Below are 57671 nucleotides of genomic sequence, written 5' to 3'. Positions count from 1 at the left end.
CGCCGGCCGTCACCGTGCTGTCGAAACCGTATGGCGAACCGATGGCCAGCACCCACTCTCCCACTTTCAGGTCGCTCGAATGGCCGAGCGGCACGACGGGCAGGTTGTTGGCATCGATCTTCAGCACGGCGATATCGGTCTTCGGATCGGTACCGAGCACCTTGGCGCGGAATTCGCGGCGGTCGTTGAGCTTGACGGTCACTTCGCGCGCATCGCGCACCACGTGGGCGTTGGTCATGATGACGCCGTCGGGGCTGACGATGAAGCCCGAACCGAGGCCGTGCGTGGGCACGTCGCGCCCGCCCCGCTGTCCGCCTTGCGGGCCCTGGAAGCGGCGGAAGAATTCGAAGAAGGGGTCGTTGCCGAAGTCGTCGTTGCCGGCCTGGGCCGATGGGTCGTAGGCCACCTTGGTGCTGCCCGTGACGCTGATATTGACGACGGCCGGGCTGTTGCGCGCGGCGATCTGGCTAAAATCGGGCAAGGCCACCAGCGGCGCGCTGGCTGCAGGCGCCACGGCGGCAGCCACGGGGGCGGCGGGGGCGCCAGCGGCGGCGGCATTCGCGCCGGCATTGTTCTGATGCACCACCATGGCGCCGCCGGCGCCCAGCACACCGATCGCGGCCAGCGCGGCTACGGTGCGTTTGATTTTCAGGGATGCGGTATTCGTTTGCTGTTCCATGAATTGCTCCTCATTCAATGAGATTTTGATGTATGCAATATTGGGCCACGAGTCTTAGGCGGTGCTTAACATTTTTCCATTTGGAAACAGGCATTTGCGCCTTTAAGCAGGGTTTAATCTTGCGTGCCGCATGACAATCAATGGAAGCCCGAACGGGCTCCGGACGTGACACTGGCCGGATCAACCGGCCAGTATTTTACTGCATGAGAGAAGCTAGCCCGGGCGCCCTAGGGGCGCCGCGATCAGATCAGGCTGCCTGGCGCTGTTCCAGCACACTGACGGTATCGCTGCCGGTGCCGGTACCGGTACCGATCTCGATCTTGCGCGGTTTCAGCGCTTCCGGCACTTCGCGCACGAGGTCGATGGTCAGCATGCCGTTTTCAAACGTGGCGCCCGTGACCTTCACGTGGTTGGCCAGCTGGAAACGCTGTTCGAAATCGCGGGCAGCGATGCCGCGGTGCAAGAACGTGCGCTCGACGCCATCTTTCTGCTTGCGGCCCGTGACGTGCAGCGAGTCGCGTTCGGTGATGATGTCGATCTCTTCGCGCGAGAAGCCGGCCAATGCCATCACGATACGGTATTTATCTTCCGACACCAGTTCGATGTTGTAAGGCGGATAGCTCGGTTGCGCATCGGCGCGCTGTTCGTTGAGCAGCTGTGCCAGGCGGTCAAAGCCGATGGCGGAACGATACAGAGGAGCAAGGTCAAAAGTACGCATGATAAATATCCTTTTCAAATGAAGCGATAAGAGGGGCGGACCTCACCATGAGCATCCGCCTGTTACCGATATACGGCCTCTCCACTCCCTTTCAAGGCCTTGAAATTGGCGTAAAACGCCCCAGACGGCCTCAAATTTGTAAGAAATTTTTACAGAATGCTAGACTCGGCCTTTGTCCTCCCCGCCGCCCCGTCCCATGCCCCGCTCCATGCCCTATTCCCGTGCCGTCCTGTCCCTGTCCTTCTCGCTTCTCGTTTCCACTGCGGCCCAGGCCGCCTCGCCCACTGCTCCCCCCATCGTGCTGCATGTGGACGCCAGCAACGTGGCGCAGCAACTGTTCAGCATCCGCGCAAGCATTCCCGCCGCGCCCGGCAAGCTGACCTTGCTGTATCCGCAATGGGTGCCGGGCAACCACGGCCCCAGCGGCCCGCTGAACCAGCTGGCCGGCCTGCGCCTGTCCGCCAATGGCCAGCCCCTGGAGTGGCGGCGCGACCCCGTCAATATGTTCGCTTTTCACCTCGACGTGCCGGCCGGCGCCACGGCCGTGGAAGCGCAATACCAGCTCCTTTCGCCCGTCGACACGAGCCAGGGCCGCATCACCATGACAAGCGCCATGCTGGGCGTGCAATGGCATGCGATGACCCTGTATCCGGCCGGGCGCGCCGCGCGCGACATCCTCGTGCAGCCATCGTTGACCCTGCCGGCCGGCTGGGAATTTGCCAGCGCCCTGGAAGTGCGCGCGCGGGCGGCCACGCCGGCCAGCCAGCAAGTCGATTTCGAGCCGCTGGACCTCGACACCCTGGTCGACTCGCCCGTCTTTGCCGGCCGCCATGTCGAGCGCATCGACCTCGACCCGGGCGCCAAGGTGCCCGTGCTGCTGAACGTGATGGCCGACAGCGCCGACAGCCTGGAAGCGTCGCCGCAGCAAGTCGAGCAACACCGGGCCATGCTGCAGCAAGCCTACAAATTGTTCGGCGCGCGCCACTACCGCCACTATGATTTCCTGCTGGCCTTGAGCGACGAGTTCGGCGGCATCGGCCGCGAACACCTGCAGTCGAGCGAAAACGGCGTCAAGCCCGGCTATTTCAGCGAGTGGGACAAGAACGAGGCGGGCCGCGTGCTGCTGCCGCACGAGCTGGTGCACTCGTGGAACGGCAAGTTCCGCCGTCCCGCCGGTCAGGACACGCCGGATTTCAACACGCCGCTGCAAAACAGCCTGCTGTGGGTCTACGAAGGCCAGACGCAATATTGGGGCAATGTGCTGGCGGCCCGTTCCGGCCTGGTGGCGCCAGCCAACATGCGCGACCTGTTCGCCGCCACGGCAGCCCATTACGACGTGATGCCCGGGCGCAGCTGGCGCACCATGCAGGATACGACGAACGATCCCATCATCAATGGCCGGCGCCCCATAGCCTGGAGCAGCTGGCAGCGCGACGAGGATTACTATATGGAAGGCGCGCTGATCTGGCTCGACGTCGACACCACCATCCGCGCACTGTCCCACGAGCGCCGCTCGCTGGACGACTTCGCCCGCAGTTTCTTTGGCATGCAGGATGGCAGCACCACGCCCCTGCCCTACACCTTCGAGGATGTGGTGGCGGCCCTGAACGCCGTACAGCCGCACGACTGGGCCGCCTTTTTTCGCACGCGCCTGGAGAGCCACGGCCCCGGCGCACCGCTCGATGGCCTGGCCCGCGCCGGCTGGAAACTCGTCTACCGCGACACGCCGACGCCGTTCCTGAAAGCGAATGAAGAGCGCAGCGAGAGCACGGACCTGAGCTATTCGCTGGGTTTGACGATCGACAAGGATGGCAAGCTGGGCAAGCTGCTGTGGGACGGCCCCGCCTTCCAGGCAGGTTTGTCCGGCAATACGACCTTGCTCGCCGTGAATGGCACAGCTTACACGCCCAAGCTGCTGAAAGCGGCCATCCAGGCGGCCAAGACGAGCCCGCAGCCGATCAACTTGCTGGTCAAAAAGGGCAAGCAATTCCAGACGGTAGCGCTCGACTACCACGGCGGCTTGCGCTACCCGCAACTGGAACGCATCGCCGGCACGCGCGACCGCCTGTCGGCCATCCTGCAGGCGCGCTGAGGCGGAGATTGCCCGGCGATTTTGCACCGCGCCCTCCATGCCGGGCCGGCTTTTGGTGTATGCTGGCGGCATGAACAATGACACCGACATCCAGCTCAGCGGCCCCTTCAAGGCCACCGACGGCTCCGGCCGTGCCCATGACATCAAGGCCATCCGCATCTTCGACGAAGGCTACGGCATCATCGACGTCTACGTCGACTTCGCCGCCCCGCTCGAAACGGGCGCGTACAAGGACAAGACCCTGGTCGGCCACATCCTGGCCCGCTTGCGCAGCCTTGGCTACGTGGGCCCCGACTTCGGCCATGGCGACCTGGGCTTGCAAGACAAGAAACTGATCGTCCTGGAAGCGCCCGAGGAATTTTCCGCCTTTGCCGTCAGCAAGGGCTGGAAGGATCTATCCGCCGAATTTGACGAAGACTGAGAACACCTGACCAAATCTACTGCGCGTCGCGCTTTGCGGCCGGCGATGCTCACCGTGCTTTAGCACGGCTGCGCTTCTCGGCCACAAATCACTGCCGCTCGCTACGATTTTGTCAGGTGTTGTAAAGTACCAATAGTATCTGCGCCGCGCCAGCCTCTGCTGACGCGGCGTTTTTCATGGGCGACCGCTTAGTTCAGCTTAGTTGATATAACGCGCGCTCCACGCGGCGATGACATTGGCGACATAGGCCGCATCATCGCGCCCCGTCAATAAGTGGTCGGCATCGTCGAGCGAGACGAAGCTTTTCGGGTGCTTGGCTGCCGTAAAGATATCCATCGCGTTCGACAGGCTTACCGTCGTGTCGTTCGGCGCGTGCATCACCAGCAGGGCGCGGCGCAGGCCGGCGATGTGCTCCTTTAAACTGTGGCTGCCAGCGTCGTCGACGAATTGCTGGCGGATGCGGAAAGGCCTCCCTTCCAGCTGCACCAGCGCTTCGCCTTCGGCGGCGATTCGCTCCAGATGCTCGCTGAACATGCGCGTCACGTAGGCGGGCGTGCTCGGCGCGGCCAGGGTGGCAATGGCCGTCGCTTCCGGCACGTGCGCGGCAGCGGCCAGCACGGCGGCGCCGCCCAGGCTGTGGCCGATCAGCAATTGCGGCGCAGCATGTTTTGCCCGCAGGAAATCGGCGGCCGCGACCAGGTCGTCCACGTTCGACGAGAAATTCGTGGCGGCAAACTCGCCTTCGCTGGCGCCCAGTCCCGTGAAGTCGAAGCGCAGCACGGCGATGCCGTGTTCCGTCAAGCCTTGCGCGATGCGCCGCGCGGCCAGCACGTCCTTGCCGCAGGTAAAACAGTGGGCGAACAGCGCGTACGCGCGGATGGCGCCGTCGGGCGCGTCGAGGCGCGCCGCCAGCACATGGCCGTGCGCGCCGGGAAAATCTTGCCGGGTGGATTTCATTGTCTCAGATCAAAGCTGCCGCGCAGGGCGGCCGATGGCGCATTGTAGCGCCGCCCGGCCGCCGCCTGTTTTAACCACGCTTGGGAATATCCACGCCCCTGGCAACGGCTGGCCTGGCCAGGAACGCATCCAGCGCACGCCGCACGTTCGGGAAATTATCAAAACCGACCAGGTCGCCCGCGCCATAGAAACCCACCAGGCAGCGCACCCACGGGAAGATGGCGATATCGGCAATCGTGTACTGACTGCCCATGATCCAGTCGCGGCCCTGCAGGCGCTGCTCGAGCACGCCCAGCAAACGCTTCGCTTCGCCCAGGTAGCGTTCGAGCGGACGCTTGTCTTCGTATTCCTTGCCGGCGAATTTGTGGAAGAAGCCCACCTGGCCGAACATGGGGCCGATACCGCCCATCTGGAACATCAGCCATTGGATGGTTTCATAGCGCAGGCCCGCGTCCTGCGGCAGGAACTTGCCCGTCTTTTCCGCCAGGTACAGCAGGATGGCGCCCGACTCGAACAGGGCCAGCGGCTTGCCGTCGGGACCGTCCGGGTCGAGGATGGCGGGAATCTTGTTGTTCGGATTGAGGGACAGGAAGGCGGGCGACAGCTGGTCGTTTTGCTCGAAGCTGACCAGGTGCGGCTCGTACGCCAGGCCCAGCTCTTCCAGCAGGATCGAGACCTTGATGCCGTTCGGCGTGGGCAGCGAGTACAGCTGCAGGCGCTCGGGATGCCGGGCAGGCCATTTTTGGGTGATGGGGAAGTCGGAAAGCGGTGTCATGGATATCCTTCATTTCAATTAAAGACGCGACGCAAGAAAGCAAGTATAGCCAAGCATGGCCGTTTCAGCAGGACAGCCCTTTCATCCAAACAAGCCATGCAAAAACCAGCGCGGCGCGGCGTCTTCTCCGCTGCCGGCGATGCGTTCGCGGTAGACCCAGTAGTGGGCGTGGTCGAGGCCTTCCGCAATGAAATAATCGCGCGCCTGCGACTGGCCCCACCAGCCCGCTTCGATGCGCTCGGCAACGGACACCATTTTCAAGGGCGAGCCATAGAAGGGCCGGTGCTCGCGCATCAACAGGGCAATGGGCTGGGCCAGCAGCCAGCCGGGACGGGGCATGCCGGACAAGCCGGGCGGCAAGTCGGGTGGCGCGTTCTTGCCACTGCCCCTGGCCGGCAGCGGCAGCCACTGGTTGGCCGCCTCGGGGCGGTAATCGGCGCGCGGTGCGGCCTGCAAGACATTGTCTGTACCCAGGCGCGCCACCAGCAATTCCAGCAGGCGCTGGCGCTCCTGCGGCGTGCCGCCCGGCTCGGGGAACAGGGTCTCGCTGGGCGGCGCCATCGCTTGCACCTGCAGCGCTTCCAGGCTCAGGCCGATCACGGGCGCCTCCAGCGCCAGCTGCGCCAGGCGTTCCTTGAGCAAACGCACCAAGTGCTCGTCGCGCCAGACGGCTTCGCCCAGCGCCAGGTCGATGACGGTGGGCGGGCGCGCCACCCTGCCCCGCTCGTGCGCCAGCAGCAGCTGTATGCGCTCGACGGCAAATTGCCGCGCGCACAGCCAGCCCGTCATTTGCTGCAGCAGGCGGCGCGCGCCGAACAGCAGCGCGTCGGCGTGCTCCACGCGGTCGAACAGTTCCAGGCTGGCGCGGAACGTGGGCGGCGCTTCGAGCCAGACGAACAGTTCCGTGCTGTGGCCATGCGCGTCGTCGAGCATGTCCAGCAAGGCCCCGCCGCAGCGGCGCTGCAAGCCGGGCCGGGGCAAGTGGCGCAACTGCCCCAAGGTGCGGCAGCCGATGCCCTCGAACCAGTCGAGCCAGGGGCGCGCGGGCGGCAGCAAAGCGCACGGCAAGCCATCGAGGCGGCGCACCAGGCTGGCCATGCTCAAGGTCCGGCCCCGGCGCGTACCGGCGCGCGCCAGCAGCCAGGCACCGCGTGCCGTGGGGGCGCACGACAGCTGGGCCGTGTAACCGAGCGCGCGCAAGCTGGCCGCGATGTGCCGGCACAGGGCGCGCACGCCGCCGAACAGGCGCAGGCTGGCGCCCGCGTCGACGAGCAGGGTCGCTTCCTCGCCCTGCGCCACCAGCGGCGAATATTGCAGCAGCGCCAGCGCCACCGCCTGCAGGGCCTGCGCTTCCAGCTCGGGCGAGCGCTCGTGCAAACGCGCCTGCGGTGCCAGCATCAGCGCGCCCGCCCGGCGCATGCCGGGCCGGATGCCGGCCGCCAAGGCCAGCGGCGACAGGGCCATCACTTGCTCCTGCTCCAGCACCACGCCGAGGTGGTCAGCCGACCAGCGCGGGCAAAATACTTCGAGCGGGAGCCGGGGCAGGCACAGGCCGATCCAGAGTCGCATGGCGCAGCAATAATGAAGGAGGTTGCAGGGGCAGGAACAACGGCGCGTCGCGCTGTGGAGGGAAAATTAAAACATCACTGGAAAAATTAAAACGACACTGGGAAAATTAAAACGTCACTTGGGAAGACTAAAACGTCACTGAATAGCCGGACCATCAAATTAATTCCCCACTCCCCTTCAGCAATAGGAATTCCCCTAGGCGACACAGTGATAAAATTTTGCGGCCGGCAACGGCGCACTTGCCATGATTTCGATAGACCGGCATATTGCACTGCGCCTCGCTTGTAGATACTTGCAATCTTTGCCTTGCGGAAAATCGCTAAATGTCATTGGATGCCCCGCCCAATTCAATCTTAGCCCTTCCTAACGCCCATCAGCTCCTACATCTAACTCTCCACTTCACCGCGGCACCACCTCAGACGCGCCTCAAAGCCGTAGGCACGTGGCGGCCGCTGCCATGTTCGCACCCTGAATTTTTCCGCACGGTCGAGACCATCAATCTAAGTATCTCTGCGAGTTCATCAACATCAAGATGGTTTGTTGGCACGCCCGTCTCCAAGTAGGTTGGACCTGTATGGCGACGACAATTTTTCATGGGCGGCAACAGTTTACACGCGGAAAACGAGGGACTTTTTTCCGCTACCTTAGCAGCGCCGAATCTGAACTTCAAACAACCTTGAGCTGAATTTAAAACGAGTAATCGAAATGTCGGAAACTCTCGAATCCGAAAATCCCACCGCCGAATGCTAGTTCGCTAATAACAGTGAATGCGGTCCTGCCGGTAGCCCCCCCTCGAGACCCGAAATGAAATTTCAGCTCAGTCCCGTGAATGCGAGCTGCTTTCTCACTTACTCTCTTTCTTTGGTAGCCTTAAACACGGTGTGGTCTCCCAAGATATTTCCATCCTCTCCGAGCACGTAGACCGCACTTTGTCGCGCCAGTCCGCCAGCATGAGTATGGCCATCCCACGCAGACTTTTCGGAAAGCACGCCCCAAACCAATGCATAGTCCTTCGCCTTCAAAAATTGAATTATCGACTCCTCATCGACCATGAAGGTAGCGCCCTTGTGTGTTGAGCCCTTGAAAATAATTCGTCCACTTCCACTATTAGCGCTAATTTCTATTTCACCTAGGGACTTCAACAGTGGTGCCGACAGGGATTCACCCAGGACGTTACCTATTTCTTGATACAAGGTTGGTGCTGGCAACGGCACAGTTTTCGCATCGTCGGAAATCTCGCAAACGGGCAAGAAAAACCGTTGCTTGGTCCCCCTCGTCCAGGTTTCGTTGTTGCGACAGCTTTCGTCAACCTCTGCGAAGGCAGGATGCCACGGATACTCGGAAATCCCACATTGACGTACGCCTGGGACGTCAACACCTTCCCCGTAAAAATCTCTACCTCTAAGAATTTTCAACTGTACTCGTAACTTTGACTTTGGAATTAGGAACGCACGAACGTCAATCCACTGTGACATCCGCGCCGACTTGAATCGCTCACGTCCGAACCCAAGCTCTTCTTCAAAGTTAAGGTGAGTATGCAAAACAATCCATCTTTGGTTCTCATGTTGCATCGAAAGGTAGGGCTCAAACGGCAGAAATGAAGATTCGACCCAGGTGGCCTTCTCCTCGACAGTATCGTTCGCAATTATTGGATTCCCGAAATGCCACCAAGCGTCAGCGATACCAGCGTCATCTTTAGAGTCATCCCATATCCCCAAAGCCCCATCAGGGTCGTAGTCCTTTACAGACAATTCCCAAGCGCCGCGAAGCGGACGGTTCTCGTCGTTCCAATGCCTAAATAGTAAAGAGTCAGACAGAAGGCCCAGATACTCATACAAGCCAATCCATTGATATTTTTTTGAGATACGTTCGACTTTTTTGTCCCCATTGCCCCGCCCCAAATATCCTAATCCGTTTTCAAAATCAGAGTACAGTGCCGGTGTCCATCCGAACTCAATAATCCGTTGCCAGATATAACATCGCGCAAATCTAGCGTCGTGCTCACTTTGCCCGAGACCTATGCCATGTGTTTTCCCTTCTGCCCTGCCGCTGTCTACAAACTGGTGGACAGCCGAACCCATTTCATATCGGCCAAAGTCACCATAATGACCCATTTCCTCCGGCGTAAGCGAGCGAGCGATAGTGCCGTACCCAACATCAGCTTCGTACTGTTGCACTTTGGCCTCGGGCCACACAACAGGCTTCTCCTTAACAATTCCTCTATCTATCATTTTCAGATGGTCGTTGCTCAAGCCACCGGTCGCGCATGCATGCCGAACAATGAACGCGGCATAATCTCGTTGTAGGATGTGTGGCTCCACTTCATCGCATTGCCAAAATTTTTCGAAAACAAACTTCGCTATCTGAGTCGATTCGGGCGCATCCAAATATGGGACGACTCCGGCAATAACCGCAAGCAGCCGCTCTTTGACGTAAGGGTCATTTACATCCCAAAATCCTTTGAGCAGATGGATGCAAACGTCACCGGAGCCACCAGCGACCAAAATGCGGATGGCAGTATCGGTTGCAAGTTTTCGCAATTCTCGGTTGGGTGAACTTGTCAGCCATAACAACACGACCGCTGCGAGACGCACCTGTTCTTTTGATGCCTTTCCGGCAGACGCGTCGCCCCATCGAAGGAAAGGAGCGACAATGCTCTCTCCTGATTGGTCGGTCGGACTCTCATGCGCCAAGGGAATGGTCCACGTCTTTTCTCGGCGTGGGAGGTCCCATGCGATTAAGAGACTGTGTAAGAAATCGGCGTTCAGCGGGTGTGCCGGCACGCATGAAAATTCAAGTAATCGTCCCAGCACAGTGCGGATATTTCGCTGACCATCGGCCCACTGTAAAAAAAAGCGGACAATTTTCGTATCGGTTGGAGCGACGATTCGCCATGCCAGCGCATCTAGCCATGCAGCCCAGATAGCGTCCTTGGCGCGAGCGCGCGCCCATTCGTCGCGGATAGCGAACGAAATAGGACTTACAACCAGTTCGGCATCCGCCACGTCAGGCAGCAAAAGGGCGTATGCGAAGAGTTGTGGTGATGCCGACCAATCCAGACTATTTTCCTCAATGAGCTTTGGCAATATACTTGACTTCCAAAACTCCAACCATTGATGTTTAGACTTCACTTCTTGCAAGCTTACCTGGGCTATACGTACATCGCTAAATCGCTCGTACTGCAGCCGAACTTGCAGCCCGCTAGGTGTCTCAATTTCCTGCAACAAGCCCTCCGAATTTAGGTGCCGATACAGTGAACTCGACGCCAATGGGGACGGAAAGTGGCGCTGGCAAATTGACTCGACCAGTTCAGCGGAGGCACGCTGTGCCCCGGTCATGGCAAGTGAAGAAATGATTTCAGTAACCGCTCGCTTAGTGGCATTTCGCGGGCAATCAATCTTCCGTTCGATGTCTTCGGCGATTCGATTTTCCCATTCCGCTAACACTTGAACGAATGATAGCGGCCCCATCGGTAAGACTTTACCTTGAAAAGCCTCGCACAGTGTCTTTAGAAACAGTGGATTTTGAAACTCCGAACTCATATTAGGAAACTGCTGGGTGACCACATTATAGCCATCGAAATAGGCTTGCACAGCCACGTTAAACTCGAGGTCAAATCCACGATGAATTATCGAGTTCGAGGTAGTTAAAATTCCCCGCGAAATAGACGAATCCATGCAGTCCGAGCGGCACGAGACAATGAGCTTCACTTGCGGGAATTCGCCCAAAAGCGTCACCAGCTGTTGTAGTTCACGTCGCCATAATCCGCGCGGCGGAGATTCGTTAATTGCATCAATCATCAAAACAGCGCAGCGTCCGTCAACTGAGGCTTGGGTAGCCAGGCAAGCTAGCAGGTCACGCGTCGTCCATTGCCAATCTACGAGAGAAGGAATTTGAGAAGCTAGCACAGTGTTAGACGCAAAGCGCTCCCCTATCAGGAGTAAGCAGGGCCGCGCTTCAGACAAAATTGAACGAGCCAGGCTAGCTAGCAAATGACTTTTCCCACTCCCAGCTTCGCCTTTCAATATCCAGATTGCCTGTTGCTGAGCTTCCAGATAGTGACTGATTGCCCGCTCCACTTTTTCTGCCATTTCCAACGCAGTCTGAAGTTCGGACTTACGGTAGAACATACGGCGCTTTTCGCGGTCTGCCTGATGGTCAGAACGAGAGCTATCAGGGAACAACGCGTCTAGCGCACTTTCCGCCTGTCTCTGTAAATTGGACAACGCGTCGGGCAAATCGAGCTTCTGCTTCAGTAAGTCTCCACCCTGCAAGCACGCAAGCATTCTTTGATGGACCTCCTCGAGCCGTTCCAGTGGTTCCACTATTCCAAGGACGCGGGCCTCTTCCAAAAATTCTTTAACGGTACTTCTCCAAGCTATAACTAGCTGTGAGCAAATCTTGCGGTGATTAGAAACGGCGACGTTCGACGCTGTTCGCAGCCAGAGCTCAACTTCTGCAGATGTCTTTTGGTGCAGTTTCGGCGTGTACCGGTCGTGAAGCTGACTTATGGCTACCTCGGTTTGCTTTGAGACCCAATCAACTGAAAAGTCTGGACAATCGAACCAGTAAGTCAGCAGGTAGCTGACGCTAGGTTTGACCAAGTGGCCTACCAGCTCTGAAAATCCCACCCACTCAACCGCCATGTCCGGCTTTAACAACGCCCAGCGTGTTTGTAGCTGTCTCCATTTGACGAGCTGCGCTGGCGTACGGTCCAACGGTACACAAACAAGATACCTCGCTAGCTCTGGATGTTTTTCGACGGCCGTAGTCACCGAGTCATCAATCTGGGTCCATTGCGATACGCCTAGCTTGGAGAAGAACTTTGTTTGAATTCCAATTTTCTCGTCTGACTCCGTCGTTGCAATTGCCTCGACGCCGCCGTCACCTCCGCGGCCTTCCACGCGGTCAATCTGTGAAAGGCTTTTGCCACTCAGCTCATGCATAAGCTGTACACAAAGTTCTTCAAAGCCTTTGTCCTGCCTTCCCTCCAGCGCCCGGATTTCAGCAAATCTGATATTAGGCTTGTTAGTTTCGCTTTTACTTTTCATCCGCAATCTCTCAATGTCCCCCTAGTTACAACTCATTCCCGCTAGGCCAATATCGCGGACGTTTCACAAGACTTAAACGACAGAGCTCCGTTATTCAATGAGCGTAGCGCCAAGAGCAGATGCGTTCATCCAAGCGCATCGCTCCTCGTGATGTCGCAAAGCTTCAGCCAAAGGCCTGTCGCTCCTGTCGAACGGCTCTCGCAGTATTGTGCCGTCGAAGTGCGCATATTCAGAAGTCTTTAACACATTGCTTAAATGTACCTTCCGCGTTAAAGGGTCGATGCGGAAAAGGTGTAGGTCAAACATTTTATGAAGGTCAGCTCGCAACAGTAATCCGTTGCCTACGAGATTAGTTTGCGCGCCGCGGTAAGGTACGATGTGCGCTGCTTCGAGCAGAGCTTCAACCGTGCAGCCAGAAAGTGAGCATGTCTTACCATATGCTGCGAGCAGTGCTTGGCGAAATGCTGGCTGGCCTTCCCGCAGTACGATTGCTGCCATGGTTCGCCTCCGGTTGTCCTCAGAAAGGTCAAACTTTCCCTCGGAAACCGCTGCCTGCCTGGATTGCTCGAGTTCCACGAAATCTGCGTCATAGAGGAATCTAGGGCGGAGGTTTCGTTCGCCCACGTCAACCAATTCCCAAACTCCATGAATGTCAGGGTCATACAATGCGAAGCGAACTCCGTCCCCCTCCCCTAACCGGATTAGCTTGTCATATGTGTTACCCGTGTCTGTTCGACGGGCTGTCCTATTGACTGCGTGATTACCGCGTGAAAAACAATTCACGGAAAGCACAGACAAATCTAGACCAAGATTCCCTCTTTCGAAGTCCGGAATTCTTGCAACAATATGGTCACCGACCTCGTTTGATGAAACGGGTCGACCTAACGTTCGAATGGCGTCCAGCACGACCGCCCATGACGGAGTAGTATTGATGCGATATGAGCGCATTTCTTTTTCAGATGGATGATTCCGTAAACCATTTGATGGGGACTCAAAGTCGAACTCATGCCCGATATCCGTAATGTCAGCGGCGAGCATTTTTAAGGAAAACCACCGTTCAATCTGCTCGAGTGACGGACCTGCTCGGCGTTTAAACCGCTCCAACTCCCCGACCGGCACAGACGCCCTTTCAATAAAAAAGCGATTACCCGGCTTGAGGCGAAATGCGACTCCGTGCTCACTACCTTCTTCCCACACGAATACGGAATGCACGGGCCCGTATTTCTGCCGCATAGCCGGGGCTCGATTCCGATTGAATAGCAAGTTTTCAGCGCCGTCTGGGCCGGTCTGGGCCGCCTCTAGTGTCTCGTGCTGCGAATGCTTACGCCAACTGTTCCGTTCGTGCACAGAAGCAAACTGAATTCTCATATTCTTGCTTTCATATGGTGTTCGGAAAGTCTGCGGCAACGGTGTGTTGGACGTACTTTTGCCTCGGTGCAGTCCCCTCGCCGACGCAATCGTCGACCGCCTGGTTTACAACGTCCACCAGCTTAACTTGAGAGACGATTCGCTGCAGAAAAAGCAGGCCAATTTGATAAGTTTACTCTGTACTAAGTAAAACCTCACTTCTGCCCCTCACCATTACGACAAAGGTGTCCAGTTTGGCTTGAACGAGTACCGACTTCCAGTTTACGTGGAATATGTAGTAGCTCCTCTTGGACCGTATGGATGAGGGTTAAAAGCGTTGGGTACGACAAATTCCAATCGCAGCGTAACTACAGCGCAAGCTTCTCCAACCCACCATTGGCATCAACGAACGCAATTTTAAGGGTTTTCACAAGCGGGAGCTTTCGGTTCGCAAACGACATCTCGGATTTGACCGAGAACTCTTTCCACCGTTTTTGCATTTCATCGCAACTACTTAATGCTCCAGCAATGTTCGCTAATCCTACTGCGATAAGGAATCAGACTCTCTTTTTTAGAGTCCATGAGAATCTGCGCTACGAATATTACGACACACCTTGATAGTAAGCCACTTCAGGTCTAAAACCTAAAATCAACTACCGGCTACGGCTGTAAAAGCACATGTACATCAACACTCAACGCGTTAGCGAGTTTGCGCAGGCTATCAATTGAAACGTTTTTTAGCTCGCGCTCGACTTGGCTGACGAATGTGCGATGAACGCCTGCCACAGCTGCAAGGTCCTCTTGCGACATAGTCCTGAGCGCTCGAAGGGCTCGGAGATTTTTGGCAACCATGGCACGTAATTCTGCTTCGGAAGTTGGTTTAAACATAGCAAACAGCGTGGCCTAGAGATGCTTTTGTGTCTACAGCCCATGAATCCACAGCCTTTGAGGCTACACTCTTTACATCTACAGCCTTTGAGGCTATTATTCTTGCAAATTTGCCAGCTTACCTGGATGCAACATCAATGCACCTAAACATCAACAACTAATATTGGTTTTGTATAGCAACAGAATACAAAAACAGTTGTTGCCTAACACTCTATTTTTAAGCCGAAAACGCTATGCCGTCCCCTCAGTTCCTTTCGTCATATGGCTTGTTTAAATCTGCACTCTCTGTTTTCTTGGAAACTCCCGAGGAGGTTAGGTCAGTTCCCAGTGAACGTGACGTTATAAGCGCATATAAATGTGCGATTCAAGGATTGCCACAACAGGACGAAAAGAAATTTCTAGAATACGCCCAAGAATTGCTACGGCTGCCGGGGAAATTCCAAGACGCGGCAACCAGGAGACGCATAGCACAATGGGGCCTCGACCTCGCAATCGCCAAGGCTGGGGGGAGTCTCATTGATGACGGAAGCATCATTTTCATAGATGAGTTTTTGCACCGGACGGGACTGAGCAGGGATATGTTTGCGCAAAAACTGAAAGACCGAAAAATTTTCAAAATGCCGAGCCGAGTCGAGCTCGTCTGGGAAAAGACATATGTTCCCGCTTTTTTTGCCGATGCAAAATTCGACCTTAACGCTCTTGAAGTTATCTCCAAGGCGCTACGAACATGCAATGGAATCCAGAAGTATCGATTCTTCACCACTGCTGTGGCGACGCTCGGCAACCAGACTCCCCTTGATGTCATCGGCGCTGGAGGAACTGAACGTGTTCTGCAAGAAGTCAAAATATTTCGACGAGGACTTCAAGGGTTAGCGGAACATGGAAAACAGCATGAATGAAACATCTGCGGTGCAACTTGACATCCCCTACTTACTCTTGCTGATGTCGAATTAAGGAACAGATACGTGGCCAACATGTCTAGGCAATACCAGACGAGTTAATACCGACGCCATAGTCGGGCACTCGCGGCACCTCAAATGCTATTGACTGTGAAATGCAGACAATCAAGGAGTAGAAGGATGGTCAATCATCATGACTTTACTAGAAGAGTCTGGCGTCTTCTGCTGCTACTAATTGCTACCCTCATGCCGCCGGTCAGTCATGCTTACACCGCCATTGCGCAGGTCGACGGGACACCACACGGTACGCTTTACGCGGCGTGGGGTTACCAAACTCAAAAAGCAGCTGACTTGGCCGCTGTAAAAGGATGTAGAACAGCAGCAAAACAACTCGGCCTCACTAAAAAGGCCGCAACGTGCGCCGTAATGCATAGGCAAAAGGGGTTCGGGGGCGGAGCGATAGTATGCGGCGCGGCCGGCTGTAATCTCAGCACAGGCCTCGATACGCAACAAGATGCCGTGGACCGGGCATTTCGCCAATGCGAGCAACAAAAAATGGGGAATTGTCAGACCACGGACATCATTAGTTGGTGGGACGAGGCTGGATATAGCCAGCGCAATGAGGCGAAACGGGAGCCGAAGCCGCAGTGCGGTCCGCCACCTGGGCGAACAGTTCGGTCTACCTACCAGTGCAGTAACGGCGACTGCGTACGTACGTTTGAAAATGGCTGCACGCAGCGGTTCCAAGCCCAGTATTGCCACGACTCCGTCAGTGGTAAATGGGACTGGAAACCGGAAGGATGCTAGCCAAAGGTACGCGGCAGCCACACTAATCGAAACAAGTCTTCACCGATGACCCCAGGTAAAAAAGTCTTATATCTGCCCGCGAGGGCCTACGCTTGTCCATCCTTGAGAAAAATGAAAACTCTACAAAAAATTTCAGCAACAGCAGCTATGCTTATTATTGGCGGATGCGGCGGTGGAAGTTCCAATAGCAATGCGGGCCCGTCCACGCCACCGGCAACGGTGACGCCGCCAGTAACGGCGACGCCTACGACCATAACCAATATTTTGACCGGCACCGCTGCGCCGGGCGTCGCCACCCAGACTATTCGCGGGACGGCATACCTAGGCGCCTCCGTGACCGCCTATAGCGTGCAGGCGGATGGCAGCTCCGGTGCCGCCTTGGGTGCCCCGGCCACTGCGGACATCAACGGCCAGTTCGTCATCACAGCAACTGCCGCACCGTTGGGTCCGGTGCGTCTTGTCGCGGTTGGCGGAAAAATAGCCCGCGCTGCAGACAACACTATTCAGCCCGGTGGTTCGCTGGAGCTGATAACGCCGTTCGTGACAACTGAGTACAACAACTTCAAAATTAGTCCGCTAACCGATATCGCGGCTAACGCGATGACATCGAGTGCACGGAGCGGCGCGACATTGGCCAACGCATTTGTCGAGGGTATGCAGCGCCTGCTAGAACTAGATGTTGCAAATGTCGTTTTCCTGCAGGACAAGTCGGTATACCTGAATGTGTTGAAAGGCGCCGTCAAGAGCGACACGACATATTACGGTGCCCAATCATTGCAAGGCCAAGAACTGTTGAATGGGCTGGAGTACCTCGGCGTGCTGCTGGACCTGCCCGCCCAAGCAGTGGTCAAGGCTGTCGGCGCCTCAGCTCAAAGCAGCTACGCGTTGGCCAATGTCGATGGCTCGGGCATGCCCATCAGTGTCGGGACCTGGGCGAATGGCACGTTTAACCCTAGCGCGACAATGACCCTAAAGGCATTAAGGGATGCGAAAACGCCTGATGCACAAAAAGTAGCGGGGCCTGCGGGCACTAGCGTTGCTCCTCGCCTTAATGAGTATGTGAGTCGCTACCTGGTTATGGACGTCGTCATGGATACTGCGTGCCGCAGCAATGCATCGCTGTATTTCACTAGCCGCTATCCGTACTACCAGGTTGATGCTCAAGGAAAAATGCCCGCAGCCGATTGCAGCGCGGCAGCGCAGCGCATCGCTGACATCAAGGCCCGCGTCGCAACTAACAATAGCACTGGAATGAAGTAACAGATTCAGGCGGGGTGCGGCTGCAATCCAAGCGCAAGGATATTTGGAAGCGGCTTTGTAGCCGACGCGCATTAAAGACCAAATCAAAGGAGAGCTGTGAAGCCGCTGGTTTTTCTCGATTTTGACGATGTCATTGCTATCCACCCTGACTACACGTCAGGAGTGGCTCTGGCAGCGCTCCGGTCCGGCAAACCGCATCTGGCCACAGAACTTTGGGCAAACGTATTTCATCAAGAACTAAGGGCTAACCTAGCGCGGCTGCACCACGAGTTCGAACCCATTTACGTAATCAGTTCATCATGGGCGACCTATATGTCACGCGACGAAATTCAAGAAGCACTCATTCGAGGGGGACTAGGTTTCGTTGCTGCGTCGTTACATTCACGCTGGCGTAGCGCAACCGAGGTGGGCTCATTTCGTGTTACAGATATCGTGGCTTGGTTGAGGGCAAACGGCTCCCCGAGACCGTTCGCGTACGTCATCCTTGACGATTTATCGAGCGGCCGCACTCTGGTCGACTCGGTCCTGGAGCCGCACACCGTGTTCTGCGATGAATGGGTTGGGTTTACGGGAATCCAATTGGAGCGCGCCAGAGCAATTCTCCTAGCACAACGGACGTAGTAACCGATAGAGATTTATGCCAGCTTTTGAGTGCAAATCCCCCTACATCTGCGTGCACCCTGGACGCCAGAGCATCCTTACTGTGTCATCAATGCCCACATCTTTGGCGGTCATGAACTCTGTACTCTATCTCGATTTTGACGGCATTTTGCATCCAGCAGATGTCCGCGTTACGCCTGAAGAACCTCTGCACCCGAGGGTGTATGTACGTGGCAGGTCAACCGATGAACCTCTTTTTCGGTACGTTTCGCTGCTCGAGCTCCTTTTGTACCCATACCCTGATTTACGGATTGTGTTGGCGACATCTTGGGTACGCGCGTTCGGGTATAAAAGCGCGTTAAAGCAGTTATTGCCCGCGCTTCAAGAGCGCGTCATTGGTGCCGCGACGTTTCCAGCGCCAACTCGGTTTGGCACCATAGCTTTCGACGCGGAGGAACGGGGCCTCACACGTTGGTTAGCGCTCGACGACGACCAGGTCGGGTGGCCGGAAGAGCGCCTGCATCAGCTGGTTGCGCCAACCAACCCATACCTGGCGCTCGTTGAACTTGGTGTCACCGCAAAGCTGGCGATAAAGCTCGAGGCCCTGTGCGCCGGAGTTCCCCTTGATGCGGTAACAAACGTCCCGAGGTCTACTTCGACGGTAGCCCGTATTTTTGCTCTGCCCAACGTCACAGAGGCGGAGGTCCTTCGCGCACTTGAGGAGGATGCGAGAGTCGAGGAAATACTCCGACAGGCTCGAGCGCGGCGTGACGATGTTATCTAGCCGTCCGGTAGCGCGGCCCTGTATTCCTACCACAGCAGTTCGAGCATCACGCCCTTGTGCCGTAGCTCGTTGTGTATGGTCGGCTAAGCCTATGCCAACCGCTGCACGGACGACTGTTCGTCGGGCGGCAACAGCAGCAGCTCCAAGTGAATTCCGAAAAATGCAGGACGCGTTTATGAATTGAAAGCGAGAAATAAAATGACAACTTTGGAACAGAAGAGCAAGTTGCTATCACGCTGGCTTCGGCACCGGCCGGACGCAATCGGCCTTGAAATCGATAAACGTGGATGGGTTGACATAGCTGAGTTGCTCTTGAAATCAGCGGGTGCTGGCGTCGCGCTCACTCATGACGAGCTGATGCAAATAGTGGTCGAAAACGATAAGCAGCGATTTTCGTTTAGTGAGGACCGGACGCGTATCCGCGCGGCACAAGGGCACTCTGTCGATGTTGACCTGAAGCTTCCGGTGAAAACCCCGCCTCCGGTGCTATTTCACGGTACGGTGCAAAAGTTTATCGCATCGATTCGCCGGCAGGGTCTGCTGCCAGGGACGCGGCGAGACGTACATCTGTCTGCGACGAAACAAACTGCAGCGGAGGTGGGTGCGCGACGGGGTACCGCTATTGTACTCACTGTCGAGACATACCCATTGCTCCACGACGGCTTTCAATTCAGATGTGCTGAGAACGGCGTGTGGTTGATTCCGAACGTCCCTCCTAAGTACATTCGGTTTCCCGATAAATGAATGCACGGGCGACGTTGAATGCCTCAGTCCTGCTGTGACGCTCCTGCACACCGACGACCTTCAGTTTCACGCCACTAAACCCATGACTTTTCCTCGTCTCATGCAGAGGGATACATCAAGGGGAGTGGCGACGGTTGCTAAAAAATATGAGGGGCACGCTGGTAGCCCGCCCCTCATCAAATTATGAAATATCTTTCAACATAATTTCATCGGTGCCTGACTGAGCTTGCGGCGCATCGATAGTCGCGGATTCTCGTGCTTCTTGGAGCGCGTAAAAACTCTTCTTTACAGCTTTATGGGCGTCTTTATACGCGGCGTCAGCGTGCCGGTATAAAGCTTGGGCCTTTCGCTGCATTTCCACGAGCATACGGTAAACAGGGGTATATGCCTCTTCACCTTCATGAAACCGATTCTTCTCCAGTGCGTGCTGCAAATTAATTGCGTGCTCACAGACCTCTAATGTTGCGCGAAACCGGAAGTCGGCTGAGTTTGCCGCTTCTCTTGCATCGCTGCGGCTTTCGACGGCCGCATTGTATTCAGTCTCGAGCTTAACAAGGTTCGAAACGTCGGAGGTTGACAGCATAATTTTGTCCTTTGGGAATTATTTTCGGGGCGCAGGAAGCACCTACCTTTGGTATAGGCACAAGGGACCGAATCTTGTTATATTCGTTGAAAATATTTTTTCCCGTCCGAAAAATGGAAAATCAAGGCGGCTATACGCTTCAGTAGGCCCTGGCACGCGCAGATGTGACGGAGAATCGCAATTAAAAGGCAGGCGACCATGAGGGCTCATTGAACTGATAATGCACTTCTGGAACGAACCAAGGCAACCAAGCTGGGTATGCTGCCTTAGCCCTCGGTGAGATACTCCGCAGTGTATGCGGCGAGCGTGACCTGTAAAAGCCGGTACTCCCTCAACATTGCTCGCTCGGTTGTTTCCTTTATCTGTTCGTCGGTCCAACCGGCAGCACGAGCGGCGCGACTGAAACCGGCGAGAAGGGAAAGAGCATTGTCGTTTGTGACCTTAAAATCAACTGGGGCGCGGGAGGCGGTAGGGTTCATGTTTATGATTTCCATGGTGAAGTAATGAGTGCTCGAATTGGGACTTGAATCTTCTAGTTGCTATCCGCCGCTTGTCGCGTTTGCGCGAGACTCGACGTGGCTTGCGAGCCAGGCATCAACGTCGACCCGGCGCCATCGCAGGAGCCGCGTTCCGGGGATATGCAGGCGAGGAGGAACGGCCAGACGGTTGCGGCGGATGTCTTTTTTAATCGTTTCCGGGCTACGGCCGAGCAAGTCGGCCAAGTCGGCCAAATCCAAAATTGAATTTCTCATATGTTCTTCAAAAAATTATGTGAAGCACCCGAGGCGCCAAAAGATTGAGCTGGGCGCCGACAGATGCCGGTATGCGTCATTGAGTGACGGCACGTATAGTGGATGGTTTTATATGCGGAGGTAGGTTTGGCGAGGACTGTTACATGGCACCATCTTGACGACGAGTTGCTCTTCGCCTGCGCGTCAACGGTACCGGACGCGGAAGAGCGATTGGAGGAAAGACTAGCGATGGTGACCACGATGGCACCAAAGTCGCAGCTGCCTCGTCACCGGAGGTGACCTCGGGTATTGTTGTTACGATAATCATCACGACCGATTGATGCTTTGCCAAGCTGATTGAAACGGTTGAGTGAGCGGATGGAAGTTGGACTGCTCAACCGAACGAGCGCTTGATTGCAGCCGTCAAATACTTCTTTCACTGATTACGACCTTGAGGTAGAATTTTCGTCAGGAGAGAGGCGCATGCGTGCGCTTCTCGAAGGGTGGTTCCTTGGTTCTGGCCGACCAGTACACTATTCATACTCAATTTGGTACTGAATTTCCTCGTTAACTACGTTCGATTTCTTAAACGGCCAGGTCATCTAATCGGACGAAGAAAGGTTGACGATGCAATTCACACATCAAACACTCACCAGCACATCCAAGCGGTTCAGCGATTCCCTCAAAGAGATGGGTCTTGAACTGCCCTTTAGCGCGACTCAAAATACATGGGCTCAAATTGTCGTGGGGAAGAATTTCTCTGCCGCGGTAGCTTGCGCAAATGGACAGGGTCACATCTGCGCGGTGCCTATCACGGAGGAAAGTATCCAGGCGAAGCTTGGTGCGCGGAGTCGGGAGGTTGACAGCCAGGCCGCAGCCGACATATTTGCGAAGGCAATTCGCGAGGACCTGCCAAAGCTTTCAATCAGCATGGCCAAACTTGTAACGTTTATTGGAGGTCGCGAACAGACCTGCCTCATTAGCGCCTGCTCGGACCAAACGGGGCTAGGAATTATGGACGCAAAAAATGCAGGCTATCTGCCGGTAAGCAATATGCGTTTCATCGGCACCGAGGAGAACGAAGTAGCTTGGCTCCGCTCAAGCGCTGACTTGGTAGCCGCTACCGTCAACACTTTGGCGGGAGTGAACATGCACCAGAGCCTTGAAATATTTGCTGCTAATTCTCGAGCGGGCAATGAGAAAGAGGACGAAGTTTTTGCTCAGCATTTCGGTGCCCTAATTGAACCTTGCAGCCAAGCTATTGTCGAGCAGATTCTGAAGTCCTTTGACCCTTTGTCGGCGAAAGAATGGGCGGTGGACTTTGACGATGTTCGGGACATTGTCTTTGATGTTTTTGAGCGTGAGCGAGGCGACGATGGGCACAATTGGTTGAAGCCAGAATGCGCGCTCGGGGAGGCAATGATTGACCATCTTGCGGCACGGCTCCGTGAAACCTTGAAGTGGCTGAGAGACCAGGCGAACGATGGGGCGGAAAGCGATTCTCCGTTAGAGTCGTTAATGCAAACAGCGAAACTGTCGATGCGGAAAATTCTCAGCGTCCAGGTTAATTAACATCGACTCGTTCTCTTAGGCTATTCCACGGTGAGTAAGTAAGCTGGCTCGTCATCTTGCCGTGGAATGGCTTTGTCGAAAAAATGCCCGATGCGCGCCTGAATCGCGACCAGGTAACCGTCCGGTTGCTCGACCTTGTACTCCTGCCAGAGCCCAGAGTCACGCCTTTGCGGCGCAGTTCGTTGTGCGTCGTCGGCCAGGCAGGCGCCGGCCGTTGCACGGACGACAGCTTGCAGGGCGGGAACAGCAGCCGTTTCAGGGCCGCGTCATCGAAATTGGGTGGCAAGGGTGAACCCAATCCTGCCAGCTTGGCGCGAAAAAACGCATTCACGAGCGACTCTCCATGCCTCCTGGACCTGGGGGTCAGGTGAAGAGACGCTCGACATTCAGACTATCGAAGCTGCACTAGCTGTCCTCAAACCAGGTACCGACGTGACAATAGAGACTACAGAGTTCCGCACCGAAGAGGCGCGTGATGTTGTCTACGAGCCCAAGCTGGCTCGGATGCCGGATGGATTTACCCTGACTTACACGGATGAGGGCCACTGGGTCGATGACATCGGTGAACTGCGGTCAGCTGATGGAGACTTGGGTACGGCCCACTACCGAAAATTCAATGTGGCCGGCAAATCTAAATGGGTTTGTCAGTGGGTCGGAGATAACAATCCACAGATGCAAATTGAAATAGTATGCAAACTTTCGGATGAGGTTCGAGACCGAAAAGAGGTCAAGGCACTCGTACGGGACGCACGGTTCAGAAATCTAATTCTTGGAGATAATCCGCACTGCCTCGTGACTGGTGAAACCGATAGACGAGTACTCGAAGCTGCACATATTTGTGACGTAAAAAATGAAGGCAGTGATAGTTTTGAGAACGGCATCGTTCTCCGGGCCGACCTGCACAGGCTCTTTGACAGGGATATTTTGACCATCAGCAATGATGGTAGATTTTCAATGAGTCCGGTCTTGGAATCGTACAATTACCTTTTTGACGAAGCCGGAAAATCTTGGAGGCGTGAAACGCTAATAATGCATGAAGACTTGAATCGATATGTCCAAAACATCGATAGGCGCAATGCTAAGCGCGTGAAGTGAGCTGCTACGCAGGCGTATAGTATTGGCCCCGTCGACAGCTTGGCCACGCGGCGAACCAACCACCGGATATGCTTGCACGACCCTTGGAAATCAACCTAAACTAGACCGGTTGTCAATTTAAGCGAATATGCACGCTGTGACAGAGTGTGAACATTTCACCGTGGCAAGATGATATCTTCGGCAGGAGCCTACCTAGTGGAAGCGAAAATTTCGGCCTAGGCTAAAAGATTAGTAATAATGATTTAGGTACCGGGAGTATGTGGCGCTTCACCGGTGCCTATCAAGTAAAAATTCAGGGAATGAAATGGCTAACGGCACGAAATTACAATATCTGCTTGACACAAATGTTCTCCTTAGAAAGCCGATGCTCCTCGCGCGCAGTGACGCTGCTGAGCTATTTTTAATTCCAACCGTCGCTATTAACCAACTCTCGAATCGCGGCCACGGAATGAGTGCCGGACCACTGCATCGTGTCCTTTTTGCAGCCTCTAACTCTGGCGTGGAAGTAATTGAGTCATCTCACACGTCGCCGCTGTATTTACCTACATCAGATAACTTTCGCCTTGACGAGTGCGACGTAGCAATTCTAGAGGTACTTCTAGAGTTGCAATCTGACACATCGCGTACAGTATGTCTCGTCACAGAAGATAGACTTCTGCGCAAGGCTGCGATTCAGCTTGGACTAAAGGCAATTTCGCTGGGTGAGTTACAGGAAGCTCTTGATAAACCGACAATGAAAGGCGCCCAAGCCCCGGATACCGCCACTAATTTCGAGGTCGAAGAGCAGGTTAAGAAGTATGAAAAGTTTGAACTCTCCAATATTAAACGAGTGATTGCGATTGGCGGTTTAGCTATAGGAATCGCGGTTGTTGTTTGGTACAAGTATCAGCAAATCTTTTCCCTATTTGCGGCAATACCGCATGTCTTTCTTGCTTTGGCAGCTCTGGCAAGCGGTACGCTGTTGTACTGGTTTCGTCAAAAATATCGGCCATCGTACGGGATGGTCGAGACCGTGATTGGAGTTTGGATTTCGGTCAACGCGTTTCCTTTGCAGCTTGGAATTGACGTGGTTGCCTCTGGTCTTCAGGTTCTAGGTGGGCTCTATGTCGTAGTCCGCGGACTGGACAACGTCGGCAATGGTCTAAAGGGAACTCGCTACGCACCAATATGGCAGAAATTCTTTGGGTAGTCCTCGATTTGCAAACACGCGGGCTTCTCGAAAGGTAAATTCTATAAACCTCACTTTTCATGCGCGCGAGAGTCATTGATTCGTATCTTGCCAGTTTAAGAAAAGAGAGCTCACCAGGAGCGCCCTAAATAGCTTACCTGCAGCCAATAGTGACTCGGGTTTGCCGTTATAAGGTGGCGACTGGCTTGGGTTTAAGGTGCGTTGCCGACGGACTATGATGGGGTGGCGGAGATGATAGCATTGTTAAATAATTATTCAGGGCCGGTGGGTGGTGTGGCCCAAAAAGCGACTGTGTACCGGTCGCATTCTTTGCCACGTTGGCTGAGGCTATCCTTGACCGTCTGGTTCACGCCACCCACCAAATCAATTTAAAAGCGGATTTGCTGCGGAAAAGGCGGGTCAATTTGACAAGCTTGTCCCGTCTGGAGTAAAACCAAATCCCATGCCGTTGCGCCCAGAGTGTCCCATTTGGTCTGGAACGATTTTCCAGTTTGCGGTGGAACAGGTTTCTAGATTATCTGGAATACGCATCGTCGTCACAGTTGGCACCAAGTAGTCGGCCCAATTCGAGGCGACTCCTGGTATCGTACGCAACTCGCCCTAGGACTAGCCCAAGTATTCCAGATAAAACATTGAGTCTTTCTGGAATACTTTCCACAGCCGGTCCAGCCGTTTCTACCATGCCGTACGCGCGATTTCCAACCTGGCGATGATTGGTGCGAGGGTTTCGATGGCGCGGTTAGCCTTAGCTGGCAAGGTCGACTAATACGCAAATTGACGATGAATTTAAGTATTAAGAGATTTCGTGCACCCGCATTCAGCATAGTTGCTGGTTTGCAGATGCTTTAGCCAGCAAGCCATGGCTGACCGGGCTGCAACTAAAGATTATTGAGGAGGCGTCTAAGGTCTTGGTTAGAGCCGAACTCAGATAATGCTTCGGTGACGAGACTCCGAATGGTAATGGCGGGCCCACCACCACCTTGGTTTAATAGGCGCAGAGCAGAATGCCAAGCCGCGCGGCCATTACTGCCAAGTTTTAAGGTAGCAACGTTACCACCTGCCCGAGACCAGATTTCCTGGTCCAAAGGTCCCTGAGGATATAGCGAAGCTAACAGCTCTTCTAGTTCACGAGGATTTGTCGAGATGGTTGGCGGTGGTTCTGCCACTTGGTTTTCCGCAGACTTGAGAAAACCTCCTTTGCGCAATGACACAGGAAAATTATCCTGCGTGCGCGTGGTCAGTATGGGGTTCTGCTTAGAGTAGGCAGCAGGAACAGTCTCTGACAAATAATGGAATAGGTCCAAGACTCGAATTAGCCCATCAGAACGGTCGTCCACGGCTCCTTGAAGACCTTTAAGAAGAACTTCCGTAAAAAGGCTGTTGCGATGATTTGGAAGGATAACGGAGCTTTCCTCAGATGCGCTTGCTGAAATGATGACTCTACCTTTACCTTGCGCCAGCGCTTCAAGCTTCGGGCCACCGAACGCCCATTTGGTGAGGTTTTCGGTGTTTCCCTTGAGCGAGGCGGCGGCCCCCGAGTGGCAGGCATCAACGAGAACCAGTAGCCGTCCTGCGGGAATTTGGTTAAGCTGCTCGGAAAGCTCCTCAGCTTCTATGCCGGTCTCGCGTGGTAGAGAAGTGTCGAACTCAGGAGGACACAGATACGTTCCAGGGTCTCCCCCAGTGGTCCATTGCGCGCCGTGACCGGAGAAGTAGACAACTACCGTATCACCAACCTGCGAATTCGCCGCCAGTTGTTTGAGGCCATCCAAGATGGCCGTGCGAGATACTTCGGCGTTGCGAAGAACTTGTACGTTATCGACCGGATAGCCGCAATGGGCGGGACTGGTGAGAAGTTTCGCGACATCGTCCGCGTCTGATATTGGGGCGGAACCGAGCGAAGAAAGTAAGTCATATTTGCCGACTCCAATAACGAGGGCTCTACCATTTTGAAATGTTTTGTTCATGATTTTATTCTAGCACGTGACTATCTCGCAGCATCTTCAGAACAAGGTTTCCGCTGAAGTCCCGCAGGGCGATGCGCAGGAGGTCAGATGCTGACGGACCGAGACCTGCACGCACTTGCTTAATGCAGCGATGCCACTGTGCGAGTCCATTACCTTCTGCGATTAGCTGATTATCTTTGCCTCCGCTGCGACTCCAAAATTCTTGGTCGGTGGGGCCATGTGGGTAAAGCTCTGACAAAGACTCTTCAAACATTTTCCAGGCATCGTCTGTGGAAATTTGGCCCGGCCTGCCGGTTCGAAAACTCACCGCCCAACTATCCCAGACACCCATGACACCCACGCACTCTTTAGCGATTACTAAGAAGTCGTCGCGGAAGGAGCTATGGCTAGCCGCCCGCGATGCGGCCGACGTCCATTTCCGGGACTGAATCAGCTTTCCTATGGCAGCAGCAGGAGCTGGTGGAAATCGATAAGCGGGTGTATGCGCTAGTGAATCTAGAAGATTGGCGCATTCGTCGTCATTTACAGGGTAAAGCGTATCGATGATTTTAATGAAATTCAAATGCGCATTTTTCGCCAGAGACGCCATTAAAGGCCCTGCCTTAAGAGCGGACCTGACTTCGCTGCGTAGTGGCTCCTCGATGGCCGCTGCGCTGACTTGGCTGTCCAATACGGCTGCAAGCCAAGCCTTGGCGGTTTGCCCGACGATTTTTGCAACCAGCGAGTCGGGTATGAGCGTCCAGGCATGCTCTCTGTTTGGAACAAGCAGCAGGTCCGCGAGTTCAGCTCTAGCTAATGCCCCCCAGATTCGTTCCGACCGTTCGCCACGCTGGATAATGGTTTGAAGCCCTTGAATTCTGTTTTCTATCTCGTTCCCTACTTTCGAGCCACTCATAATTACTTTGTCCAAGATGTCAAACCACACTGACGAACTCCAAATGAAGTTACGCAGAAGTCTTGGTTCATTTTTGACGACATCCGCTGCGAGAACCGTAACCTCTTCAATATCCTCGCGGACTGCAATTTCTATGAGCTCATTGGGCGCAGCCCTTGAAAGGGCGGACTCTACAGCGGTATGCCGAGCTGTCTTGGGTGGGCAATATTTCAATACATCGAGCAGAGCCCGAGAAGCGCCGTAGCGGGTGGCTAACGCAATTCCGCATAGCTGCCACGCTCCGCGCTTCGCGCTCTCTTCAGCGACCGCGTCGATTGTGGCGGTGGATAGTCCTAAGAAAACAGTATTCGTCAATCCATCGAGATGACCTTTGGCATCAAAGAGATTTAGTACTGGTAAAAGGCTCTCTGGATGCTTGTCGATAGTCTCCCATGCCAGACAGCCGATGCCTAAGCTATCGGGTTTAATCGTGTCGGTATAGCCGGCAAGTACGTCGGTATTCCACCAAACTTGTTGCGCTGCTCCGCGGACCGCTTGGTCAAAAAGCTGGCAATCGTCATCGGTCACATTTAATTCGTCAACGCGATTACGAATCCAATCTTTCAACGTATTGCTCAGCCTATTTGCATCAAAACGCTCTAACTGTAAGTTGCGCATTGAGAGAACGTCGGTCGGCCTCCACTTGAAAGACGTCTTCACGAGCCTGTCTAACGCAGACTGGCGCACTTCGCTGGCTTGTTGCGAATCGCCCGACTTGGCAGCTAATAGACGAACCAGCCCTATCGCGTCACTGACACCGTCCGGATTTTTCCAGAGACGGAAGGCTTGCTCCAACAAAATAAGGGAGGATGCAGACCGCAAATCGAAGGCAACCGCTTCACCGAAGTCCAACAATGGTCGGCCTTCGGGCATATTTAAAAGCGCAGCAACACCGGTGCTTAGAGGGTTATCTGAAGCTGAAAGCAACTGCTTTTGGGGATATCGTGAGGCCAACTCGGTCGGAATGGCGACTGCGGCACAGGGTACCGAGTCTTCCACGGTGAAGCTCAAACTGAAAAGGATTTCGCGTCGCATCGGACGAGGAACAACCTGTAGCAAGCTGAGCATGATGTCGTCGAACCCCGACTGCCCGACATGGATGGCTGGCAGTGGCCTACCGGAGATTAGAGCACCCGCCAATTCTAGCAACAGCGGTTTCTTTATGTTCACTGGCGGCTCGTAAGCTTCGGCAGTTGCTTCAAAGGGCGTACGTTCGACAGAATCCTGGGATTCACGCAGATTGTTAGCCAACGCGGCAAAGTCCGGCACAAGCGGCAGCTCGCTTAAAGGGATAAATGCAGCGACCGAATCGACCATCCCGGCTCTTGTCGTGTCGCGGCTACTCCTGGTATAAATAAGGACGAAGTAACCCTCACTGATGGCTGTGCGAAAGTAAGGCTGCCATTGCAAACCTGTCGGAGCATTTCCAGGGAGGTCTGTGAGCCAAGCTGCTTGTCGAAAGACGGTTTGCAGACTAGGCTCCGTTGAGGACAGGAGTGAGTGTCCGCCTTTGGGGCCATACCACGCTTTATGAATACGCATTAGTCGTATACAGCTTTTGCAAGTTCGGCAATAGGCATAGTGAGGTCTGTCGTTTGTGTTCCATCAGCACAAATCGCCCACCCCATATGTTCCGCACCTTTGAAGATGAAGTCTTTGTTTGGAGATTCTTTCGTAAGAGAGACTCCCGTTGCGGAGAGGCCGAGGATTAGAATGTCGCTTTTGTCCCAATTGTTTTCCAAAAAACTTGCAAGGAGCGGTAGTTTTTCGCGCAGCACTTCTGCAGGCTTTGTTCCTTTTGGGAGTTTTAGCTCATCCCAGCACGTCAGAAGCACCGCAAGTGCTGGTTTCTCTTTGCCTGTCCGTGAACGGCGTGCGTAGAGCAGCATTTGCAGCAGTTCGACAAGACGTGCTTGCGCAGAGCGTTCAATCGGAAATCCTTCTGGACGAGAGGATTTCAGGTCTCCAAGCGGTCTCGAGAATATGTCATCTGCCAACGGCGCACTCTTGGGGCGAACCAGCAATACCCATCCATCCGCAGACTCGACGCGCTGATGCCATGAGGCTGGAACAAGCCGTTCGTCCAAGAGTGAGCTTACCTGCTCGCCTGCATAGTCTGGCCAGCTCAAATCAATCGCCACATGGGCTTCGGTTACTACAGGCAGAATGGTCTCAGTGTAGCTTCCTGCCGCTGTATGCGCTCCTGGAACTCCTCCGCTGAGTGACTGAACAACGTCATCAAACGCTGCCAAATCAAGCGCTGCACCGCGCATCCGCAACATCCCTGTTTCGGCATTCAAACGACCTATAAGTTGTGCGCCGTAGTGGCTCTTGCCAACATTGGATTCGCCAAAAACAGCAATGTTAAGAGGGTTATCAGGCATAGACTCCTCCCAGTTGACGTAACATGTCCCGTTCGGGCTGTGTGCCGGACGCGGTTGGAAAGGGCGCCTCCGGTACTGTCAGCACCCATTCTAAAAGTTCAACCAATCCCTGCCCGTTGTTGTAGGGGCCCTGTCCAGGGGCGGAATGCATGCTTACCTTGAATGTCTGATAGCTACCGAGAACCAAGTCCGCCGCTTGAATCACTGCCTTCTGCATTTCTGGTTCGACGTCTACGTCTGCCTTTGTCCATACTAAAGCGACAGGTCGACCGCACCGCTCAGCAGCTACACGCCGAAGTAGCGAAACCAAGTTAGACCTTGCCACGCCTAATTTGGGTCCGGCCAGCGCCTGGGAATCCGCCACAACAATAAGGATATCTGACGCGTTGGAAAGCCAAAGTGCGCCAGTTGCATCATCCGCATCGCGTCGCACTGCCCAACGGCTGAACCATTCGCCAGGAGTGTCAGCGAAGAGGATATCGCGTCGGACTCCATGAATGTTCAAATCCAGATGTAGGAGACCTGGATGCCGGCCCGCTCCACTAGATGTATGCGCTGGAAACGCAGGGCCGTGCGCTGAGTTCCAACGAAGGCTCCCTGCAATATTCTCCCAACCCTCCAAGGTTAGTGAGCCGGCGAACGAGATGCCATCAGGGCAGATGCCACGCCCGACTAGCAGATACCAAGCGCCAAGCAGGGAAGTTTTACCGCTGTCAGAGGCACCAAGTATACCTACAAGCCGCGTTCTGGCTCTACCTGCCAGGAACGCGGTGTCCATAGAGCCTAAAGCATTGCCGGTCCACGGCAACTTTGCACCATCCTCTACCGCACCGGATGCTTCGCGCACTTCTGCGTCACCTTTCTTCTGCCAGTGCTTGCAAAGGTGAGGCGCGGATTCTCCTTCGAGACATCCAACCTCGTTGGGAGCGATGCAGGCTAATTGAGCACAGAGCCCGTTCACGCTTCCTCCGTGGTTTCAGTAATCTCATCTGGTCTAGCCAAAGCATCCAATACTTTGACTTCCCGTAAGAGCCAGATTGACCATTCAGCGAGTGTCATGCTCATTTCCGGTGTGACGCTCATCTGGGATAGCTCTGCTCTCCCAGATAGAGATGAGTTCGCTAGCGCCTGAATAAACAGACTTCTAGTGCCCGAATCCATGCGCTGCTCTTGGAGCCATTCATTACCGAGAACTTCCGGAAACTTCATTAGAGCCTCTAGCAAGTCCTTGGTACTGATATGCTCTTCGTTTTTGCTACCTGCGACTGCGAGCACTGCTTCGGTTACTAGGGATTCGACTGCCGGCGGATAGACCTCCGGCAGCAGGTCCGCAACGTCAAATGCCGTGTGAAGTGCCACAAGCGGCAACTTCAATTGGCGATACGGGGTAGCTGCGGTCTTGGAGTACAGGGCTTGCCGCCACCATAGCAGGTTGTTTGAAATGTTCAGTTGATTGCTGCGCGCCTGTTCGGAGCGGACGAACTCGTTTAGTTTCGCTACGACTGATTCACCGAGTGCCTTAAATGCTTGAGCACTTGCCTTCAGCGCAGCGTTAGCGGCCTTGTCATGGACGTCCGCAAGAATTGGAGCCATACGGTCCGCGAAATCATACGACCAATTCTGCTGCTGATTAGACCAGTGGGGATTAGGGTTTGGAAGAGAGTTGCCGTCTCTCTGGTTTGGCCCCGCTGAAGCGGCCACCTCTTTGTACCAGGCGGTAGATTCCGTAGCTTTTAGAACAGGGATTGTCGGTGCCTTCAGGGCTGGGCTGGGTGCAGAGGGCGAATTAGTTGGCCACAGGCGCGCTACGCGTTCCGATTTGATTTTACCCGCTTGGTCCAAAATCTTCGACAAAATCTTCTCTTCCAGACCGACATTCAAGTGCGGTAACACGTTGGTGCCAATTAAGTCCACAGCAACCGCCAATGTACCTTGCTGCTCCATGGCTCCCATAACCGCTTCGAGAATAATGGCGCGGTACAGAGTTAGTGGCTCGTCTTGGAAGGCCGCGCGAAAAGTAGGCCAGTGTTTTTGCAATAGCTCACCGATATCAAGAAGGGATTGATGTGGGGCTGCAACGGGGTCCCACGCGGCGAGGAGTGATGCTACGGCGGCTTTAGGATTTCGTGCATACTGTTGAGCCAGTTCATTGGCTGCGTCAAACAATTTTTCAAGGCGAGAGTCTTCTGCTCCGATATTCAATAATCGTAGGGTCAGAAAGTCCTGCAGTACGCTTGTTTGCATTTTTCGCTCCGGGCTATTAGCTGGCAATTTCATTGGTTTAGTATCATACAGGCAACCTCCATTTCTGTACGAGTTTTCACAGCTACTACTGGCACAGCTTGGAAGAAATTAGGGGCTGAGGACCGCGGGTGGGTCTACGGCGCCACGAGAAAATCAACACTAATTGGCCGACGGGTTTTTCAAGTCTAACCGTAAAGATAGTCTAGTCCATGCCTGCCAAATGAGGCCGTGCCATGGCGGCACCGTACTTGGTGGCGGCAACTCTTCCATTAAAAGACTGGGTGCTACCCAGTACTTGACGCTCCACCAACCATTTGACGATAGTTCGTCGGACCGCATGACGCTCCGTTCCACGCGTGCGCCTTGTCCAAGAAAGTTTGAAGAAAGCGCAAGCATGACCGAACGTCTAATTGACTTCACTACTTTGCGTGCCGACCCGTTACCTTGTTCCAGAGTCCAGAGGTGTTGAGCGCGAGCAGGCGCTACGGCCCTTATTTGGGGCCGCCACCGACCATTTTGACCTCGACACGAATTCGATTTGAATGACCAAAATTCCGCCAAAACTTAAGCCTTGTTTGACGCACGGCGCCGGTTCAAGCTGAGCGACGCGGAAATTCAAATGGCTCGTGAGCTGGGATTGAACCCAAAGAAATTCGGTTCCTTGGCAACCGAGAAGCAACAACCATGGAAGCTCCCTCTTAGAGTCTTTATCGCCGAATGCTATGTCAAACGCTTTAAGCGCGAGCTACCGGAGCTCGTGCGGGCCCTCGAGCAGGTAATCGACACAGAAGATGATTTGCGACAACCATCAAATGGGCTAACGGGTACTTGGTCTTAAACCCTTTGCTAGAAGTCACAGTCGCGGCTAGGCATGCAGGGTCTTCTCGGCCACGCCGGCCTTGCAATCGAATTAACCCGTGATGCGGAACAGTTCCTTATCCTTGCCATCAAGCCAGCGCGGCGCACGCCCACGGCCAGTCCATGTCTCTCCCGTTTCCGGGTTCTTAAATTGCGCTGCGACTGTACCCTTGGCTTTTGCCGGCTTCGCACGACTTCCGGCGGCGAGGTCCTCCACGGTAATTCCATGCAAGTGCATCAGTTCCTTGATTTTCTGAATCGCGCCACTGATTTCATCTTTTCGAGCCGCCTCGGCCAGGGATTGCAATTTCGCGATTTGTTCAACATACTCTGCGTACGACGTCATACTGTCTCCAATGGGATAGGTGATTCAAACGGTTTGAATATGGGCGCAATGTAACATAGCATCGCACATTACAAGATGCAAAACCTCACCCAATGATGTTATTCCCTCTCGTTGGCTGGTGTGTGGGTAACTTGAACGCTCGGGCTGGGATTTGTCTTGCTCTACACTGCATCAAAAAGTACAGCTTGCACCCCCGCATAAAAAGCGTAGGCAGTGGTTCGCGGCCGCTTTGCAGAACTTTACGGTCTTCATGGAGATAAAGCCGCTAAACACAAAACGATACTCAGCCGCAGAGCTTGTGACGACTTTAAGGGGCCAGCTGCTGGGCCAATCCAAGTTCGTCTTTTTACCGGCACTCGTGCATGCATTTGAAATTTTTGAGGAATAGATGGCTCTTAAAACCCCTGCCAAAACCATGTTACAAGCCGCGCTTCCGGTCGCAGTTCTCGGCAAGCAAGTTGGAGCGGGAGGAAATGGTTGCGTATATTTCGCAGTGCATGCTTCGCTAGGTGATGTTGCAGTCAAATTTATGCTGAATGACGACCTTCGGCGATACAGTCGATTCAAGGACGAGGTCAAAGTAGTCACTACGACTCTACGCGAGTTTGATTGCGTGCTACCAGTATTGGAGTCCAATCTTCCTGATACGAACATTGGTTCCTACCCGTGGTACATCATGCCTCGGGCGCAAGGGCTAGCTGAGTCATTGAAATCCAAAGTTCCATTGGAGCGACTGAGTGCGCTTGTCGATTTAAGTGATGCGCTGGTAAAACTGCATTCGGTGAACGTTGCCCATAGGGATATAAAGCCGGAAAACCTCTTTTTTTTCGAAGGGCGTTTTGTCTTTGGTGACTTCGGCCTTGCGTCGTTCCCCGAGAAATCAGGGGTTACCAAACAAGGTGAGCCGATGGGGCCATTCGCATACATCTCGCCAGAAATGCTCTCGCAGCCCAATGATGCTGACCCATTTAAGTCTGACGTTTACAGCTTTGCGAAAACAGTTTGGACCGTACTTACAGGTAAAAAATTCCCGTTCAGTGGCCAATATGACCGAAATGGAGCAGAAGCATTGACCTCTATGGTTCGTGCTGGAGATATCGTTTTTGAACCTTTGGAAAAGCTCTTAGCGGCTGCCACTTCCTCTACGGTTGACTTGCGTCCCAGTGCCCTGGAATTTTCTCAAAGGATGCATGAGGTTTTGGACGTCCAAGAAGATATTCTTGAATACAATCCGTTGCAGTGGGAAGCTGCCGAAGGCGACGCACTACTCAGTCATGGAGCTGAACAAGTCGTTTGGCGGAAGGCCTCTGAAATAGCGAAGGTGCTCATAATACTGTCGAGGCGAAATGGGCTGAACCATTGTTTCTTGCCCGGAGGCGGCGGCCTTACACTTACCGGCGCCTCAACTTGCGAAGGCGGAGCCATGCTTGACTTAGACTGCGATGGGAGCCATTTTGTTGTGAACCCTTTACGCCTTACTCTTGAGCGATTTCCTGACTATCCCAAGCACGGATATGCCGTATTAGAAGTGGGCGAGGCTACTCCTCTTGGCACTAATGTGAAGTATCGCAGCGACCGCTTTGAGTACTTGCGCAAAATAGGGGATTTTGACTACGTTGTAAATGACAGTGACAATCCGGATTCAGAGATGCTCGGTGAGCATTGTGAGCGTTTTTTCGGAGCTGGAAAATTTATCATCGCACCGACCGCCGGGATTTATAACCAAGTTGATGGATACGATGGTTCCTTGTTGAAGCGGGACCGTGAGCACTTAAGAGCGCAATTCGACTTGCTGTTTTCGAAGCTTACCGGCGATAGTAAACCATCCAATTTTCATCTTAAACCATTTCCGCGTTTATTGAGTTCAGGCGATAGTGTTCGTGTTCCGTTAAAGCTTGACCATATTGGCGACGAGCTGTTGCGCAATCTTCTTCTGGCGGACGCCGCGCTTTTAGAGCGACACCGAGCGAATAATGCGGGAGGTTATCGCGTGCTAAGCGCCGCTGAAGTGATGGAACAAATGCGAGCTAAGCCAAGCATCGAGGAAATTGATGCTCGTCGTTTGGTCAAAATGCTGAACCCAGAACAGGGGGCAGAGTATATGGCACTGGTCAATGTTGGCCGTGGCTATGTCAGTCCTGATGAATTTTCGATTGAGATGCAGCGAAATTTTTCATCCCGTAATGCCCCGGAATACCTGTCTGAAAAGATGGGATATGGTTACTTGGGGAGGGCATTGTCGCGCTTTGGAGTTAAGGCTATTTTCGATTGACTACAGGGAAATTGTTGGAAGGCGATGAATGGGTTTTTGTTAGGTGACGTGGTTAATTTTATAAACAGTTTAGCTAGTTTCTGAGGGGCTTGGGAGTGTGAACTCTTTTTGGAGCAACAGTTCGCGACGTTAGGTTTGGCCGTTGTGGATGTAGTCACCTTTCAGGAAAAATAAACGTCGTGGCGAATCTGAGGCTTCTCACAAGTCTATATCGCTTAGTTTTGAACAGTTTCTTTTGAGGAGTTTTTTTGGGCATTCAACATCAGGCTGTTTCGATATACCTAAACTATTTCTCCTGTTTAGAAGATGACCTTTTGGCTCTATCCCGTTGGATTGAGTTCTGTCCTGCGAACGAGGAGGTCTTTTCGATTGAGCTTGCTCGGCTACTGATGACTGCATGTGCTGAGGTTGACGTCGTCGCCAAGGCGCTATGCGCAGAAATTGCCCCGGCTCGGCGCGCGAATACCATTGGCGCTTATCAAGAGGTCCTCTGCGCATCGCTACCCATGCTGTCCAGCGTTCAGGTTCGCATGGACCGATTTGGCATGGTGTTCAGGCCGTGGCTCAATTGGAACCAAGGTGACCGCCCGCCGCTTTGGTGGACCGCGAACAATAAGGTCAAGCATCAGCGAGCGGAACATTTTGCGAAAGCGAATCTGCGAAGCGTGCTCAATTCGGTTGCTGGGCTTCTCGTTCTTCTTCTGCTATTACAAAGTAAATCAAGCATTCACTTTCCTATGCCAAAACTGTTCATTCCTAATATTTTTGCGATACATGAGGGTGCTCAGTTGAGGATTCTTATTCCAGATGGGAACAATCTTCCGTGGGACAATCAGCCAAATTAGTTCGTGGAATACTGTTGATTGACACTCTTCAGCTAAATCGAAAATACTCTATCCTCCTTCCATCTTTAACGGTTACGTCATCCAGTTCATCTAGAAAACTACCTATGGGCAATAGTATTCTTTACTACAAACCAAAAAAAATACATCGCCAACATATCTTAAGGCCGTGCTTGATAAGAGCGGTAAGCAAACCTAGGTTTACCGCCATGGCTTAAAAAGGGTTGGTTCTAATCATGCTCAGGCGATACTTGCAAGGAAAATTGGTAAGCAATTTCAAATGATTAAAATGGGAAACAGATGAAAGATGAATTTGAGGATGTTCGGATGGAGCAGTCAAATGCAGACCATTTTAATAGGTACTTAGAGGAACGAGCTCGCACTGCTGGGCTTGTTTTTGTGAATTTTTCGCTGAACGGACAGGACCGTGATGCCGGCGCAGATTATTTATTTGCTGCGGATAGTAACTTTAGCTTAGTAGAGTATAAGGATGCTGAGGACTGTATTGCTGCGGAAGTGGAGAAGCGGAGACGACGTACTCTGTGCGAAATATTAGAAGATGAGGAAAATTCGGCGTGGAAAGCACATCATGATGCCTGTCACTACATAGCTTGGAGAGATAGCGACACCGACCTCAGATTCAATGTTTATAGGAAAGAGGTATGCAATAAAAAGATATTTCCTATGAGTGAAAAAATATTATGTAAATCACCAGATTTAGGGCTTCGAATTACTGGAACCGCATTTGCTGATGATTTCGTGGCAGGGAAGCGCTGTCTCGGTCTAGTTAATTTCCAGAAGTATTTAGAATGGCTTATGAAAGAGGGTAGTGGCAGCGAAGCCGGGACTTTGCAACTGGCCGTATCTAACCCAAATAGGCGAGTTTTTTCGACGAAAAGATTTAAGTCTGTTGCGGAGGCAAATAATTGGATTATTCAAGAAAAGGCGCTCGTAAAAGCTTCGACAGTTACGCGTAAGCCAGGGGTGTAAGGGACGTCGTGGCCGTGCCGCTGGTGCAATGGGAAAGCTAAGAATCATTCTGCTCATCCTTCCAACTGCCGCGCTAACGAGACCGATGGAGTCGGAATCCAACCCGGACTCCGCTCGCCGAAGCGCCGAGTTTATGGCCAAAATGCGATTAGGTTCCGAGCGAGCTCTAGCGCGCCGCATTGAAAGCAAGGAGTTAGTCTCGAAAGACGAGCTTATAGCGATGCTGGGAGGCAGACGGCGCTGGGCAAACGAGGCACTGAAAGCTGGGCGTCTGTTTTCCCTGACTCCCCCTCTGGACTCGCGTATTTCCGAGCGTTTTATGCTGACGACAGCTACGAGCTGCGAGCCTTAGACCGGGTGGCGAAGTTGGTGTTGCCGAGTCCTGAGTTCAGGGGACTGCGGACGGCGGAATCTGCCATCCGAGCAGTTCGGCGGTTCGGCGCATTACCCACCGGGCCTCTGACTCGGATACCCAGCCCGTTGCAATCAGCCGCGGCAAATATTGGTCGAGAATCTCAGTCTCTGACATGTGCGAGCGTTTCCCGGCCTTGGAGTCAAGGGACGTTACGGCGAGTTGCTGCGCAAGGTCTTCGCAGTTGTTCCAGCGCTCGAGTAGCTCCGGCGGCGAGCAGCCAGGGCTGTAGAAACGGCCTTGGTACCGATTCATGGAAAATTTAGGCTGGGCGCCTGAAACGGCCCCTAAGTTGCTTGGACGTGGGAAATCTATTGGCAGAGCGGCAAAGAGCGCCGCTTCCGATTCGTCTTGCGGCTTATCGCCGAGTTCAATATTCATAGTGCCTTTTGCATCGATATTAGCCGCTCGCCATCATACTCCTGCGTCGCGTTCTCGGCCTAGAACGCGGCGATGAATACGCGCCGGTATCCTCATTAACCCGACTCGGCACACCCACGACGGTGGCCACGGGATAACTCAATCTGGGGTCTGGGCCCGACGCTATCAATTTATTTGTGCAACATAGCCATCGGAATCGGTCACAAAGCATGTTTTGAAAAGAAGCCCTACTAGGGGGCGGGTCTGCGAACCGCGGCACAGAATGCTAGTTGCCGGTCGGCGGCATCTCGCTGTGGAACTTCGACCATAGAGGTGAAGTAAACGTCGAGCTTAACAACTATGCTAATATTGCCTAAAAAATATTGAAAGGGCAAAAATCTTGAGCAATCCCATCATCGTGCTGGGCGATAAGACGAGCCACGGCGGCACCGTCGTCACCTGCTCACCGTTATCGGATACTCACGGCAAAGGCTGGGCTCGTGTCGGTGACATGGTCTCTTGCCCCCGGTGCAAGGGAGTGTTTCCCATCAGCCAAGGCGACACCAGCCTCATCGATGCGGGCCAGGCCGTGGCCTACCATGGCTGTAAAACCGCCTGTGGCGCCACGTTAATCTCGAGCCAGCAGAGCACCCTTACGACACCATCGGGTGGCGCCGCGCCGGACGTCAACAGCAGTCTCGCGCCAGGGGTGCTGATGCAGGGCTTTGGTATTATCCACACTGGGTTGGCCAGCAGGTATCAAGACGAGCCCGTGGCGGATGAAAACGAACGCTTTCGCGGCCGCTTTCAGGTAGTCGACGCTACAACAGGTGACCCCGTGCGGAGCTTGGCTGTACGCGTACGGTCGACCGATGGCCAGTACATTACAGGTAGTACGGACGACGAGGGCTTCACACAGTGGGTGGAGCGGGACGGCCTTGAGTCGCTTGCATTCGATTTGATTCAGGATGGTGACGCATGACAGGGCCAAATAACACACCGCCTGCAGGGCAAGCGCCGTTGGCCGTGGGAGTCACGAGCATGGAGGGCGCCACGACCGTCGTGCCGATTAACAAGCCGCAGCTCGATTTCTCTGACAAGAAGGCCTTGTGCTCCGCCGTGTGCAAATGCCAAAGCATGCCGGCAATCGGTGCGGACGGCCGGTCGCTGAAACAAGAATGCGTCTCGGCTCGGTTGAAAGCTCTCGATGTGGCCCTTGGCCACCGAAGTCCATACAAGGCGGAGTTCACATACGATATGACGAAGCGGCCGCCAGCGCCTTTTCTGGATAAAGAAGTGGACACGAAAAGCAGAACCCTGTGGCCCGGCTGGACGAATGTCCTTTGGCCGAAAGACCCAAGCCGCCCTGTGCCTTATAAGCCCGGCAAGGGCTACACCCGCAGACCCGACGTCATTATCGTCAAGGACCCGACGAAACCTCCAACGCAGGACAACATCAAACAGGTGGTGGAAATAAAATTCCCTGGAGACCCGTTTCGTCCCGGTCAGCGAGAGGACTATATCGTCATCGCCGGAGACGAAATGAAAATGGTGCCGTTGACCCCTGATGAGTGCGACTGCGACCAGGCCGAGCCCGAGCCCTCAAAAATCCCGGTCGAGCAGCTCGCGAAGGCCGCCGCTCTTCTTAGGTTAATCTATATGGTTGTTGTTATAAAACGGCCACCGGTTGGTGGCTTGCCAGCGTATTAAGGACTGAACATGACTGAATTACCATTGGACTTGCTGAAACTTCTGCGCGAGAACCCTGATGCAATGAATGTACCTGGGGGCTTGCTCACTAAGCAGGGACCACAGGACTATGTCGGCAGCGTGCCCGCAATCGCAGGCACGCTCTTCTTCAAGGATGCACATCTCCCGGCAGTTCGCGATGCCATCAGCGCTTGTTTCGAAGAGTTCCAGGCCAAGGCTGAGCCTAAACTCACCTGGCTCTACCGGGAAGACCCGCCGGAAGGGCCGGATAAGATGGCCTACGCGGAGGCAAAACCGCTGAACAAAATGCTGGAACGTATGGACCCAGACGATGCGGTGAGTTTTCATTTCACCAGTGGCGTGCTGGCGCAGGACGCGGGTCCATGGGAGTTTCAGGTCGTCGGGCTCCCCGCCTGGCGGGCGGAAATGGGAGGTTGGGGCCTATGCGGGTTGCGGTTTAGCATGCCCATTTTGTTCGTCGAAGAAAATCCCGGGCTTTTCCAGACGCTCTTCGTGAGCTTCGCCCGGCGCCTATGTGCCGTCCACGGGTATGGCGGCCACAGTCTAATACTGTCGGCCGCTCGCTACGACGAGAACCAGGCATTCGAGGCATTCCTGTCGTCCAAGCTCCGGGGGTTTGATGCCGGCAACCTTGTTAGCGGCGCAGTCAATGCGCACCTGGGGATTAAAACAGTAGGCTGGCTCACAGCGATAAACAATGATTATGTGGAAAAAGTCGGAGATATATCGGCGATTCGTTCGGCATTACCGATGGACTGGTTTGGCCTATTCGACTATGGGACTGGGCTTGTAATCCAGGGCGGCGCCCAACCCGAAGCCGCACCTGCTGACTCGCCGATGCCCGCACGGTTGGTGCTTCCCAATATGCTCCTCAAGCCCATCAGGACACCGAAAGTCCGGATGCATTACGCATCCGCTGGGAGCGAGCCGCGGTTGATTGGCCAAGCTGCGGAGGAATGGCTGAACCGTTTCGATGTGGCGGACAATGAGCTAATGGCGTACAAGGCTAAGCTGCTAGACGAGCCGAAATTTGCCGGGATACCCGACCTACCAACTCGCCTCTGATTGCTAAAAACAGAGGGCATTCGCCCCGGCCGACATGAAAAAACTCCACGGCGCTGAGCATGTTCGAGAACGTTCAGCTTAAAAAGTTGGTGTTGCTTGAAAAGCTCCGCGATTGGGCAGTTATCCAGGAACTGAATCACTGCCTCCCCCGCCTGCGTTTCATCATGAAAGCCTGTGGAAATTTCGGTACTCCGGTCCCCGCTCCCTGAGCGAGTAGGCTCCCGCGTATCAACGGGGAACTCTTGCCTGCCCACGAAGGCGGCAGTGGCGTCCAGTGCACCTCGTGACCACTCGCACTTTTCGAGAGGAGGTTGACGCAAGATGTCCGGCAAAGTGAGCTGTGCGCATACAGGTGCAAGCTAGAGAAGACCTGCAACTAAGCAGAAACCGAGCGCCAGGCGCAGGCAAGGTCGCCGGCTAAGGCGCCTTCTTGGCGAGTGCATCCAGGAAGGGCTTGAGAATCTTGTCACGGTTCTCCTTCTCACGGAGCGAATCTGTCACTCCACGAATCCAGTCCCGACCCTCCCCGTGCTCCACAAGCGATGCCGTGATTTTCATCGTCACAAAGGCATCACTCTCCGGCACCTTTGGCAGTCCATAGGGACCGCTGTCCTGACCAACGAACGCTTTCGCGTTGAGAGTCTGTGGTCCGGCTTTCCGAACGCCCAAGTCGAACGTTCCCTGAAAGAACGTCGATAGCGTCCCGTCCGCGCCTGGGGTCGCAAGCAGGATGTCTGCGACGATTGACTTCTCTCCGTCCGGCGCTTCCTTTGCCTCAGAGCTTGAGAACTTGAGTGAGTACGGCGTCATATGCCAGTAGCCACCCGACTCTGTCGGTTCAATGGAGAACATCGCTTCCATAGACCGCTCTCGGGTCAGCACCAAGCACCGCTTCGGGTTCTTGCCAACGAGGAAGTTGGTGGTCGCTACACCGGTGGAAGAAGCGGACATGTTTGCCTTCTTCTCATCTAGCCAGTTGACGAATCTGTCATAGGTCTGGTTGATGACCGCGCTGCCGAGAACTCCCACCAATGGAGTCAGAAGTGCCTTGGGCGGACCCTCGGTACCACAAGATGATATCTTCAGGTCAATTTGAAGCGCGTGTTTTGCTGGAGGGGGGACGTATTGCCCGTTCTCATATTTGGGGGGGGCTAGGCTTCCACAGCCGGCAATGAGTCCCACCGATGCAGCGAACCCCAATGAACTACGTACATGTCGCTTCATATCTAGTCTCCTTGCTACGGTTGTGTTTGTGTTGTCTCACTTCGAAAACGGCTTTCTGCGCAGCGTGAACGATTGAGGCCCAAGCTGCTTGGCGAGTCCCTTCTGGTCAAAGGTTTGCTCAGCGACGGCATGCACTGTTTCAAAGTCGATACACCGGGCTTGCTCCATGGATGGCGCCATGATGGACTCGCCTTTAGTCAAGTGGCCGACGCCAATCCAGTGCCCCATCTCGTGAAGTATGGCTTGCAGCAGGTCAACCTCAATAGGACCACTTCCAATGCTGATGCCGCTGTTTTGAACATTGAATCGATAGTCCCGAACGTTGTATTGGGTGAGTTCGTTATCTGCACTGCATCCCACAATGTCTGCGTCGCGGCCACATGCGGTATCCCCGTTCTTGAAGTTCACACGAATGTTCGCGGACGTCGCGCCTGCCACTTTGGTTGTGCATAACGCTTCCTGTACACGCTTCAACGTCGGCGTGCCTCGTCCAGTTGCGTTGACCGAACAGAACCGACCGAAGTCCTTCTGTAAATTTTCGATTCGGCGATAAGGAAGAAACGAAGCGCCCGTGCCGATGCGGGAGCCCCCTAAGAAACTCGTCAGCGTCTGTTCTGCGTCAGCGGGCTCAAGGGGGGGGAGTGCAGGGCCCACTGAAGGACCCGCCAGACTGTAAAACAGGTCGGACACGTATATGTTGCCGTTGACCGAAACAACCACCAAATTGTCTGGTTTACAGGCGACACAGGAGTACACCCACAGGGCAGCAGCCTGCAGCACAGCCCTCTCGGCGGCAGCGCGCTCGGCAGTCCCTATCGGCACGGACCCTTCTGCAGGCACGGTCACGTTTAACCTGGTGCGTCCTGCAAATGCATTGGTTGATTGAGGGACTCCGTGAAACTGGGTCACTCTGTCGAAGCAGGTAAGGCCACGTGCGTTGTTCCAGCCGGGTTCCGCGCGAAACGGGTCTGGTGAAACCAATACCCGTTCGCGCGTGAATTCAAGGCTTGCCTTATTTTTGGTTTTCAGTTGCCTGGAGAGCGTGAGTTCTACGCGCCATATTGAATAGGCGTCCTGAATTGGTAGCTCTGCCTCGACAGATTGAAGTGTGCCAGCGTCAAGGACCGTCGGCGGACATACTTCCACGTACGGACCGTCGCCGGAATACTTCACACGCAGCCGCAGCGTCAGTTTGCTTCCTGGCTCCATGCCCAATGGTGGCGAGATAAGGAGGTATCCTCCTGCCGAGAAAAGTCTCTGCACCGGCACTGCTACAGGCAACCCGGACAGGTCGACCTTGGCGAACTTCTCAATGTAGTCCGGTCGCTTTGAAGGCGCTCCGACCATTTTGCAGGTCGATTTCCGTGCTGCCAATGGTATTTCTACGGGTTTTGGCGGAACCTCGCGCGCCGACAGTTCCACGATGGAGTTTGCACTTAGCGGCCATGCTTCGAGAATCAACGTGTACGGTAGTCGCCCTGTAGGCCCGCCCTCAGCTCTGTCAACAACTCTGACTTGGATTGACGCTAATCCATCTGGAATGTCCACCCGACGGATGAAACCGTGTGGAGTCACGGGTGTGAGGTCAGTCGCCCAACGGACAAGTTCTTTTCCATCTCTGCCCTTGACAACGACTGTCACGAGAGCGCCATCGGCAAGTTGCGTGGCTCCACGGTGCACATACAGCAACACGGCTCCTCTGGCTTTGAGCTCCACGAATTCGCCTGACGGTGGTTTGGACGCGCTAAAGAAGTGCGATACCAGTCGACTGTCAAATGGGATTGTCAGGTCGCGGAACTTGTCTGCTGCGATAGGCGTGGCAGTCTGCGCGGACGCTAGCCCCGAGAAGGCAAGTACTGCCGTGAGTGCAATAGCAACAAGGTATCGTCCGACGGTGTTCATTGGCGCCTAGATTTCGAGCAATTTGTACAGCAGGTCCGCCCAAGTCTCCTTCCGAACGAAGTCCACTGGCCTATCCGTGTTCTTCTTCAAGTAGCCCTCGTGGAAGTGGTCCTTTTGAAACACTTCTGCCGATTCTGGATAGTAGATTGCCAAACCTTCAGACCCATAAGGCGGGTCGTACTTTGGATACTGGCTCCGCAAACTCGCGTAGTTGCTGATGATTGCCTTGGCCAAGTCGGCACGGACCTTCGTTGACTTGCTTTTCAAAGCAGAATTCTCACTGTTACGCTCATATGCCTTCAGAAGTGCGGTGAGGTCCACCGATGTGCGTAGAGGTGGAACAACAGAAGCTCCATAGGCTAAGACACTCGCCCTCGCCTTCCGAAGCGCCTTCAACTCCGTATCGCCCGCGTGCCGAACGGCGTCCGAGAAGTTACTAAGACTCGCGGCGAGTTCGGCGATTGCGGAGAGCCGAACAGCCGAAAGCGTGGTGAGGTACTCATCGAGGTATTGCTGACGATAAGACTCGACGACCGCCCTCGACAGGTCCTCCGCACCCATACCCGGCTTGGCAACAAGCTTGTCCAGCCACGTCGCGTAGCGCCAACCGCTGCCGGGCTCAAGCTCCTGACTCCCAACCATTACGTTCACCGAAGGAGCCACGCCGTACGCGGTCTCGAGCATGGCCATTAGGCACGCGTCGTAGCCGAGAAGGTCCAGCTTTGACGTAGTGAACTCGGCTGCGATGACGTCCTGCACCTCACGGTTATACAGAATATGGCCTGTATCGTCGTCACTCGATACCGCTCGGTAACCTGCCACCGCAGGGGTGGTGGCAGGGACGGCATTTAGCTGTTGCGTCGTTAGCCCAAAACGCGCGGACTGCTCCTTCAACGGCCCATTGGCTGCGAGTTGGAAGCGCCAACCCTGCCCGTGATTCCAGATGACAAGCATATAGTGCTTGGCGGGATGCGTCTTTTTCGACCACTGTATGAACTGCTTCAAGGCAATTGGTGAGCCCATGTCGACGGAGTCGCCCGACTTTGCTACGTCAACTAGAGCCTGTTCCGGCCGCGGATTGCTACCCTTGTTGACGAGAAATCGGTATACCCCGGACCAGTTCCCGTCTTCGTCGGTGTACCGGTAGGACGAGGGCCTGCCCAATTGCGCGACTACGCTCACCTTGGATGTGCTTCCGACCGATGCCATGCTATGGAAGTTGGCCAGCGCGTCTTTCTCGAGATTATTCTTCGCGTTCATGTAGACCATGACGGTCCACTCTCTCTCTGCGCTATCCTGCGCTGAGACGGTCCCTCCGGCAACTCCGAACACCACACAAAAGAACGCACAAAGCGACTTGCGAACTGAATCGGAGCACATTTTTCCCTCCTGTCCTTCGGGTTGCGGACACAGTCGGTTGACCAAAGCGACAAACGCTTCAGCTCGCGCATCAGGCGCACATCCTTAATGATAATTAATATATTAAGAATATTTTAGGCAAGTCCCAGTCGCACTCTTATGGGAGTCAGCTTCCACTAGGCGTCTCCTATCCGCTACAAGACACCGTTGCTATGAACTACTCCAGACATTCGCTCTCGCTGATAGTCAATTTCCGCTTCGGGGCGCAAGCTGCCGGTCAACTAACGTGTTTCATTTTGGGACAGCCGTTTTAGAGGAAATAATCGCAGACATTTTGGATGCTGAGTACACTGGATGCGTGTTTGTTGATGCATCCTAAGTACGGGACTAATTTAGCTCCTGCTTCAATTACATTTTTTTCCAGCTCAGTCTGGCATTGCGACGTTGTAACCAACGACGGCTTTGGGGTGACAGCTGCCCGTCGCCCATTGCCAACTCAAGGTGGATTTTCTCGCCCTCTACATTAATGAAAATTCCGAGATTTGGTGTCCAGCTCCCCGAGCATGTGGCTCAGGTCTACGAGCCGTTTTGCTACTAGGTGCCGTACGTTGCGCTCGCACTGCCACACACCGTAGACGCCAAGTAGCTTGGCACCCATCAGCTCCCTACGCTGCTGCTCGACAAGGTTGGGCCAGCAAATGACGTTCACAGTACCGGACTCATCTTCAATGGTCACGAATACCACCCCCTTGGCGGTCTCCGGTCGCTGGCGAACCGTGACGATGCCGCAACCTCGGGCAAGTCTGCCATTGTCAAAGTAGTTCAATATCTCCGCGGGGAGAAACTTCATGGCCGCGAGTCGCGGGCGCAGGACTGCAAGCGGGTGGCGTCCCAGTGTCAGTCCCAGGTGCCTGTAGTCGGCGACGATATTTTCAGCTTCACTCGGTGCTTCCATCTCGACCGGCTCTTCAATGACCGTGGCGGACCGTAGGAGCCCTTTGTCAGGTACGCTGGCAACCGCCTCCCACAGTGCCTGGCGTCGATTGCCTGACAGCGATTCCAGGGCATTGGCGCTCGCCAGTGCGTTAAGGTGGCCGGCATTCAGATTCGCCCGTGATGCTAGGTCGGCCGTGGTTTCGAACTGCTGGATGGCCCGTGCCTCCTCAATGCGCCAGGCAGCCTCTTGCTCGAGGCCTTTGATGTTGTTGAGACCCAGGCGAACGGCCGGCTGCGAACCTTTTCCAACGGATTCGAGCTGTGCATCCCAGTTGCTAACGGACACATCGACAGGGCGCACCACGACGCCGTGACGGCAGGCATCCTGTACGAGGGAGGAACGCGAGTAGAACCCCATCGGCTGACTGTTCAGCAGCGCGGTGAGAAACGCGGCGGGTTCGTGGCATTTGAGCCAGCTTGAGGCATACGCCAGGAGCGCAAAAGAGGCGGCATGAGACTCGGGGAAACCGTACTCGGCGAATCCTCTGATTTGGCCGATGATTGATGTCGCGAATTCGGTGGTGTACCCACGTTCCGCCATGCCGTGCATGAGTTTCTCTTCAAACTGCTCAAGACCGCCTTTGCGCTTCCATGCCGCCATAGCTCTGCGCAAGGCGTCAGCTTCACCAGGTGAAAATCCTGCTGCAACCATGGCGATTTGCATGACCTGTTCCTGGAAAATCGGAATGCCCAAGGTGCGCTCAAGAACCGACTCGATTTCAGGACTCGGATACGACACCGGGTCGATACCCTGACGGCGGCGTAAAAATGGATGAATCATCCCGCCCTGAATTGGACCAGGACGAATAATGGCAACCTCAATGACGAGGTCGTAAAACGTCCGGGGCTGGAGCCGCGGCAGCATCGACATCTGCGCGCGCGACTCGATTTGGAATACACCTACAGTGTCGGCTTGGCAAATCATCTCATATGTCGCGGGGTCCTCAGCAGGAACGTCGCCGAGTTCGAACCGAGCTCCCCGCTGCTCAGACACGAGGTCAAGCGCGCGCCGGATGCACGACAGCATCCCAAGTGCGAGCACATCGACCTTGAGGAGACCGACGGCATCGATGTCTTCCTTGTCCCACTGGATAATGCTACGTTCCGCCATCGCAGCGTTTTCGATAGGCACCAGCCTGGACAACTTGGTGTGGGAGATGACGAACCCGCCCGGATGCTGTGAGAGGTGGCGCGGGAAACGCATTAACCTGTCGGCCAACTCCGCCCACTTCTCAGCGATGGGTGAGTTTGGGTCGAAGCCGCACGAGACTAGGCGCTCTTGAAGGTCCGATTTCCCACCCCAACCATGGGAAGCCTTCGCAACCTTGTCAACGACCGAGAGGTCAACGCCCAGGGCCTTTCCGACATCGCGTAGCACGCTGCGCGGTCGATACGAAATGACTACGGCTGTAAGGGCGGCACGCATCCGACCGTATTTCTTGTAAATGTACTGAATGACCTCTTCGCGCCGCTGGTGCTCGAAATCGATGTCGATGTCAGGCGGCTCATTTCTCTCCTTTGAGATGAACCGTTCGAACAATAGCGTGCCGCGTGATGGGTCGACTTCCGTGACGCCCAGGCAATAGCATACAGCCGAGTTTGCGGCCGAGCCACGGCCCTGGCAGAGGATATGTTGCGACCTGGCGAACCGCACGATGTCGAAGACCGTTAGAAAATACGATTCATACTGGAGTTCAGCGATGATGCCTAGTTCGCGTTCCAGTAGCGCCTGGACGTTCTCTGGGATACCTGCCGGAAAGCGCCAGTGCGCGCCAATGTATGCCTCCTTGCGAAGGTACGACGTCGCCGTTTCGCCGTCGGGAACCAATTCTTGCGGATACTCATATCGCAGCTCGTCGAGCGAAAATTGGCAAAGCTGCGCGACCCGGACCGATTCGTGGAGCGCTTCCCGAGAATAGAGGTTACCAAGGCGTACACGGGAGCGAAGATGCTGCTCAGCGTTTGGCGCCAGCCGGTATCCGCATTGCGCGACCGGAACGCCATGGCGGATGGCGGTCATCGTGTCCTGAAGCGGCTTGTAGGAACGGACGTGCATGCAGACATCACCGGTTGCGACGATGGGCATCCCGAATTCCTCGGATATACCGGACACCAGTTGCCGATGCTGTTCGTCCTGGACGCGGTGGTGCAAGGTGAGCGCGATGCGGGCGCGACCGGGAACGCACTGGATTAACCACGCGGCCTGCCGTTCGACTTCATCGTAGCTTGCGTTATATTTTGGAGCAAGAATGAACTGGCAATCTGGTAGACATCGAAGATGAACCAGGTCCCCGACCGGCATGGCAATGTCGCGGGGCAGCACCAGGTAAGTCCCTTTTTCTGAACGAGTTCGTGCGACGGTAATCAATTCGCTGAGGTTCCCGTATCCATTTTTATTCGTCGCCAGGATGATGAGAACGAAGGGCGGACTGCCATCCTCTGGTGTCACAGTCATCTGGCTGCCGATGACAAGGTGGATTCCGAACTCCTTGGCGGCGATGTGTGCCTTGACGACACCGGCCAATGTGCATTCGTCTGTAATCGCAATGGCGGCGTACCCGAGCTTTGCGGCGCGCGCGACTAGCTGCTCGGGAGCCGACGCTCCCCGCAGGAACGTGTAGTGGCTGAAAACCTGAAGCTCGGCATAGTCTGGCAGTACTGGAGCCGGCGATGGGAGGTAGGATGCGCTCATGGCTCAGGCGTACAGGCCGTGCAGATACCAGCGGGCTTCCTTCGTCCGTTCGAGATATACCCAGTAGCAGGACGCGTCGGTGCCCTGTGCAACGAAATAGTCACGTGCCGCCGTTTGGTCGTTCCACCATCCTGCCTCGAGACGCTCTGGACCTTGAATAATTTTCAACGGGCTCCCGTAGAACGGGCGCTCGCCACGCATCAGCAGTGGAATCGGTTTTGGCAGGAGCCAGAATGGGCGTCCTTCCAGGACTTCATCGCTATCCAATTTGCGATATTTTTCCGTAAGGGGTACCCATTCGTTGCAGACCTCGGGCCGGTAATCCTGCATTGCCGCCGGCGTCAGCACGTTCTCGGCACCGAGGCGTGCAGTAAGCAGCTCCAGCAGCCGATGGAAGTCCTGTGGCGACCCACCAGGCTCCGGGAACAGGGACTCGTTCAGCGGAAGCATCGGCTCGATTTTTTTTGCGTCGAGCCGCAATGCGATAACGGGCGCGATGAGCTCAACCTTGCTAAGGCGCTCCTTGAGTAATCGCACTAAGTGGGCCTCGTGCCAAGCTGGCTCCGCAAGCGCGATTTCGATTTCAGTCGGAGGCATCGCCGCACGTCCGCGCTCATGCTCCAAAACAATGGTGAAAACACGAACCGCCTGTTGGAGCGACGTCAGCCAACCCACGAGTTGGAGGATAAGTCGCGTCGCGCCATGCAACAGTGCATCAGCATGTTCGATACGGTCGAAGGTCTCAACCCGTTCGGAGAACGTCAACGGGACCTTAATCCACTCGAACATCTCCGGCGCCCGGCCATACGCTCGGTCGAGGTCCGCAAGCAGGTCCTTGCTAGTGCGTCGAAGTAGGCCTGTGCGTGGCAGACGTTGCAATGCGCCGAGATTCTTGGCTCCAATGCCGGCCAGCCATTCGTCGTATGCCGCGGCGGCGGGTAGCAATCCGCACGGCAGTCTGTCGAGCAAGCGTTCCAGCGATTTCATAGTCAGCGCGCGCCGGCGGAACACGGTACTTTTGCGGCGAAAACTCCGCGCAAGCAGCCACGCCCCTTGCGCGGTAGGCGCTGCGCCAAGGCGCGCGGTGAAACCCAGCGCAGCAATACTGCGAGCTATGGCCCCGCAGATGGCATGCGGCCCTTTGAATAAACGCAGGCTGGCGCTCACATCCATCAGGATAGAGAAGTCATCTTGAAGCGTTACCTCTGGGGTGTACTGCAACAGAGCCATAGAGATGGCGTCCAGCGCCAAGGCCTCCTTCTCAAGACTGCGCTCAAGTATCACCGTACCAGGTGCGATGGCCGACACGCCCCCAATGCGCATCCCCAAACGCACGCCGCTGTGCGCGGCACCGGGCGATATTGCCGCGACCTGCTCCTGATGCATTACTGCATACGGACCTGGCTCAGACCAGGATGGCCGCAGCGTTTCTAATGGCAGTAGTGGAAGGTACACGCTTAACAGTAATTTCATGGTCTATATCCAGATGCTGACGACCAGCGGGCATGTCCGCAAGCGGTATAAAAAAGGGGTTGTCACAATGAGGCCCCCGACGTTTGATAATGTCGACCGACACACCGCCTAGAGCCGGCCGAAGCCCGATTCGAAGCGGTGATGGCGACGAGTCGACACTGCTGGAAAGCGGCCGTATCAGCCATAGCCATGTATCTGTGCTTTGGGCTGCCAGGTTCAACCGCCTCAGGGATTCTGAGAGGACGTTCGACTGCCAAAGCACGACGGCCCCGCACGAGCCGTTTTTCAAGATTTGTTCCGCAGACCAAAGCGCATCGGCCGAACTGCTCGGCCGAAGCCAAAGCAGATTGCGGTCAACAAGCCCCCAGGATTTGCATGTCATGGCATGCGGTAGATATGGCGGCTGAATCAATGCGATGCGTTGCGTAGTTGCCAACTTGGCGAGAGCAGGTTTGAGCAACTGCATCTCGCCGATACCCGCCTGTTGAAGTAGTACCTCCACCAAAGCGGACCTGGGCCATCCACCGTTTGGCAGTTCCGCGTCCAAAGCCGCATGGCCGGTCGTGCAGGTCGTCGACCTGGACAACGCAAGTTCGCTCGCACGCCAAACATCCTGCAGGGGCAGTTGCAGAAGCGCGCGAGTTGACTCGCTTTGGATGAGGGGTGGGCACAGCATTGAATTTGGTCACGTGGTTAGGGTTGGCAAAGGTTTTGCAAAAATACTGTACGCGCATACAGTATAATTCATGGGATGAAAAAAAACACTCTTGATTTGAGTGCATAAAAAACAACATTATCTAGGTGGAATTGTCTTGTGGTGATGAAGCGCCATTTTCCAGTACGGACTGGCTCATTGGAATCGGCAGGTTTGTTGAGTTTGGAGTGGCCGAAGCTACGTGGTCTACAACTATAGAAATTCGAATTAACAGTACAATATAGTGATTTAAGGCAACTATTTTCCCGTTATGATTGATGTGTTGCATCCCGTCGAAGATAGGATACCCTACGACAATTCCGCTCCAAAAAGGTAAAGCGGGTTGGTATTAGTACTGAGTACTTGCAAGAGAGCCTCGGCCACTGACGCCGAAATGATGAAGTGCTATTTTGGCGTGATGTGCAGCGGAGTTGAACACTGCGCGACCGTTCTGGACTCGGTTTGCGGTAAGGAGAATTGTCTGATTTATTGTCAAAAATGGATGTCAAGTAAGCAGCATTTGAAGGTATTTAAGGGAGTTTACAATTGCGGATTTTTTCTGACGTTGATACTGCACCTTTTAATATTTGTTGGCCCTTGGTTATGGTTGTCCAGGACTCATAATTACTCCCCCAACATTTTAGGTACCGGTTCAGTTATCTCGGCTGCGCTCGCCTTTTTTGTGTTTGCGGCAACAATTCAATATTTCCCCGTGCCAGGTGGTGGTATTTGGATAGCTGTAGACGTCAAGACGGATGTGTTAGCCCTGCACATGTGGAAGAGATTTCCCAGCAGGACGGTGCTCTGTGAGGTCTCGGCTAAGGCAGTGCAACTTGGTCTGGAACTCCGTTGCAAGACCATACGCATCGAATCTCCGTTATTGGTTCGCGATGGAAGATTGCAGATGTGGGGTGACGAGCTAACGGCTCGCCTGGCCAGTTTTGGTCCACACGTAGTTATTCAGATTACGCATCCGAAAGACATGTTTTTTCTACATGCCGGACTATTTTCGTTAACTCGAAAACTCCTGAGGTATGACCTTAAAAAAAAGCATTTGCCAGCGCCACAAGGATTTTTTAAGGGTCAGACCGCCGGGTTCATAATACAACTTCCTTGATAATTCACCGCTCGCTTCTAGGGGAAGTCGTCCTTCGACATTCCCTCGAGTCGCTCCGCCATCTCTTGAAACCTCGCTGAAATCGCCAATTACTTGCTCAGCTAGCTGTCCGACGAATTGTCCATCACTAGGGCTTGCCGCAATCAACGCCCAGAATCTGCAGTTACCGCGCGCTCATCCGCCCCCATACGGGCCAGACGTCAACCTCATGAATCACAACTTGGCCGAACACAACGGTATGAAGATGTTGTAGGGGCGCGCCAGCCGACGAAAGCATAAATATTAACCTCAGTAGCACATTACTGACTCGACTTTTCTGATGTCACGCCATGAGAAACCATCTATTTCAATGATATTTTTCGACAATACTTACATTAGCGAAGCCAATTAAAAATAAGGCGTCTCAAACCTCAAGTTATTTCCTTAGCAGTTATAAGAGATAAAACTTCATCGAGTTTCAGAAACTCAGAAAAAAAACGGTATTTGTAAAGAATCCATTCCCGATAAAAAACAGGTAGCTATTGTTAGTTTACCGCTAGACGTACGAATTTTTCGACAGTGCGAAATAGCAAAGATTTGTCGAATATTAATTGCTTGCTTAAAATCAGCCACTTCGCACTCTCGAGGCGATGGGCAGATAAAAAATTCCAAGCAAAAAGACAAATCGGAGACGGAATTGGCAAGAAGTAAATACGTACGCGACGAAACAAAAATCCAAAAACTAATGGCCTCTGGACGCGGCACCGGCAATCGAGCTGAATACACGCCTTGGCTTTACGTCCACGAGGTCCCGAGCATTGGACGTTCTCACCGGGTACCAGGCGCCGCGTCGAAGCGCGTCCATCACCTACTCTCAGATATTGAATATTCCGTCTTCCTTGTACTTGACCGGGAGCTCAGTGTGGTCGACATCCGAGAACAGGTTCCCCTAGACCGCGCGACGACAATACGGCTGGCGGATGCGCTGGGCTTCCGGCGACCTCGAGCTCCTGGAAGTGGCACTGACTACGTAATGTCCACTGATTTTGTCGCAACCGTTCAAGGACAAGGTTTTCAACACCACTTCGCTCTATCCGTAAAACCTTCAACTAAGGTAGGTAACAAACGCGTCCAAGAATTACACGCCATAGAACAGGCCTACTGGGAGGAGCGAGGCATCAAGTTTGCAGTGGTCACCGAAGTGGACGTTTCGAAACGGCTGAAAGCGTCATTGCAGTGGCTGCGGCCGATGTCAATTCTGGATGCAATTGATGAGCCCTATGCGGGCTTCATCAATCAAGCGGTACACAGCCTTATCGTTTCTATTAGAGGCGCATTTACGAGTCGCGTACCTTTGGCACGCCACTGTCTGCAACTTGACGCCATCGCTGGCTGCGCACCAGGCGAGCATCTAAAAGTGGCCCGGCATCTAATAAGCATTCGTGCGCTCCAAACGGACCTCAATCGAGAAAAACTATGGAACACCCCGCTGAATGAGTTTGGCGTTCACCCCGCTGCGTCGACCAACATCTAAGGAATTTGGCTTGTTGCACCTTCTTCCAAATCTTGCAGTGAGACATCCCGACATTTATGCCACACAGCTCATTGTCCAAGTCTATCCACATTTAGATATCGTCGCATCCATAAATGCTGAAGGCCGTGGGGCAAGCATTCGAACACACTCCTACGCTGAATGGACCACGATGCTCAACACCGGAACATTGACGGTTATTGATGCCCCGAACGGTGCAGGTCTGTTTCCATATAAATTGTCTGGAACGATGCGTGCCCGCCAAGAACGCGCGTGGGCAGCGGTTGCGCCTTTGGTAAAAAACACTCCCGAAATTTACATCATGGCAAAACGGCGGAAGATGATTATCGAGAGAGCAAGGGAGCTTGGCATTAGCACCGATACCATACGTAACTGGATAGTTGAATATTGGCAGGGTGGCTCCACGCCATCCGCCCTCGTTGGCAAGCGCAATAGTTGCGGTCGCCATAGGACAGAAGGAAGCACATCACCTGGCTCGACTAAGCTCGGTCGTCCAAGAAAACACACGCCAGGTGTCGGCACCAATGTGGACGAACGGATGCTTAAGTACTTCCGCGTAGGGATAGCAAGAATTTTTCACAAACAGACCAGAATTTCTAAGTACGAAACGTATCTGAAGACCATCCAACTTTACTTGCCTGATGCAGTACAGGCTGATGAAAAGGGTAAAGTGAAAGTCATCAACTCGGACATGATTCCAACGTATCGCCAATTTCTTTACTGGTTAAGAAAAGAAACTGACGAGTTCAGCACTGCTACCGCAAAACGCGGGATGGATTACTATCAGAAAACTCTTCGCCCTCTGCTCGGCAACAGCACCGCAGACTCAATTGGCCCAGGATACAAGTTCCAAGTCGACGCGACCATCGCGGACGTTTATTTACTGTCCCGAGCTGACCGACGCAAGCTGGTTGGACGGCCAGTGCTGTATGTCGTTATCGACACTTGGTCTCGAATGATTGTCGGCATATATGTCGGTCTTGAGAATGCTTCATGGACCGTAGCAATGATGGCATTGCATAACGTCACTCTGGATAAAGTTGAATACTGCAAGGAATTTGGAATCGACATCGAATCTCATGAGTGGCCCAACGCATCGCTCGCAAGCACAATCCTTGGTGACCGTGCCGAATTCATTTCGAAACACTCCACCAACTTAGCGAAATGGCTGAACATTGAGGTAGAAAACACGCCGCCTTACCGGGCAGACTGGAAAGCGGTTGTTGAGCGCAGCTTCGGACTTCTGCAAGCGAAATTCAGAGCAGAAGCACCCGGATACGTCGATAAAAACCACGTAGCTCGTGTCGACGCGGACTACCGATTAGACGCAAAGCTAACTCTTCACGAGTTCACGCAGATAGTGATTCACAGCGTCCTGCACCACAATAACACCGTCATAACCGGCTATCCCCTGGACAATGAAATGGTATCGGAAGGTGTGGTTGCAATTCCCATACAGCTCTGGAATTGGGGAATTCATAATCGGATGGGGACGATGAAAAAACACTCCCAAGATAAGCTGCTCCTAGCACTTCTGCCGACCGACGAAGCTTCAGTAGCGGCCAACGGCTTGCTGTTCCTTAAGCGCCAGTACTACTCCACGGAACTGCACGCTCAAAAATGGTTTAGCAAAGCTCGCGGTGGACGTATACCAGTTACGGTGTCATACCACCCGCACAACCTCAACACGGTACTCCTTCATGTAGGAGAAGGCAGCTTTATCAAATGCACCCTAATGTCCGATGAAAGCATTGCGCAGGGACTGTGCTACGAAGAAGTCATGGCAATTAATCACAAGGCAGCCGCGACAGAGGGTTGGGAAGTTGTTTCCCAGCTGGAAATTGAAATGACTACTCAAAATAAAATCGAAGACGTAATTAAAAAAAGCATCGACGCAGTCGAAGCACTCGGACCCGACACGCGCAGCAAGGCCGAGCGCCTATCGAATATGCGCAAAAATCGCACGGATGAAAAACACGAAGAGCGAGTTCGACAAGGTGGCGACGGTCAGTCGGAAGCGAAGCCAACTGGGGTACCTGCTCTCCCTCTCAATCCGGCATTAGATACAGCGCACCACACGGACCTGCACGAAGTGGAGCCACAAGCGGCATTTCAACCGCTTTCAGTCATCGACTTCGATGACGATGATGATGACTAAATCCAGCTCGTCCATTCAATCGAATTTTGACGGGCGATTCGACTTGCTTCTCCGCAGGCACTTAAGAATCCATTTAGTCCCCTGTACCGGAGGTATCCGGTGCCTTACGGAGAGCAATCTCCCCAAAAAAATGAGAAAGACTGACCTATGCCGGTAACCGATGCGATTCACGAACACGCTAACGCTCTAGAGGGGGCCATGACACTCCGTAAGAAAGCCGTGAAAGCGGAATATATTGAAAGTGAAATTCCCGAATGGGTGGGGAACGAATTCATCGAGTGCTTGGGCCCTCCGCCGTCTGCCGAAAAGCTAGCTAAAATAATGTCGTACAAACCTCCATATGAGGAAGCCGAACGTCTGCGTCCACCAGCTATTCGGAAGCAATTGTTGAAGCGATTGGAGAGAGCGTATGTGCCGTTAACGGCACAGCAAAATATTGCGGACACTTTAGGCCAAATGATTCGTAGCGGGTACGAGCACCGCGCTCCTTCGAAGCCGGAATTTAACCAGTATTTGCAAACTGCATACGAGGCCCAAGTACGTGGAGAGTGCATAGAGTCGGCGCCGGAACTGGAACCGTTGTGCGAATCCTTTGCTATCATCGGAATCTCCGGGGTTGGGAAAAGTCGCCTCGTACATCGCGCGTTAGCACAGTTTCCAAGGCTAGTCTGGCACCCCGAGATTCGCCGATTTTCAATTCCCTACATCGTGGTCGAGTGCCCTCATAACGGCACCGTGAAACAGTTGATTTTGAACTTTTTCGAACGGCTAGATAAAGTACTCGGTACAAAGTACGAGTTAAAGTTCACCAGAGCTCGCCTTCCAGTCGAGGCGCTGATTCGAGAAGTAAACACGAAGGCACATCTGTATGGCGTAGGGCTCATTGTAATTGACGAGATTCAACACGTGTTGGCCGCACCAACAGAGAACGGCAAGACACTGTTTATGAATTTTATCGTGAGGTTCGTGAATGAGTCCGTTGCACCCATCGTCTTAATTGGTACGATGTCCAGCTTAAAGCTGATGCAACAAGATTTTCGTATAGCGCGCCGCACCATGGGGGCATTTTTGAAAAACTATCAAAAAGGCCGGGAGTGGGACCATTTTCTAAAAAAGATATGGCGCTATCAGTGGACGAAAAACGAGTCGTTACTAACGCCTAAAATAAACGAAGCAATGTATCAGCGAACACAGGGGGTGCTCGCATTGGCCGTGAAGCTCTATCGCGCGGCCCAACGCCGCGCGATAGATTCAGGCGTTGAAGAAGTCACAGAAGAGCTTATTCACGTAGTTGCCGATGATGAGTTTGGCCGAGTTGCACCCATGCTAAAGGCGCTCGCCTCAGGAGACGCCGTAAAG

Annotated in this window: 44 protein-coding genes (2 of these 44 running past the window's edge); 20 read left to right on the top strand and 24 right to left on the bottom strand. The window is 54.2% G+C overall.

Going from position 1 to position 57671, the window contains the following annotated elements:
- On the bottom strand, positions 1-679 hold the 5' portion of the coding sequence (locus IGS60_RS17655) for a Do family serine endopeptidase (protein WP_070291803.1). The gene continues 839 nt to the left of window position 1, outside the view; 679 of the gene's 1518 nt are visible here — the first part of the coding sequence; it begins with the start codon at positions 677-679; its stop codon lies off the left edge, out of view.
- Positions 680-926: 247 nt separating this feature from the next.
- Positions 927-1397 carry an Hsp20 family protein gene (locus IGS60_RS17650; protein WP_141170381.1) on the bottom strand — a complete coding sequence of 157 codons (471 nt, stop codon included), beginning with the start codon at positions 1395-1397 and terminating at the stop codon, positions 927-929.
- A 208-nt stretch (positions 1398-1605) separates the two neighbouring features.
- On the opposite strand from IGS60_RS17650, the gene IGS60_RS17645 reads away from it, so the two are divergent.
- Both IGS60_RS17645 and IGS60_RS17640 read left to right on the top strand, forming a co-directional pair.
- The gene (locus IGS60_RS17645) at positions 1606-3489 is read left to right on the top strand and encodes a M61 family metallopeptidase (protein ID WP_230505689.1); all 1884 of its coding nucleotides are present in this window, start codon (positions 1606-1608) and stop codon (positions 3487-3489) included.
- Between the two features lie 70 nt (positions 3490-3559).
- Complete coding sequence (locus IGS60_RS17640) at positions 3560-3910, top strand: hypothetical protein (protein ID WP_230505688.1); 351 nt, start codon at positions 3560-3562, stop codon at positions 3908-3910.
- A 198-nt stretch (positions 3911-4108) separates the two neighbouring features.
- Here the strand turns inward: IGS60_RS17640 and IGS60_RS17635 are convergent, their stop codons facing one another.
- The 6 genes from IGS60_RS17635 to IGS60_RS17610 form a co-directional block, all read right to left on the bottom strand.
- A complete protein-coding gene (locus IGS60_RS17635; RefSeq protein WP_230505687.1) occupies positions 4109-4867 on the bottom strand; it encodes a S9 family peptidase in 759 nt (252 codons plus the stop codon).
- A 70-nt stretch (positions 4868-4937) separates the two neighbouring features.
- Entirely contained in the window at positions 4938-5642 is a 705-nt protein-coding gene (locus IGS60_RS17630; RefSeq protein ID WP_121670228.1) for a glutathione S-transferase N-terminal domain-containing protein, read from the bottom strand.
- Positions 5643-5723: 81 nt separating this feature from the next.
- Positions 5724-7211: a DNA polymerase Y family protein gene (locus IGS60_RS17625; RefSeq protein WP_230505686.1), complete on the bottom strand. Its 1488-nt coding sequence runs from the start codon at positions 7209-7211 to the stop codon at positions 5724-5726.
- 848 nt (positions 7212-8059) lie between these two features.
- Complete coding sequence (locus IGS60_RS17620) at positions 8060-12262, bottom strand: ATP-binding protein (RefSeq protein WP_230505685.1); 4203 nt, start codon at positions 12260-12262, stop codon at positions 8060-8062.
- A gap of 90 nt (positions 12263-12352) precedes the next feature.
- Complete coding sequence (locus IGS60_RS28510) at positions 12353-13474, bottom strand: HNH endonuclease (RefSeq protein WP_230505684.1); 1122 nt, start codon at positions 13472-13474, stop codon at positions 12353-12355.
- A gap of 795 nt (positions 13475-14269) precedes the next feature.
- Positions 14270-14497, bottom strand: a complete 228-nt coding sequence (locus tag IGS60_RS17610; RefSeq protein ID WP_268994121.1) for a helix-turn-helix domain-containing protein — start codon at positions 14495-14497, stop codon at positions 14270-14272.
- A gap of 371 nt (positions 14498-14868) precedes the next feature.
- Between IGS60_RS17610 and IGS60_RS17605 the strand changes: the two genes are divergently transcribed.
- The 5 genes from IGS60_RS17605 to IGS60_RS17590 all read left to right on the top strand — a co-directional run bounded on the left by IGS60_RS17605 (position 14869) and on the right by IGS60_RS17590 (position 19591).
- Positions 14869-15396, top strand: coding sequence for a hypothetical protein (locus IGS60_RS17605; protein WP_230505683.1), 528 nt, complete (start codon positions 14869-14871; stop codon positions 15394-15396).
- Positions 15397-16314: 918 nt separating this feature from the next.
- A complete protein-coding gene (locus tag IGS60_RS17600; RefSeq protein WP_230505682.1) occupies positions 16315-17463 on the top strand; it encodes a hypothetical protein in 1149 nt (382 codons plus the stop codon).
- Positions 17464-17559: 96 nt separating this feature from the next.
- Positions 17560-18084: an HAD domain-containing protein gene (locus IGS60_RS28505; protein ID WP_368858618.1), complete on the top strand. Its 525-nt coding sequence runs from the start codon at positions 17560-17562 to the stop codon at positions 18082-18084.
- Positions 18085-18196: 112 nt separating this feature from the next.
- A complete protein-coding gene (locus tag IGS60_RS17595; protein WP_230505681.1) occupies positions 18197-18847 on the top strand; it encodes an HAD domain-containing protein in 651 nt (216 codons plus the stop codon).
- 198 nt (positions 18848-19045) lie between these two features.
- Complete coding sequence (locus IGS60_RS17590; RefSeq protein WP_230505680.1) at positions 19046-19591, top strand: RNA 2'-phosphotransferase; 546 nt, start codon at positions 19046-19048, stop codon at positions 19589-19591.
- 181 nt (positions 19592-19772) lie between these two features.
- Here IGS60_RS17590 and IGS60_RS17585 read toward each other — a convergent pair whose 3' ends face one another.
- The 3 genes from IGS60_RS17585 to IGS60_RS17575 all read right to left on the bottom strand — a co-directional run bounded on the left by IGS60_RS17585 (position 19773) and on the right by IGS60_RS17575 (position 20926).
- Complete coding sequence (locus tag IGS60_RS17585; RefSeq protein ID WP_230505679.1) at positions 19773-20174, bottom strand: hypothetical protein; 402 nt, start codon at positions 20172-20174, stop codon at positions 19773-19775.
- A gap of 266 nt (positions 20175-20440) precedes the next feature.
- A complete protein-coding gene (locus tag IGS60_RS17580) occupies positions 20441-20653 on the bottom strand; it encodes a hypothetical protein (protein ID WP_151096133.1) in 213 nt (70 codons plus the stop codon).
- Positions 20654-20713: 60 nt separating this feature from the next.
- Positions 20714-20926, bottom strand: coding sequence for a helix-turn-helix domain-containing protein (locus IGS60_RS17575; RefSeq protein ID WP_230505678.1), 213 nt, complete (start codon positions 20924-20926; stop codon positions 20714-20716).
- Between the two features lie 606 nt (positions 20927-21532).
- On the opposite strand from IGS60_RS17575, the gene IGS60_RS17570 reads away from it, so the two are divergent.
- The 3 genes from IGS60_RS17570 to IGS60_RS17560 all read left to right on the top strand — a co-directional run bounded on the left by IGS60_RS17570 (position 21533) and on the right by IGS60_RS17560 (position 24761).
- Positions 21533-22477, top strand: a complete 945-nt coding sequence (locus IGS60_RS17570) for a hypothetical protein (protein ID WP_230505677.1) — start codon at positions 21533-21535, stop codon at positions 22475-22477.
- A gap of 288 nt (positions 22478-22765) precedes the next feature.
- A complete protein-coding gene (locus tag IGS60_RS28365) occupies positions 22766-23572 on the top strand; it encodes an HNH endonuclease signature motif containing protein (protein WP_230505676.1) in 807 nt (268 codons plus the stop codon).
- A gap of 304 nt (positions 23573-23876) precedes the next feature.
- Entirely contained in the window at positions 23877-24761 is an 885-nt protein-coding gene (locus IGS60_RS17560; protein WP_151096115.1) for a PIN domain-containing protein, read from the top strand.
- 878 nt (positions 24762-25639) lie between these two features.
- Here the strand turns inward: IGS60_RS17560 and IGS60_RS17550 are convergent.
- The 6 genes from IGS60_RS17550 to IGS60_RS17530 all read right to left on the bottom strand — a co-directional run bounded on the left by IGS60_RS17550 (position 25640) and on the right by IGS60_RS17530 (position 33494).
- Positions 25640-26728, bottom strand: coding sequence for a caspase family protein (locus tag IGS60_RS17550; protein WP_230505675.1), 1089 nt, complete (start codon positions 26726-26728; stop codon positions 25640-25642).
- Positions 26729-26732: 4 nt separating this feature from the next.
- Positions 26733-29204, bottom strand: coding sequence for an effector-associated domain EAD1-containing protein (locus tag IGS60_RS17545; protein ID WP_230505674.1), 2472 nt, complete (start codon positions 29202-29204; stop codon positions 26733-26735).
- On the bottom strand, positions 29204-30046 hold the full coding sequence (locus IGS60_RS17540) for a hypothetical protein (protein ID WP_151096106.1): 843 nt from the start codon (positions 30044-30046) through the stop codon (positions 29204-29206). The genes IGS60_RS17545 and IGS60_RS17540 overlap by 1 nt, the downstream gene beginning before the upstream one ends.
- Positions 30039-30824 carry a hypothetical protein gene (locus IGS60_RS28500; RefSeq protein WP_225317469.1) on the bottom strand — a complete coding sequence of 262 codons (786 nt, stop codon included), beginning with the start codon at positions 30822-30824 and terminating at the stop codon, positions 30039-30041. The genes IGS60_RS17540 and IGS60_RS28500 overlap by 8 nt, the downstream gene beginning before the upstream one ends.
- Positions 30825-31003: 179 nt before the next feature.
- A complete protein-coding gene (locus IGS60_RS17535) occupies positions 31004-32290 on the bottom strand; it encodes a GTPase-associated system all-helical protein GASH (protein ID WP_230505673.1) in 1287 nt (428 codons plus the stop codon).
- A 910-nt stretch (positions 32291-33200) separates the two neighbouring features.
- Positions 33201-33494, bottom strand: a complete 294-nt coding sequence (locus tag IGS60_RS17530) for an H-NS family nucleoid-associated regulatory protein (protein ID WP_151096097.1) — start codon at positions 33492-33494, stop codon at positions 33201-33203.
- Positions 33495-33882: 388 nt separating this feature from the next.
- On the opposite strand from IGS60_RS17530, the gene IGS60_RS17525 reads away from it, so the two are divergent.
- The 3 genes from IGS60_RS17525 (at position 33883) to IGS60_RS17515 (ending at position 37598) form a co-directional block, all read left to right on the top strand.
- A complete protein-coding gene (locus IGS60_RS17525; RefSeq protein ID WP_230505672.1) occupies positions 33883-35766 on the top strand; it encodes a protein kinase in 1884 nt (627 codons plus the stop codon).
- 248 nt (positions 35767-36014) lie between these two features.
- Positions 36015-36611 carry a hypothetical protein gene (locus tag IGS60_RS17520; RefSeq protein ID WP_230505671.1) on the top strand — a complete coding sequence of 199 codons (597 nt, stop codon included), beginning with the start codon at positions 36015-36017 and terminating at the stop codon, positions 36609-36611.
- A 297-nt stretch (positions 36612-36908) separates the two neighbouring features.
- Positions 36909-37598, top strand: coding sequence for a hypothetical protein (locus IGS60_RS17515; protein ID WP_230505670.1), 690 nt, complete (start codon positions 36909-36911; stop codon positions 37596-37598).
- A 388-nt stretch (positions 37599-37986) separates the two neighbouring features.
- On the opposite strand, the gene IGS60_RS17510 is transcribed toward IGS60_RS17515, so the two are convergent.
- Positions 37987-38391 (bottom strand): hypothetical protein, encoded by a 405-nt coding sequence (locus IGS60_RS17510; RefSeq protein ID WP_230505669.1) that lies wholly within the window; start codon positions 38389-38391, stop codon positions 37987-37989.
- A gap of 379 nt (positions 38392-38770) precedes the next feature.
- Here IGS60_RS17510 and IGS60_RS17505 point away from each other — a divergent pair, with 379 nt between their 5' ends.
- The 3 genes from IGS60_RS17505 to IGS60_RS17495 are packed head-to-tail and all read left to right on the top strand — an operon-like array spanning position 38771 to position 41166.
- Positions 38771-39352 carry a PAAR domain-containing protein gene (locus IGS60_RS17505; protein ID WP_230505668.1) on the top strand — a complete coding sequence of 194 codons (582 nt, stop codon included), beginning with the start codon at positions 38771-38773 and terminating at the stop codon, positions 39350-39352.
- 59 nt (positions 39353-39411) lie between these two features.
- Positions 39412-40080, top strand: coding sequence for a VRR-NUC domain-containing protein (locus IGS60_RS17500; RefSeq protein WP_230505667.1), 669 nt, complete (start codon positions 39412-39414; stop codon positions 40078-40080).
- A gap of 9 nt (positions 40081-40089) precedes the next feature.
- Complete coding sequence (locus IGS60_RS17495) at positions 40090-41166, top strand: type VI immunity family protein (RefSeq protein ID WP_230505666.1); 1077 nt, start codon at positions 40090-40092, stop codon at positions 41164-41166.
- Positions 41167-41583: 417 nt separating this feature from the next.
- On the opposite strand, the gene IGS60_RS17490 is transcribed toward IGS60_RS17495, so the two are convergent.
- The 6 genes from IGS60_RS17490 to imuA form a co-directional block, all read right to left on the bottom strand.
- A complete protein-coding gene (locus IGS60_RS17490; RefSeq protein ID WP_230505665.1) occupies positions 41584-42390 on the bottom strand; it encodes a hypothetical protein in 807 nt (268 codons plus the stop codon).
- A 36-nt stretch (positions 42391-42426) separates the two neighbouring features.
- Positions 42427-44292: a matrixin family metalloprotease gene (locus IGS60_RS17485; RefSeq protein WP_230505664.1), complete on the bottom strand. Its 1866-nt coding sequence runs from the start codon at positions 44290-44292 to the stop codon at positions 42427-42429.
- A 6-nt stretch (positions 44293-44298) separates the two neighbouring features.
- On the bottom strand, positions 44299-45561 hold the full coding sequence (locus tag IGS60_RS17480) for a clostripain-related cysteine peptidase (protein ID WP_230505663.1): 1263 nt from the start codon (positions 45559-45561) through the stop codon (positions 44299-44301).
- Positions 45562-46174: 613 nt separating this feature from the next.
- Entirely contained in the window at positions 46175-49339 is a 3165-nt protein-coding gene (locus tag IGS60_RS17475) for an error-prone DNA polymerase (protein ID WP_230505662.1), read from the bottom strand.
- Positions 49340-49342: 3 nt separating this feature from the next.
- The gene (locus IGS60_RS17470) at positions 49343-50812 is read right to left on the bottom strand and encodes a DNA polymerase Y family protein (protein ID WP_230505661.1); all 1470 of its coding nucleotides are present in this window, start codon (positions 50810-50812) and stop codon (positions 49343-49345) included.
- The gene (imuA, locus tag IGS60_RS17465; RefSeq protein ID WP_230505660.1) at positions 50745-51488 is read right to left on the bottom strand and encodes a translesion DNA synthesis-associated protein ImuA; all 744 of its coding nucleotides are present in this window, start codon (positions 51486-51488) and stop codon (positions 50745-50747) included. The genes IGS60_RS17470 and imuA overlap by 68 nt, the downstream gene beginning before the upstream one ends.
- Positions 51489-51900: 412 nt before the next feature.
- Here imuA and IGS60_RS17460 point away from each other — a divergent pair, with 412 nt between their 5' ends.
- The 4 genes from IGS60_RS17460 to IGS60_RS17445 all read left to right on the top strand — a co-directional run.
- Complete coding sequence (locus IGS60_RS17460) at positions 51901-52623, top strand: hypothetical protein (RefSeq protein WP_230505659.1); 723 nt, start codon at positions 51901-51903, stop codon at positions 52621-52623.
- A gap of 724 nt (positions 52624-53347) precedes the next feature.
- Entirely contained in the window at positions 53348-54136 is a 789-nt protein-coding gene (locus IGS60_RS17455; RefSeq protein WP_230505804.1) for a TnsA endonuclease N-terminal domain-containing protein, read from the top strand.
- Complete coding sequence (locus IGS60_RS17450; RefSeq protein WP_230505658.1) at positions 54096-56312, top strand: transposase family protein; 2217 nt, start codon at positions 54096-54098, stop codon at positions 56310-56312. Before IGS60_RS17455 ends, IGS60_RS17450 begins: the two co-directional genes overlap by 41 nt.
- A gap of 198 nt (positions 56313-56510) precedes the next feature.
- A protein-coding gene (locus IGS60_RS17445) for an ATP-binding protein (RefSeq protein ID WP_230505657.1) crosses the window boundary here: on the top strand, positions 56511-57671 show its 5' portion. It continues 162 nt past the right edge of the window; the window shows 1161 of its 1323 coding nt (coding positions 1-1161); its start codon is at positions 56511-56513; the stop codon falls past the right edge of the window.

The sequence above is a fragment of the Janthinobacterium sp. FW305-128 genome (genome assembly GCF_020858135.1).
Taxonomy (GTDB): Bacteria; Pseudomonadota; Gammaproteobacteria; order Burkholderiales; family Burkholderiaceae_D; genus Janthinobacterium.
This window is presented reverse-complemented; position numbering and strand designations above follow the sequence as displayed.

Excerpts from the sequence above, each read along its gene's own strand:
- IGS60_RS17630 (WP_121670228.1), bottom strand. The coding sequence starts at position 5,642 with ATGACACCGCTTTCCGACTTCCCCATCACCCAAAAATGGCCTGCCCGG.
- IGS60_RS17580 (WP_151096133.1), bottom strand. The coding sequence starts at position 20,653 with ATGAACCCTACCGCCTCCCGCGCCCCAGTTGATTTTAAGGTCACAAAC.
- IGS60_RS17510 (WP_230505669.1), bottom strand. The coding sequence starts at position 38,391 with ATGAATATTGAACTCGGCGATAAGCCGCAAGACGAATCGGAAGCGGCG.
- IGS60_RS17530 (WP_151096097.1), bottom strand. The coding sequence starts at position 33,494 with ATGACGTCGTACGCAGAGTATGTTGAACAAATCGCGAAATTGCAATCC.
- IGS60_RS17485 (WP_230505664.1), bottom strand. The coding sequence starts at position 44,292 with ATGAACACCGTCGGACGATACCTTGTTGCTATTGCACTCACGGCAGTA.
- IGS60_RS17460 (WP_230505659.1), top strand. The coding sequence starts at position 51,901 with ATGATGAAGTGCTATTTTGGCGTGATGTGCAGCGGAGTTGAACACTGC.
- IGS60_RS17475 (WP_230505662.1), bottom strand. The coding sequence starts at position 49,339 with ATGAGCGCATCCTACCTCCCATCGCCGGCTCCAGTACTGCCAGACTAT.
- IGS60_RS17645 (WP_230505689.1), top strand. The coding sequence starts at position 1,606 with ATGCCCTATTCCCGTGCCGTCCTGTCCCTGTCCTTCTCGCTTCTCGTT.
- IGS60_RS17590 (WP_230505680.1), top strand. The coding sequence starts at position 19,046 with ATGACAACTTTGGAACAGAAGAGCAAGTTGCTATCACGCTGGCTTCGG.
- IGS60_RS17585 (WP_230505679.1), bottom strand. The coding sequence starts at position 20,174 with ATGCTGTCAACCTCCGACGTTTCGAACCTTGTTAAGCTCGAGACTGAA.
- IGS60_RS17535 (WP_230505673.1), bottom strand. The coding sequence starts at position 32,290 with ATGCAAACAAGCGTACTGCAGGACTTTCTGACCCTACGATTATTGAAT.
- IGS60_RS17495 (WP_230505666.1), top strand. The coding sequence starts at position 40,090 with ATGACTGAATTACCATTGGACTTGCTGAAACTTCTGCGCGAGAACCCT.
- IGS60_RS17470 (WP_230505661.1), bottom strand. The coding sequence starts at position 50,812 with ATGAAATTACTGTTAAGCGTGTACCTTCCACTACTGCCATTAGAAACG.
- IGS60_RS17600 (WP_230505682.1), top strand. The coding sequence starts at position 16,315 with ATGAAAACTCTACAAAAAATTTCAGCAACAGCAGCTATGCTTATTATT.
- IGS60_RS17450 (WP_230505658.1), top strand. The coding sequence starts at position 54,096 with ATGAGTTTGGCGTTCACCCCGCTGCGTCGACCAACATCTAAGGAATTT.
- IGS60_RS17620 (WP_230505685.1), bottom strand. The coding sequence starts at position 12,262 with ATGAAAAGTAAAAGCGAAACTAACAAGCCTAATATCAGATTTGCTGAA.
- IGS60_RS17480 (WP_230505663.1), bottom strand. The coding sequence starts at position 45,561 with ATGGTCTACATGAACGCGAAGAATAATCTCGAGAAAGACGCGCTGGCC.
- IGS60_RS17545 (WP_230505674.1), bottom strand. The coding sequence starts at position 29,204 with ATGCGTATTCATAAAGCGTGGTATGGCCCCAAAGGCGGACACTCACTC.
- IGS60_RS17650 (WP_141170381.1), bottom strand. The coding sequence starts at position 1,397 with ATGCGTACTTTTGACCTTGCTCCTCTGTATCGTTCCGCCATCGGCTTT.
- IGS60_RS17455 (WP_230505804.1), top strand. The coding sequence starts at position 53,348 with ATGGCCTCTGGACGCGGCACCGGCAATCGAGCTGAATACACGCCTTGG.
- IGS60_RS17500 (WP_230505667.1), top strand. The coding sequence starts at position 39,412 with ATGGAGGGCGCCACGACCGTCGTGCCGATTAACAAGCCGCAGCTCGAT.
- IGS60_RS17560 (WP_151096115.1), top strand. The coding sequence starts at position 23,877 with ATGGCTAACGGCACGAAATTACAATATCTGCTTGACACAAATGTTCTC.
- IGS60_RS17625 (WP_230505686.1), bottom strand. The coding sequence starts at position 7,211 with ATGCGACTCTGGATCGGCCTGTGCCTGCCCCGGCTCCCGCTCGAAGTA.
- IGS60_RS17640 (WP_230505688.1), top strand. The coding sequence starts at position 3,560 with ATGAACAATGACACCGACATCCAGCTCAGCGGCCCCTTCAAGGCCACC.
- imuA (WP_230505660.1), bottom strand. The coding sequence starts at position 51,488 with ATGCTGTGCCCACCCCTCATCCAAAGCGAGTCAACTCGCGCGCTTCTG.
- IGS60_RS17515 (WP_230505670.1), top strand. The coding sequence starts at position 36,909 with ATGAAAGATGAATTTGAGGATGTTCGGATGGAGCAGTCAAATGCAGAC.
- IGS60_RS28500 (WP_225317469.1), bottom strand. The coding sequence starts at position 30,824 with ATGGACACCGCGTTCCTGGCAGGTAGAGCCAGAACGCGGCTTGTAGGT.
- IGS60_RS17540 (WP_151096106.1), bottom strand. The coding sequence starts at position 30,046 with ATGCCTGATAACCCTCTTAACATTGCTGTTTTTGGCGAATCCAATGTT.
- IGS60_RS17635 (WP_230505687.1), bottom strand. The coding sequence starts at position 4,867 with ATGAAATCCACCCGGCAAGATTTTCCCGGCGCGCACGGCCATGTGCTG.
- IGS60_RS17595 (WP_230505681.1), top strand. The coding sequence starts at position 18,197 with ATGAACTCTGTACTCTATCTCGATTTTGACGGCATTTTGCATCCAGCA.
- IGS60_RS17610 (WP_268994121.1), bottom strand. The coding sequence starts at position 14,497 with ATGTTTAAACCAACTTCCGAAGCAGAATTACGTGCCATGGTTGCCAAA.
- IGS60_RS17575 (WP_230505678.1), bottom strand. The coding sequence starts at position 20,926 with ATGAGAAATTCAATTTTGGATTTGGCCGACTTGGCCGACTTGCTCGGC.
- IGS60_RS17490 (WP_230505665.1), bottom strand. The coding sequence starts at position 42,390 with ATGAAGCGACATGTACGTAGTTCATTGGGGTTCGCTGCATCGGTGGGA.
- IGS60_RS17550 (WP_230505675.1), bottom strand. The coding sequence starts at position 26,728 with ATGAACAAAACATTTCAAAATGGTAGAGCCCTCGTTATTGGAGTCGGC.
- IGS60_RS17570 (WP_230505677.1), top strand. The coding sequence starts at position 21,533 with ATGCAATTCACACATCAAACACTCACCAGCACATCCAAGCGGTTCAGC.
- IGS60_RS17525 (WP_230505672.1), top strand. The coding sequence starts at position 33,883 with ATGGCTCTTAAAACCCCTGCCAAAACCATGTTACAAGCCGCGCTTCCG.